Consider the following 57,671-nt stretch of genomic DNA (forward strand, 5'->3'; position numbering starts at 1 on the left):
ACCTAGACCAACGCCTGTCGTACCCGATACGGGTGTTACACAACTAATAGCAGCACATATAAACAATATAATGGCTATAATTAATTGGTACACAAGCATAAAATGCCAGTATTCACTGCGACTAGCACGACCCTCAAAATCCGCATATTTATGAACTACACAGTGTTTAAAGTTTTCTATAAAACCCAATTCATAGGCATCAAGTGGCAATGGAATATTTTTCATATGCCCACAATACGGACAATATCGCTCTGAACTAGGTATTCTTTGTCCACACTTTGGACAAGCACGCATGCCGAACCTCTTTCTACAATATGATTTACATAATACTTAGTATCTAATTCGAATTATTTAGTTTCATCTATTATTCATTTTACAATATTTTTCAATATAGTCAATAAAGCTATATTTAAAATTTCATAAATTTTTCATATAAAAAGGACCTCGTCTTACCAAATGGTAAAACGAGGTCCTTTTAGAGCATGCCTCTAGAATTAAAGGATACCCATGCGCTTTCAACAAACTGCTGGGTGAAAACCCAAATATATAACATAATAGTTATTGCGCCCATTAACATATCTTCTCTCACTGTAGGCGTATGCTCTAGGCCTAACTGTCGTTCCATAACAGGTGTAACACAGGTATACCCTGTTCTCTCTCCATACGCATTAATAGATGCATCACCTTTTTTCACAAGATTGGATAAGAGCACAAATACACCAACAATAGGAATAAATATTAACAAAAAGGTTAAGCCACTTTTTCCAACATCATGCAATCGACGACAGGTTATAGCAAGACTAGGCAGAAAATATATGAGCAGTAGTATGATGAGTAATACCATTGCATAATCACTGGCAGCCGATGTATTGCCGAGCACCATATCTACGATGATGCCGAATACAGCTAGCCCATCTACAATGATTTCACGGCACACCATAAATCGCCAAAACTCACTACGGCTAGTGCGACCAGAAAAGGTAACATATTGCTTAAATCCACGTTTAAGGGCATCCATATAACTTACATCATATATCATATTTTGATTCATAGGCCCTCCTTATCACTCTGCATATTTTTGATCATATGGCACAATCGACTCAATACGCCACGTACCATGCTCATATATCATCTTTATAAACATTCGATTAGGATAGGCTTTATCTGTGAAAGTCATATCAAAGGAAATACGATCTACATCGTCATCATCTCTCAACACCCCCTGTAGGAGGAGCGAAGACATTTGACGATTATGAGTCGGTTTAACAGATTTAACCCATTGATCATAAGTGCCATATTTTTCACGTTCTCGATGAGCCAATAAACGATATGCCTCTTGATATTGTTCCTTATTAAGATATGCATAATAATTTATTACAACCTGTTTAGCGGATTCAACAGCAGTACTACTACCTAATGTCTTTTGTGCCATAATCATAAACGCACCAGGTTGCATCTCTAAATACGCATCGATTTCCTTATCTACAGCCGAGGAAAAACTATATATCCCTATGCCCCAACTAACAGCAGTCAGGATAATGGTAGCAATAATACTTGTTCTACTATACGATGTACGCACCACATTACTAGAACTATCTAGATTTTGTATATTAGAGCCCATTTCATCGCTAAACAAATCGATTTCTTCAAAGGTCTCTACTGAGCTTTTACCAACAGGATGTTTCTTTGTACCTCGCAACAATAATACGATAACAATCAAAATGCCTATATACGGAATAAAACCCAACAGCAAAAGCCATTCGCTATTATTTGTATCGTGCAGACGGCGTGCCATAGCGCCCAAATTAGGCAATGTAAGGGCCATAATCGAAATGAACCACAGCGCAAAAACTATGCCTATCGTATATATAAATAGGGCACTATGAAGGGACAGTAGACCTAGCACGGCTAAGCAAATACCAACAATCAAATGCTCAACGAGCATAAATCGCCAAAATGCGCCCCGAGAAATGGTGCCAGAAAAATCACAATACCGATCTATAATATTATCTTTTATTGTATCAATTACTAATTGTCGTATCATTAAACATCCTTTTCTCAAACGACAGAGCAACTGTATTATGCACCAGCCTTTAGAACAGCTTGTTTCATAGATTGTACATAATCGAACAACGCTTGGTCTGCATTTTCGCCATGTTCTGCCACGATTTTTACAATAGCAGAACCTACGATAGCACCATCGGATACACGCGCCATAGCTTCCGCTTGTTCAGGCTTGGAAATACCGAAGCCAACGGCTACAGGAATATCTGTATATTTACGAATAGTTTCAACGATAGATTTGATATCTGTCTTGATTTCGCTACGCATACCGGTAACGCCAAGAGAGGATACGCAGTACACAAAACCTTCAGCATCTTTTGCGATCATTTCGATACGATTTTCAGATGTTGGAGCAATTAGGGACACCACTTCAACACCGTGTTTGTTAGCGATACTAGCAAGTTCCCCTTTTTCTTCAAACGGCATATCTGGCACGATAACGCCAGAAATGCCAACCTCTTCGCAGAGGGTAAAGAATTTTTCACGACCGAACACATAGATTGGGTTCAAGTAGGTCATAAATACGAGTGGGATTGTTACCGCATCATCACCAGTGCGCAAACGACGTACCATATCAAAGATGTCGTGAATTTTTACACCTGTAGACAATGCACGTGTGCTGGCCTCTTGGATAACTGGACCTTCCGCTGTTGGGTCCGAGAACGGAATACCGATTTCCACCATATCAGCGCCAGCTTTCACCATGATGCGAATATACCGTTCCGTATTTTCAATGCCATGGTCACCAGCACTAATAAATGGGATGAATGCCTTGCCCTTTGTAAAAGCGTCTTTAATTTTACTCATGAAGATCCACCCCTCTGTATTTCGCCATAGCCGCAACGTCCTTGTCGCCACGACCAGATAAACAAATAATAATGATATCGTCCTTACTCATTGTAGGAGCAATTTTACGTGCATATGCCACCGCATGCGCACTTTCAATAGCAGGAATAATCCCTTCTAAGCGAGATAGGTATTCAAACGCATCAACGGCTTCATCATCTGTAACAGGTACGTATTCAGCACGGCCACTGTCGCGCAAGTACGCATGTTCAGGTCCGATGCCAGGATAATCAAGGCCTGCAGAAATGGAATATACTGGTGCAATTTGACCATCTTCGTCTTGGCAGAAATAGGATTTCATGCCATGGAAGATACCTACTGTGCCATTTGCCATCGTAGCAGCGTTCATATCTGTATCTACGCCATGGCCAGCTGCTTCACAACCGATGAGACGTACATCTTCATCAGGGATGAAGTTATAGAACATGCCCATCGCATTGGAGCCGCCACCAACACAGGCCATAACAGCTGTTGGCAATTTACCTTCCGCTTCGAGAATTTGTTCACGTGCTTCACGGCTGATGATGGATTGGAAATCGCGGACAATCATAGGGAATGGATGCGCGCCCATAACAGAGCCCAACACATAGTGTGTATCGGACATACGATTTGTCCATTCGCGCATAGCTTCTGATACAGCATCTTTCAATGTACTAGTACCTGTTGTTACAGGGTGTACCTTTGCGCCCAACAACTCCATGCGGTATACGTTAAGCGCTTGGCGTTCACAGTCCTCAGCACCCATGAACACTTCACATTCCATGCCCATCAACGCAGCTACCGTAGCTGTTGCTACACCATGTTGACCAGCCCCAGTTTCAGCAATAACGCGTGTTTTACCCATCCGTTTTGCCAATAACATTTGGCCAATTACATTGTTCAATTTGTGAGAACCAGTATGGTTCAAATCTTCACGTTTCAAATAAATTTTGGCACCGCCGAGGTCCTTTGTCATGCGATCTGCATAATACAAAAGGGATGGACGACCTGTATATTTTTTATGTAAATCCTCAAGTTCGCGCACGAACTCTGGATCATCTTTGTACTTGTTGTACGCCTCTTCCAATTCGATGACTGCATTCATCAATGTTTCTGGCATAAATTGACCACCAAAGGCGCCAAAATAACCATGTCTTTCTTCATTCATATAACTTACCTTCCTATACTCTTCACAATCTTGGTAAAAGCTGTAATCTTCTCATCGTCCTTCACACCATTTGTTTCAATGCCACTACTAATATCGATACCATATGGACGAACCGTACGAATAGCACGAGCCACATTAGTACAGTCGATACCTCCAGCTAGCATGAATGGACGTTCAAACGCATCTAAGCAAGACCAGTCGAATACTTCGCCGGTACCGCCCCTCTCGTCTTTATGATATGCATCAAAGAGAAGCATATCTGCACTACTATCGATCCACGCCTCTGCATCTGCCGCACTTCGGATTTGGACCGCCTTCCAAACATCTACATTAGTACGTTCTTTTAAGGATTGGATGAAAGCTTCATCTTCATCGCCATGCAATTGCACAGCATCTAGATTGGCTTCATTAGCAATGGTAACGAGGTTGTCTACTGTTTCATTTACAAAAACACCGACAGTTTTTATTGTATCATCCTTATCTTGTTCTGTATTTGAGCTATATTTTTTGGCATATTCCTTGTGTAGTTCTTCAACTAATGTTTTAGCTTGGGCGACAGTAACTTGTCGCTTACTTGGTGCAAATACCAATCCCATATAGTCTGGTTTTGCTTCCACTACAGCAGGAATTGTTTCAATCTGGGAGATACCACACATTTTTACCTTTGGCGTATAGTAAGTCGGACCATAAAGATATGCTAATTTCTCAACCTTGTTAGAAGAACGCATAAAAGTTTCCCCCATCAAGGCTACGCCGATATTGTTATCGCGCAATACTTGGATATCCTCAGGAGTTTCAAGACCGCTTTCAGATACGAAAATCACATCGTCCTGAACAAGGTTGCGCAAGCGCACACTGTTTTGTACGTCTACGGTAAAGTCTTTCAAATTGCGGTTGTTAACGCCAATAATGCGAGCCCCACAATCGATGGCCATTTGTACCTCATGTTCATCATGAGCCTCTACCAAGGAGGACAAGCCAAGTGAATCAGCTAGCTCACGGAATTTAGTCAATGTAGGCACATCGAGGCATGCACAGATTAATAGGATTGCACTAGCGCCCCACACCTTCGCTTGGTAGATTTGGTATTCATCGATGATGAAGTCCTTACGAAGGACAGGGATTTTTACGGTGCTAGCAATTTCTTGTAAATATTTTTTGTCGCCTTTAAAGAAGTCTGGCTCAGTCAAAACCGAAATAGCTGCTGCCCCTGCTACTTCATATTCCTTGGCGATGTCTAAATACGGGAAATGCTCAGCGATAATCCCCTTTGACGGAGATGCCTTCTTTACTTCGCAAATAAAGTTAAAATCTTGCTGACGAAGGGCCGCTTCAAAAAGAAATCCTGTATCGGATGGTAACGCTAAGGCCGCCGCTTTCACAGCCTCATGCGTTTCCACCTTTTTTTCTTTGGCTACTCGATCTTTGGTAGCCTCTACAATCGTGTCTAAAATCAATGGTTATACCTCTTGTGTTACTTTCACAAACTGTTCCAGTGTAGCGTGAGCCTTACCAGAGTCGATCATGTTCTTCGCCTCTTCAATGCCCTCTGCCAATGTAATACCATCTTTTGCAAGGTAAATCGCCATGCCAGCATTAAGAAGAACGGCTGTGCGTTTACCACCTTGCTCACCGCCGAGAACGCGGCGTGTAATCTCAGCATTGACTGTAGCGTCGCCACCTTCAAGCTCTGTTTTATCAGCATATTCGAAGCCATATTCTTTAGGATCAAATTCGTAGCTTGTGAACGTACCATTATTAATTTCGCATACGTACGTTTTGTTAGTAGCTGTAATTTCATCAAGACCGTCGAAGCCGTGAACAACAGCACCGCGTTTAACACCAAGGTTAGCCAATACGCGAGCCAATGGTTCTACCAAAGATTTGTCGTAAACGCCCATCAACTCTACTGTAGCACCTGCTGGATTTGCCAAAGGGCCTAGGATGTTGAACACGGTGCGAACGCCCAATGCCTTACGTACTGGACCTGCATATTTCATAGCTTGGTGGTATACAGGAGCAAACATGAAGCACATATTAGCTTTGTTAAGAACTGCTTCGTTTTGTTCACCATTAAGCTCTAATTTAGCGCCCAATGCTTCGATCAAGTCAGCAGCGCCACATTTACTGGATACACTGCGGTTACCATGTTTCGCTACAGGAATACCTGCTGCGGAAATAATAAAACCAGATGTAGTAGAAATGTTGAACGTATTAGCTTCATCGCCGCCAGTACCTACGATTTCAACCACTGTTTGTTCATGAGGCACAGAACCAGCCTTTTCACGCATTACCTCAGCGAATGCCGTAACCTCATCTACAGTAGGACCTTTCGCTGCTAGAGCGCATAAGAAACCAGCCATAGGAACTTCGGCTACGTCTCCGCTCATAATTTTATTCATTGTATCTTTAGCAAGATCATAAGATAAATCTTGACCATGGGTTACTTTATATAATGCTTCTTGGATCATTTATAACTCCTTACTTGTTGTTCATTTCTATTTTACATTTATCTTGTGATTATGGGGTTAGTTATCTTATTAATTCTTGAGAACTGATAGGGACCTACCTCCTCCACCGGCCAGGTCTGACTACGGCCTGCGGCCTTCGCAGGGCCAAAGTCGGAGTTAGAACCCTATCAGTTCTCAAAAACAAATTAGTTAAATTCTATTAATAACCCCATAATCACAAGTACTCAATATAAAATCTAGAAATGGACAACAATTAAATATTTAAAAATGTTTCTGCGTCGCTGGGAAGGAAAACGGCGATGCCGTTTTCTTCCTTTTACGTTTAGGGAAACAAATGATTCGTATATTTCTAAAGGTCTACGATGATAGGACGATAGGGGCGCCCAAACGACTTCGGGCTCCGCGAAGCGCAGTAGCGTGTCGGCTTGGGTGCCCCTATCGTCCGCTACATTAACGACTTAAGAAATTGCGAATCATTTGTTCCCCATTTGGTGTCATGATTGATTCCGGATGGAATTGTACGCCATAAATAGGATAGTCTTTGTGTTCTACGCTCATTACTTCGCCATCGTCTGTAACGGATGTAACAATGAGTTCGCTTGGCATGGTTTCGTCGATAATTGCCAAGGAGTGATATCGTGCAACTTCGAACTCTTCTGGTATGCCTTTAAGGATTTTGGATGGGTGTACTTGTTTAGCTACGCTTTGTTTGCCGTGCATAACTTTTTTTGCGTAGGAAACGGTACCGCCGAACACTTCGCCGATGGCTTGGTGACCAAGGCATACGCCGAGGATTGGGAATTCACCTTTGCATTCGCGCAATAGGTCTTCGTATACGCCCGCATCAGCTGGTCTGCCAGGTCCTGGTGAAAGTATCACATAATCTGGTTTTAAAGCGCGGATCTCTTCAACTGTTAATTCATCACTGCGGATGACTTTAATATCTGGATTGATAGAGCCTACTAATTGGTATAAATTGAAGGAGAAGCTATCGTAATTATCTATAAGGAGTACCATTATTCTACCTCCTGTGCATCTGTAATTGCGGAAATCATGGATTGGCCTTTGATCAAGGTTTCATTATATTCACTAGCAGGTACGCTATCACGAACGATACCAGCACCAGCGCGAACATACACCTTACCACCTTTATTCATAGCCATGCGGATACCGATACATATGTCCATGTTACCGGAGAAATCGATGTAACCTACAGCACCGCCGTATACGCCGCGTGGGCTTTTTTCAAGTTCGTGTAAAATCTCGATAGCACGAATTTTAGGAGCGCCAGATAAAGTACCTGCTGGCAATGTAGCACCGATGGCATCCAGTGCATCTTTGCCGTCTTGAATGTCACCGCTTACTGTAGATGTAATGTGAATTACATGGGAGAACCGTTGCAACATATGTAAGGCTTCAACTTTTACGGAACCGAATTTAGCAATTTTACCTAAATCATTACGACCAAGGTCAACGAGCATGTTATGTTCAGCCAACTCTTTTTCATCATTGATAAGTTTTTCCTCAATCGCAAGGTCCTCTGCTTCCGTTTTACCACGACGCATAGTACCTGCTATTGGGAAGGTATACATTTTGCCATCTGTCAATTTCACCAATGTTTCTGGAGAAGCACCGGTAAGCTCAACATTGCCACCAGATAGGTAGAACATGTATGGAGATGGGTTCAACGTACGCAATACGCGGTACGCATTTAACAAGCTGCCATCGAACTCAGCTTCTCGGCGGTTAGATACAACACATTGGAAAATATCCCCTTCTTTGATGTAGTGCTGTGTCTTTTTAACAACTGCTTCGAATTCGTCCTTTGTAAACTCAGAGGTAAACTCTGTTTTAAGAACGCCTTTAGGCACATCTGCCTCTTTGCCGTTTACTACGAGATCAGCTAATGCTTTTAACTCAAGCTCAGCCTTGTTGTAATTACGTTCCAAATCATTTGTGCTGATGTTAGCGATTAAGTAAATTTTATTTTTGTAATGGTCGAATGCGATAACCTTATCGAATAGCATAAGGTCCACATCGTTTACCATCGCGGAATCGTCATCTTGCGTTGGAAAATCTAGTGTTGGCTCAATATAGCGAATGTATTCGCAAGCGAAGTACCCTACAAAGCCACCTGTAAAGGTTGGTAACTCTTCTAAGCGAGGACTTTTATATTGGTTCAAAATATTGCGAATCTCTGATGCAGGATCAGAGCACTCAAAGGTACGTGTTGTACCGTCTTTGATGGTCATTTTGTGGTTTTTGCAAAATAGCTCAATCTTAGGATCATAGCCTAAGAAGGAGTAACGGCCCCAATGATTACTATTATCCGCACTTTCAAGCAAGTATGTATGACTACTCACTTGTTTTAACGCTTTCAACACGCTAATCGGTGTGCGTACATCGGATAAAATTTCCATATACACAGGCACGATATCGTAGCCCGGTGCGATAGCTTTCACACGGTCAAGACTAGGGAAAATCATAAGAACCTCCATTTGGCATTTACCAATAAAAAAACTCGCCCATGACAATATAACGTCAAGGACGAGTTTATAGTTCTATTATTACAATTCGATTGTATGTACTATAAATCGCGGTACCACCTTGTTTGAATGCAGTGCATTCCCCTTTCGCAGGATACTAACATATCCCTCACGACTAACGCTCGTGTGACGTCGCACCATACTAGGAATGAAAGTTCATTCTGTTCCATGCGCCCTCGGTGGTCCATTTAATAAGCTGCGTACTACGGGTTCTCAGCTAATCCCGCTCTCTGTGAGTGCATTTCCTATTTTTATCTCCACCTCATCGGTTTCTTTCAGGCGAGTATAAAATTATAATCTGATTATAATGTTTCTATAGAATGAAAGTCAAGAAAACTTTTTAATTATCATCATATTTTCTACTATTTATAATGCATAATAAGTTATATCACGTTATACTATAAATTACATACTAGTATTCATTTATCGATTTAGGAGATTTTATGGAAACGTGGAAACGCACAGTATATATCAGTTTAGTCTGTGTATTCTGTATAGCCTTTGGCGTAAGCCAACTGGCTCCAATTCTGCCTTTATATTTTCATAATTTAGGCGTACAAACACCAGAAGCTATGTCCTTATGGTCTGGGTTAGCCACTGGCGCAACCTATATAATCGTTTGCTTAGCCGCTCCATTTTGGGGCCGTGTGGCGGACAAAAAAGGTCGTAAAATTACATTAATACGATCTAGCTTTGGTATGGCCTTATGTAATGTTTTGATTGCCTTTCAAACAACCCCAGAAGGAGTCGTTCTAATTCGCTTGATTCAAGGACTTGTAAGCGGTTTCTACTCTGCATCAATCACCTTAATCGCTTCAGAAGCCCCTATTGAGCGAACAGGATGGGCCTTAGGTCTATTAGCTTCTGCCAACCTTGCAGGTTCACTCATTGGACCTTTATTAGGTGGCTATATTGCGGACACTGTAGGTATTCGCAATGATTTTATCATCGTCGGTATTATCATGGGGTTGGCCGGGGTACTAGCAACTATATTTATCCATGAAAATTATGTACCAAAACCTAATCCCGAAAAACTTTCTATCCGTAAATTGAAAGAGCAAATACCAGAATTCAATAGTATCGTCGCCTTATGTGTGGCATCCTTTATCTATGCAATATGCATCATGTCCTTACAACCTGTTATTTCTGTATATATTAAAGGAATCGTCCCTAGTGATACAGAAAATCTCGCATTTATTGCGGGCGCCGTATTCTCCGCGATGGGGATTGCTCAACTTATGAGTAGTTCTCCACTAGGTAAGCTAGTTGATAAAATTGGACCTCGTAAAGTGTTAGTAATATCACTTGTATACGTAGGGATTTTAAATATTCCTCAAGCTTATGTTACAGATGTTTACCAATTAGCACTCATCAGATTCCTACAGGGCTTTGGTTTAGGCGGTATGCTTCCAGCATTAAACACTTACCTATCCTCAAAAACGCCTCGAGAATTTACAGGCCAAGTATTCTCCTATAATCAGTCGTGTTTATTCTTTGGCTATTTCCTAGGATCTGTTGGTGGTGCAAGCCTTATGGCATGGCTAGGTTTTACTACACTATTCTGGGTAAGTGGTGGTTTATTCATCCTTAGTGCTCTATGGATTGCGTTAAAACTAAAATAAAATATGTACAACAAACAAGAACCCCATTACAACCAATTAGGTCTAATGGGGTTCTATACTTTCCAATTATAACAACAATAGCATAATAACAACTGTAGCAATGATACATGGTACAGCATTACGTTTTGCCATTTCCATAGGGTTAATACCCGCAAGACCAGCAATAATGATACCTGCACCTGCTACTGGACTCATACTACGACCGATGCCAGCACCCAATTGGGCCATAGAACCGAGTTGCATAATGCCATAGCCAAAGTCTGCCGCATGAGGTGTAACTGCACCATTAAATGCAAGTGCTGCAGCATTACCAGAACCAGAGATAACTGCCAATAAGAACGGACCAAAGGCAGCACCGATTTGAGCAATTTGTTGAGAGTTCTTCATGCCATCAATGAGTGCACTTGTAAGGCCGATATGTTGCATACCAGCTGTAAAACACGCAGCAGCAGCCATAAGACCAACTACATCGCACATACCATCGCCAGTACCACGGAAGAATTTCTTAACTGCATCGGTTACATTAGGGCGTACCGCAATAATGCCGATAGCCGTACCAATTAACATGGATACCGGAACAGAAATTTCTGGGATTACTGCTACTTGTTTACTACCGAGTACGAGTAATACAAGTGGAATAATTGGAATAATAGCATATAAATAATTTATCTTAAATTCTTTACCTTCTTCGCCATTAACCTCTTTCAATACATATCCAGTATGCTCTTTCTTAACGATAGCTACGATATTAAGCAAGATTGCGGCTACAACAATACCGATTACAGCTTGCATAGAAAAGCTTGCGATAACGGTCATAACATCTTCACCTGCAAGTTGCGCTACTTGAGGGTTAAACATAAGGCCTGGGCTCAATGCACTACCCCAAGTTCCTAAGAAAATAGCAGAGCCTGCCATTGCAGGATGAACACCAGAACGAATCAGTGCTGGAATTAATAGCGCACCTACTGCAGCTGCACAACCAGCCGCTGTAGGCAACGCAATATTGATTAAGAACGTAATAATAACAGCACCAGGAATGATGATTTTAGTCATCTTTTTAAGGCCTGCAGAGATGAAATATACCATGTGCTCTGTACATTTTGTATATTCCATAACATAACTAAAACCAAGTACTGTACAAATGGTTGGTACAAGCCCTGGATTTGTAAGTTCTTTTACAAAGGCTGTTGTACCAGCACCAAGCTGCCCTCCGATAAAGCACATTAATAAGCCTGATAACAATAAAACGAGCCGTGTCTCAAACTGTTTAATAATAGCAATAAACGTCGCCACTACAATAACAATACCAGCAATAACCATAATCTCTCCAATCTGTGTAATGTCAGCTCAAAATCACCCCAAATACACTGTTCAATCTTAAATCTGAATTACACTTTTACACAAACTGATATCAATAGATACCTCTACTTACACAAGTTTTGTTGTTTCTAAACTAAGTTTTCTAAGCACTGTGTCCAACACCTTAGCGCCCGTAACGATGTCATCCATGTCCGCAAATTCAGCCGGATTATGGCTGATACCTTCACGACATGGGATAAAAATCATTCCTGTTGGAACATCATCGGCCCAATGCATAGCATCATGGCCAGCACCGCTTGGCATGGTCATATAATCTACGCCTACAGACTTAACAGCCCCTTCAATTTCTCGAATCATACCTGGATGCATCACTACAGGATGATCGTGTGCAATAGGCTCAATCGTATAGGATAGCCCTCGTTTTTCTGCAGTAACATCAATAAATTCCTTAATAAGAGTGACTACAGAATCACGAGCTACCTTAGAAATACTGCGAATATCTACACCCAGTTTAACCGCCCCAGGGATAACATTCATCGCGCCCGGTGTTACCTCAACAACACCGACTGTGCCCACCACTGGAGGCTCCTCTTGCATGAATGCGATTTCCTCAATACCAAGGATGATTTTTGAAGCCCCACATAACGCATCATGACGCAAGTTCATTGGGGTTGCACCACTATGGTCCGCATTACCACGAATGGTTACATAAAACCGCTCTGGTGCGGCAATCCCCGTTACAATTCCGATAGGTTTCGCTTTGTGCTCTAGCACCTTACCTTGTTCGATATGTATTTCTGTGAAAGACTTTACAGATCGTTTATATGCCATATGTTCAATAGCATCGGGATTTAAATTACGACCTTTCAACGCATCATGCAAGGACACACCTTGTTTATCTACTAAGCGTTGTAAATCTTGTAATGTCAATTCACCGCGCATAGCCTTACTACCTAATGTAGCAGCACCAAAACGGCTAGATTCTTCACACATAAAGTCTAATACTGCGATGGTGTGGTCATGGTCAAAATTATCATCTGTCATGCTACGCACGGCTTCGATAGCCGACAATACGCCCACAACACCATCATAGTTGCCCCCATTCGGCACGCTGTCCGTATGAGAACCAACCATTACGATAGGCAACTCTGGATTCTTACCAACCTTATAACCTATGACATTGCCGAAATCATCCATTTCCACAGTTAACCCCGTATCAATCATCCTGTCTATAATATATTGGCGTCCCTTCCAATCTGCATCGGTGAAAGCTAAACGATTAATACCTTCGCCATCATCGGTTAGTTTAGACATAGCCTCAAAATCATTCATTAATCGTTCTTTTTGAATCATACATCCCCCTCAAAGGAAAACCAAATTTACTTCAAGTAATGCTCTGCAATAGCAGATAATGCGACAATACCATTTAACATATCTTCTTCATCGATATCAAACAGTGGATTATGATGAGGTGCCTTAATAGCAGAGCCCAATACCATATATGTTGCTCGACCGCCACGTTCAATAACGCGATTCAAGAAATATGCGCAGTCTTCACTACCACCACCGCTATAATCAAATGGAACTTCTTTAAAGATACCCAATGGTTCAATGATAGATTGTACTTCACGAGCTAGGTCATCACTAATACGACCTGCAGGGGTTTCACCTTGCTTTGTAATTTCAAAGGTACAATCGTGCATTTCTGCAGCCCCTTTAATAATCGTTTTAGTACGTTCAATCATGTAGTCATTAATCTCTGTAGTAGCACCGCGAGTTTCTAATTTAAGAACAGCTACATCAGGTGTAACATTACGACCTGTACCACTTTCAAAAACGCCAACATTCATACGGGAAGCACCTTGGCTGTGACGAGCAATAGCTTGTAAATTTAGAACTGCTGTACAGCCTGCAAGCATAGCATTTTGAGCTTTTTCTGGAGAGCCACCTGCATGCGCAGAGTAACCATGGAATACGGCATCAAGTTTTGTAGTCGCCAAGAAGCCATGATCACTACAAGCAAAACAGTTAGACAACTGTTCATTAAATCCGATATGCATACCAAACATCAAATCTACATCGTCTACAACGCCAGCCTCAGCCATCGCTTTAGCACCACGCACACCTTCTTCTGCAGGTTGGAATATAAGCTTAATAGTTCCCTTAAAATCATCCTTGTGAGTTGCTACATATTCTGCAAGGCCAAGTCCCATTGTCATATGTGTATCATGGCCACAAGCATGCATTGCTTTATCATGGTGAGAACGGAATCCACCCTTTGTTGGAACATGACTATCATCTTCAGATTCGATTACATCATTGGAATCCATATCTGCACGAAATGCCACTACAGGACCATCTTCACTAAATTTCATAGTAGCTACAATAGCTGTTTTACCATACCCCATTTTTTCAACAAGTGCTGGATCAGCACCTTCTTTGATAGCACGCTCCATAGCAGCTTTCATAACTTCATCACTAGGTAACCCCATACGAGACTCTAAATCGAGCACGTCCGCACCCAATGCCACATCATACCCCAAAGAAATAAGTTTATCCGCCACCTTTGCTGCAGAGCGATACTCAAGCCAACCTGGCTCTGGATACATATGAAAATCACGGCGCATAGCAATAAAATTATCACGACGTTGTTGTACAAAATCCTTTATAGACATAAATACCTCCTTAACAAACGACTACCTTTATCATTAATATATTAATAGATACTACGATAGTCAACTAAATAGGCTATGTATACAGTATAAAACGATTTTCAAGCTGTATAAAATAACAAAAACCTATATTACTATGACAATAAATAACAATCAATGCAATACAGGCTTTATATTGAAATAACAGAATATTCTAGAGTCAAAATTATTTACCCCTACATTATTTCTTCCTTATTCAATTTTTCCAACACTTCTCTCTTAATTTGTCGTTGTCTATCCCAAGCAATGATGAATACGGTAGCGATGATACAAATCATCCCAAAGATGCCAACTAAGGTGAATTCATTGCCTAAAAGGGCCCATCCAAATAATGCTGCCGAGATTGGTTCTAGGGATGAAAGAATCGACCCTTGCACGGCACCAATGCGACGCACACCTTCGATATAGGCATTAAAGGATACAACTGTACCGAGTATGATAATCGTAAATAATCCAACCCAAGTCATGCCGTCCCAAATGGCTTCTGATGCCACTTGACGGAATACGATACACGCCAAAACACCAGATATAAACATACCAAAGCCAACGATAGATGATGTGCTATATTTTTTTAAGAGCTCAACAGGCTCCAATGTGTAAACACAAATACTAGCGGCTGAAATAAGCCCCCAAAATAAGGCATCCCCATTGAACGCCGATATGTCTAACCCCTTTTGCATGATAATACACACCGTACCAATCATAGCGAGGGCCACACAGCATAATTCTGGTAAGGACGGCTTTTTAAAATATCGTATAAACAGATAAATAATCAACATCGTAGGAGCCACATATTGAAGAACTGTAGCAACACCTACGCCTGAAATAGCGATAGCTCTAAAGTAAGTGTATTGGGCTAATGCAATACCGAGTATGCCGAAAACGAGCAATTTACCGAAGTCTTTTGGATTTTTAAATATATCAAAAATGCGTTTTCCATCCTGTATATAGGCGAGTAGAATTGTTAATAAACCTGCTACTAGCAATCGCACCTCTAATAGCCACTCTACATTTAAATGCTTTGCATTTTCAAGAAATTGTACCGATGTTCCTGAAAGCCCCCAAAATAGGGCACCCATAATAGCGAGGCCCATGCCTATCCACTGTTTTTCGTTCATACGTCCTCCGCATAAGGATTGATAACTATTACAAAAAGTGTGACTTTAAGATGATTGGCCTCGTTTTTCTAAGGCAATAATAATAACAGTTGCAATAATCATGGCCATTCCTAAAATACCAATCCAGTTAAATTGATTGCCTAATAAGGCCCATCCAAAGAAGGCCGCCGAAATCGGTTCGATGGATGACAAAATTGATCCTGGGACGGCACCAATACGTTTGACCCCTTCAAGGTATGCATTAAATGACACGATAGTACCGAGAAAGACCACATTAAAACAACCCACTACAGTCCATATATCCCATGTGGCGTACGAATGCGGCTGATGGAAAAGGACCGCTGCCACAAGACCACTGAGAAGCATACCAAAACCTACGATGGGAATCGTCCCATAAGTTGCTAATAATCGCACTGGGGAAACACTATATACAGCAACACCTATAGCGGATAATAACCCCCAGAATAATACGTCGCTGCGGAAGCTTTCAAAAGAAAAGCCATTATTACCCATCAAGCATATGGTGCCTGCTAAGGCGAGGATGACTGAGATGATTTCTCCTGTAGAAGGCCGTTTGCCATAGCGCACTAATAAGTAAATGATGATCATGGACGGCGCCAAATACTGTAGTACCGTTACAATGCCCGCACCGGCGATGACGATGGAGCGGAAATATGTATATTGGCACAGCGCCATACCAAATACGCCAAATACGATGAGGCTAAGCGTATCTCGCCAATTACGAAATACATTAAAAATCATATTGCCTTGACGAATCCACCCATATAGAACGGCTAGAAAGCCAGCCGTAATAAGTCGCATCGTCAAGAGCCATTCTAGGTTCATATTGCGGAAATTGCCTACGAATTGGACGGATGTGCCCGATACGCCCCATAAGGTGGCGCCCAATAATGTTAATATAATGCCGATAACTTCATATCGTTTCATGATGTTACGCACCCAATAAAGACACGTGCACCTTTACAACAACCTTACGAATTTTAATAGGCTTATCATCAACCGCTAATAGAGGACGATGAATATCCGATGGAAAGAATACCGTATAATATCCTTCTGGGCAGTGGATGTGCCCTTCATCGACAGATTCATTAGGATAGAAATAGCAATCTCGTTCAGGATAGGATTCAATAGGTTTTACACGACCACGATCTACAAAAAAGCCCATGTTCTCTTGGCCTTTCACCATGAATTGAATATCCACATAATTCTTGTGAGATTCAGGTTTCGTAGTTTCAAATAATTTTGTTTCCACATCATCTACATTGGCGTACATCATATCCCCTTCGATAGCATGACGACCACCAGGCAATGCTTGCAAATCGGTATTCTTTAAGAAATCAAGAGCTCGAACGATGGCTGCGGGATAGCCCATTTTTGTGTAATCTGCATGTATACTGGAGAAAAACATAACTATATCCTTTCTATAGGAACCATACTGCATAGACATACTATACTCAAATACAATAGTAATACGATCTTTATACCTCTATCGTAGCACATAAAAAGCTTAGCTTCCACACATGATTATATAAACACAAACCCTCCATACGTTACATATATGGAGGGTCCGTAAAATACTATTCAGTTTTATGACTTACGTCAAGACTGTTATACATATGAAATTGTATATTTAGTTGCTACTTACATGTTAACTCTCATTCGAATTAACTACGTGGACAATGTTATATTACTCATTTTCCTTGAAAGCAGCGATAATTTCATCGGCTTGCTTATGAGGAACCTCTTCATAACTATAGAACTGACGATTAAATACGCCTTGTCCTTGTGTCATAGAGCGCAAAACAGTAACATAATCTGACATTTCTGCCAACGGTACTTGTGCTTTAACAACGGATATGCCAGTTCTTTCACTTTGTTCCATGCCTAATACACGACCACGACGACTATTTAAATCGCCCATGATGTCACCCATGAAAGCATCTGGTGCAAACACGTTAACTTCATAGATTGGTTCTAATAGGACTGGTTTCGCCTTTGGAATTACATCCTTGATAGCCTGTGACGTAGCTACTTTAAATGCTAACTCTGAGGAGTCTACACTGTGGTAAGATCCATCCAAGAGTGTCACTTGCACGCCAATCATAGGATATCCCGCAATTAAGCCTTTTTCTAGGGTTTCTCTGGCACCCTTTTCCACTGCTGGTATATATTGTCTTGGTACAGCACCACCAAAAATCTTGTCTACAAAGGCAAATTCTTGACCATCATATAATGGATCAACTTGAATTTTAACATGTCCATACTGACCATGACCGCCACTTTGTTTTTTATATTTCGATTCTGTTTCTGCAGATCCTTTAATTGTTTCACGGTATGGAATATATGGTTTCACAAGTTTTGCTTGTACGCCGTATTTACGGTCCATCTTGTTAAGGATATGTTCTAAGTGCACTTCGCCCATGCAGTCAATTTGCAATTGGCGAGCTTCCGGATTTTTCACAACTACACAAGTTGGATCTTCTTCAGCTACTTTTAACACAGCACTAGCTAATTTTTCCTCTTCACCTTTTTTCACAGCTTCCATAGCTACAGTATATAAAGGTTGAGGGAAACGAATCGCATCGTACTTCACCTTAAAATCAGGAGCTGTTAAGGTATCGCCTGTTTTTGCATTGGCCAATTTCGGTATCACTACGATATCGCCAGCTTTTGCGGCAGTTACTGGAATTTGTTGCTTCCCGATGAGGGTAACCATCTTATTCCATTTTTCCTCAGTTCCTTGATTAACGTTGAACAGCTTATCACCTTCTTTGAGTTCACCAGAGAAGATGCGTACAAAGCTTTGTTTGCCTGCGAATGGGTCAAGCAATGTTTTAAACACGAATGCGGTTAGGGGTTTATCCACATGCACTACAACTGGTTCACCAGTGTCTGCTGATTCAGCAGTCATCACTTTTTTTGCTGCATCTGGCATATACCGAATCATTCTGTCTAATACTTGATCTAAGCCAATACGGGATGTGGCACTGCCACACATGATTGGACACACTCGGCCTGTAATCATCCCTTCGCGTAGGCCTTGGCGAATTTCTTCTAGTGAAAGCTCTTCGCCTTCTAAATATTTTTCCAACAATTCATCGCTACCTTCAGCCGCGGCCTCTACGGTCATTTCCCGTATTTCTTGGGCCTTTTCGATAAGATGAGCCGGTACAGCAATCTCTGTTGGTTGGCCGTCTTTGTAAGTAAACGCAGTCATTTTGGCTACGTCTATAACGCCTTCAAAATTGGCACCTTCGCCAATCGGAATTTGGAGTGGCATAATTGCCTTGCCAAATAGTTCACGCATACGTTCAATAGTACCGAAGAAATCGGCACCATCAACGTCCATTTTATTGATAAATGCCATACGCGGCATTTGTAATTCAACAGCATAATCCCATGCGCGCACCGTATCTGTTTCAACGCCCGTCGTTGCAGATAATACCATGAGCATGCCATCACAAGCACGCAATGCGGCACGAACTTCGCCATGGAATTCATTGTAGCCCGGTGTATCAATAAAGTTAACCTTATGGTCATGCCATTCACAAGGGGCCATACCCAATTGAATCGTTACATTCCGTTTAATCTCTTCTGGCTCAAAGTCCATAATATGTTTGTTATCTTGACCACGGCCAACAAAATCAACAGCACCAGAGGTTAATAACAAGGATTCTACTAACGCAGTTTTCCCTGCCCCATCATGGGACACCACAGCTACATTACGAATCTGATCACTACTATATTCTTTCATCGGAATCGCCTCCTTATGTGAAACTTTGAGTTCTTGATATATGATTTCGACGTAATAATATAAAAATCCTCTTTTTCCGAAAAAATATTTATCGAAAAAAGAGGATTTTTTATAATAATGAAATTATCGGCCTACCAAGGATGCACAGCCACCAAAAAGAGCTAAGAGAATAAGAGTAATAACGGCAAAGATAACAAATGTTACGATACCGGCCATGAATACTTGCAACTTAGTCAACGTAGTTTGTCTTGCCATTAATTCAAGGCCTACCCATATGGATAAAACAAAAATTACTAGAGAGCCTAAGTTGGAAATAAGCTTAGCTAATGTGGAGCTACCAAATAGGACACCGAAGATAGCCATTAAAATGAAAACAATTGTATACACACAGGTACATAATAATACTTCATAACCTTGTAGATACCATTGAACTTTCATAACAGATTGTACATCGTCAGTACCACCCATTTTTACTGCCACCCAGTTAAATACATAGGATCCAACAGCCACCATGACAAAGGACCAAATGATACTAGCAATATAGGCCAAAATAAAGAAGAAACCTACACCAGCACCAAGGAGCATGCCCATAGCAGAAAATTCGCTTCTAGGAAGCAATGGAATCAACAAAGCCCCAAATAAGCCTATCAAGATGTAAGGAATAGCCCATAAGAGTGCTGTACCTAAGAAGCCCTTTTTCAATGTACCATACTGTACGACTTGATCGATACCGCCCTTAAATGGTTGGGTCAATAGATTCCAAAAGTCAGAATACCATTTTGTTTCCATAAAATCACCTCATATAATAAAACAAAATAAACTATGTTCTTATTATATATGGATTTTATTTATCTTTCTACATAAATATAACAATTATAAACAATTTAAACGATAATCCATGTCAGTATGTTTAAAACGACCCTGTCCTTTTACCGTAATGCTTTGAATCCCCATTTTGCTTCCACCCAACAGTATCACCGATGGACATAACGCGACGGGTCAAGCAGTCTTTACATTTATCTGCATTATCATCCACGCATGGTTTATTATCATATAGCAAATATTTGGCACGATGTTCTGGGATTGTAATGATAGGCATTAAAATATTAGCCCCTGCAGCGAGACCCTTTTCACGACCTAATGGATCTAATGCTTGTAACGCTGTAGTAGCTGCAATATTTACGTCTTTCAAGAATAGACGCGTTAAGGCAATCATCTTAAGCCCTAGTTGAATGCGGCGCAATTTACCAGCCTCATCATCAATGCCCATTGCTAATGCCGCTTGGCCTAGTGGCGTATCATGATGCACCACATAGGGACCCATGCCAATCATGTCGATATCCATATCACGGTAGAACAAGATATCGTTCACAAGGTCTTCCTCGGTTTGCCCAGGCAAACCAATCATGACGCCTGTACCCACTTGGAATCCTACGCGACGCAAACGGCGTAGACATTCAACGCGTGTTTCAAAGGAATGTAGTTCATCGCGAGGATGAATTTTGTGATATAGCTCTTTATTCGTCGTTTCAATGCGCAATAGGTATCGACTAGCACCGGCCTCACGCATGCGGCGGTACGCCTCTTCACTTTGCTCCCCTACGCACATCGTAATGCCTAGAGAGCCATCGCCAATGGCTTTGATGTCGCGAATTAAATCCACTACATAATCAACAAATACATCATCACAACGCTCTCCAGATTGGAGCGTAATAGAACCATATTCATGGTCATAGGCCCACTGCGCCATCTTGATGATATCTTCGCGGTTCATATCAAAGCGTTCCGCCTTATCATTTTCTCGACGGATACCACAGTAATTACAGTTTTTAATGCATCGATTTGAGAACTCAATGAGGCCACGATAATACGCTACAGGCTGTACATATTTTGCCTTCACTTCGTACGCCTTTTTATAGATTAACTGCAACTGTTCTTCATCAGTTACAGACATGAGAAATCTTAGCTCATCCTCTGTTAGCCATTCATCGCCGACGAGGTCTTTTGCGAGAATATCTTGCACTTGCAAATCATCACTTCCTTTCATAACGAATCGTCATCGATTCGCTTGGTATCGTAATGTATTCAATATCTGTAACGCAGACAAATCCATTAATTTCGCGTGGTAAATCTCGTACATGCTTCACTTGGGTCGTCAAACATGCATGCGCCATCTTACCACGACTCATTTTGGAGGACGTACTCATCTGTTTATATGTGTCGCCTCGTAATTCCCAAAATTCAACGGTTACCACCTTTGGATGGTTCACCATTTTTGCATATTCTTTAGACGCTAAATTTAGGATCCAATCCTCCTTGTGAAAGTATGCATCCACCGCTTCACGCCAGGTTTCATATAAATTAATTCCTACCTTATCGACCATATCTAATCGATAGTCTCTAACGCCCATCGTAGGCTCTACAATGCCGTATAATGCAGACATAATAGCGAGATGAGTTTCACCAAAAGCCTTAGCCTCATCAGATAGTCCTGCCCAATCTAAATATTTAAAGGCAATACCATCGTAGCTTTCACAAGCCAAACCTACAGGATGGGCCTCAAACTCTTGATAAAAATCAAAGAGAGCTTGCGCCTTATCTTCCTTTAGTTTTAGGGCCTTGCCAAGTGCTGCTACATCGAGAGATTGTACATGTTTTACAATCTTTTGCATAATAAGGGGCTGAAATTGACCGTCACGGACCGCAACTGTTGCATCAGAAATTGTTTTTGTCTTACTAGGAGAGAGGACGATTTTCATGGGATAATTCCGCCTTGATACTTTCCTCTGTCAAATTGTCGATAAGATCAGGGTTCCACAACATGAGAGGCACGGCCACAACGTGACTAGCTTTCATTTCTTTACACAATTTAATGCATTCCGCCAAATAAGGAGATTCATTATCGTGAATATCGCAGATAATAACTACATGGCGCCCCTTAAGATTAACCCCTTCGTAATCGATGCTTTCACCAGACACCGTAAGCAAACCGGTTTCCAAACGGCCTTCACTCATATCATTGACGCGAGACATTAAAATATGCTCAAGCATTGTGGATACAGGTGTTACAACAGGGCCTGTACCAACGAGGGCCTCTGGTTGGGCATGAACGATAACGGTTTTCTTGCGTTTATCCGTTCTAAACTCCATAAGTGCATGTTCTAATGCGGAGAAGAACACAAATAATTGCCAAGGATCTAAAGATCCTGTTTGGAACATATCGATAATAGCGCCATCCTCTTCGATGTTAAGACGCGCTAATAATTCTTCTGCAATGTCGTGAACGACCTCTTTATAATCTGATTGTAAAGGTGCATTTAATTCATTCATATCTTTTTCTGTTGCCATGAAATCCTCCCAAAACATATATAAACTGCTATAGTAGCAAATTAAATTCTATTCTTTATTGTACCATATTTCACAGGCTTATACGTTATTACAACTACATTTCATAAATCTATTTGATTCTAGTTCTAGACAAAATAAAATACCGCCTATTTCTGTGAAAGCTTTCACAAAAACAAGCGGTATATATTAGCCTATAACTAATAAGTAAATATTCATCAATGTTACGATAATACCAATGCCCCAAAGAATAATCCCCGTAAATCGGCGGTTCGTATAAGCGCCCATCACACGACGGCTACTCGTCATATATAATTGCAAGAATATGGTAATCGGCAACTGTAAACTCAAGAACATTTGCGAAACGAGCAATGCTTGAAAGGAGTCCGTAATAAACAAGATCAATAATAGTGCAGGAATATATGTTAACCCCAATCCCAAGCGACTATGAAAATCCTTCATATCATAAGACTCGCCAAACATGCCCGCAAATATGCTCGCCCCAGCCATACCAGCTGTCGCCGATGATGCAAGACCTGCAAACAGCAAGGCCAATGCAAAGATGGTACCTGCAGCAGATCCAATTAAAGGTCTCAATAATTCCTCTGCCTGTTCTAATTCGGTAACAGCAATGCCATGACTAAAAAATACGGCCGCTGCTAGTAAAATCATGGCGGAGTTAATCATCCAACCAATGCCCATAGATAATAATGTATCTACGAATTCATAGCGCAATTGTCGATGCATAATCTCTTTATCTTGTCGATTAAACTGACGACTTTGGATGACCTCGGAGTGCAAAAATAAATTATGAGGCATAACGACGGCCCCTAAAATGCTCAGGATAACGAGCATCGATTCGTTAGGTATGCTCGGATTGACCCAGCCAATACCCGCTGCAGCCCAATTGACATCAACCATATTGACCTCCACCAGGTAGGCCAATGCGATAAGGGATACAAATCCCGCTATGATACGTTCTAATTTGCTATAAGAGTTTGTAATAAGCATAATCGTGCATACGATAGCCGTTAACACGCTACCGATGACAAGAGGGATGCCGAACAGCATCTTCAATGCAATGGCAGCGCCAATGAATTCTGCCAGCGCCGTAGCTACAGCCGCAATGCCTGCGGTACTCAATACGGTACGGGACAACCATTTTGGTAAGAATTCATAAGCACATTCTGCTAAACATTGCCCCCGTACAATGCCTAGATGGGCCACATTATGCTGCAATAAGATAAGCATAAGTGTAGATAATGTTACAACCCATAGCAATTCATAACCATAGCTAGCACCAGCTGCTAAGTTGGCCGCCCAGTTACCGGGGTCGATAAATCCGACGGTTACAATAATACCCGGTCCGATATATTTAAATACTTCACTAACATGTTGTTTGCCATTCTGATGGACGGTAAACAACTTATTTTTAAGAAAATTAATCATGTTATTCCCTTATAGGGATTATAGAGTGAACGTCATTTCTGTTTGCACACGTGCATCTGCTTTAGATTTACCATCCTTGGAACCTGTATAGCGAATACGAACATCACCGTTAGTCTTTACACGAGAATCATCAATCTTGAATTTCTTCATTTTTTCCTTGATTTGTTCATCTGTTAACGCCCGTTCTTTAGGCTTAGCCACTTCATCAGTGGCCGCATCGAGAGATTCCTGTTGTTTTTCGGATACCTTTACATCTTTATCAGATTTCTTAACTCGTTTTTCATCTAATTTTTGACGGCGTTCTTCGGTGATTTTCTTATCCCGTTCAATGCGATAATCCATGACATCACGCATGTTTTCTTGGTAGATACGCAACGCAAATTGACGATCATTGTCGTTCATTTGTTCCCGTTTTTCTACGACTTCGTCAAGCAAGGGCATCAACTCATCCTTTGTATAGCTAGTGCTATCATCGAATGTAAATCCATGTGTGTCCGTAATAGCCCCATGTTTTACAAGTGTCTTTAACGCTTTGTATGTCCAATCATTTGGTGTAATAAGGTTAGCGCTACCAGGATGTGCAGCAGATACTACTTTAACATCATCGGTACTCATACCATCTACCACGGGACGGGCACTAGGAATTACAAAGTCTTCCGCATGTGCCACCCCAAAGGATGCCACTAAACAAAGAGCACCCACACCAAGAGCGCGACGAATCATTGTTAATCGACGTGTATATTGTGTATTCATAAATGTCTCCTTAAATTAAATTTTATACAATTTATTATAAGCAATTAGATATGAATACGTCAACTCTATCCCCATTCCTTACACTGTATGGTTAATAAAAAAGACCTCACATCGGACGATGTGAGGTCTCAGCATGGCGGAGGATTAGGGATTCGAACCCTAGCGACGGTAACCCGCCCTAACGATTTAGCAAACCGTCCTCTTCAGCCTCTTGAGTAATCCTCCATGCTTTACTGAGTAATCATATCATACCCAGTAAGGCGTTGTCAATTGAATTATTTCAACATAGATTCAATGAACCAAATTTGTTTTACATAATATTCAATATGGTCTTCCATCATGTTGGAAAGCAAGAAATTATCTTCTTCGCCAGCTGCTTCACGAATAGCAGATGCTTGATCTTTCATATATTTGAAGTCATGAAGTAAAATTTCGATAACTTTATGTTGAGGAATATCTTCTTGACCTAATTCACCGATTTTTGCCAATTTAGCATATTCAACAGAATTTACCAATGGGAATTCACCTTGCATTTTTACATGTTCAGCTACTGCATCAAAATATTCAAACGCTTCATCATAAATGGATTCCAAGTATTCATGGATAGATTTGAATTGTGGACCAGTTACATTGAAATGAAGGTTGTGTAATTTTACATTCCATACGGAAAGATCTGCTAAATATTGATTTACTTGTTGTACGTTTTTCATAGTAATAACTCCTTTTCATTTAATTCTCAATTACAATTTATCCTAATATAGGACAAATCTAGTCGGCTTCTAAACCTATTATTTATTTATGTAATTTGTAATCAATATTGATTACATGATTATATTAACAATAATGATTTTCCTTGTCAATAATTTTATCGATATTTTTCGATGAAATTTTTATGAAATAAAAAACCTCTTACCATCAGATATACATCTAACAGCAAGAGGTCTAAGCCAGTCTATTTATATATAGTATTCTATGTAGTTTTCAGGATATGGACTATCATTAGATGCGCTATTTTTATTCTTTCGTCTAGGCTTCCGAACATACATATTTTCTGGATCGGTTTCAAAGATAACCATATCTTTCGGAATATCGTGTTTTATAACTAGATTACAACCGATTTTAGTACGAGCTCCAATCGTAATATCCCCTAAAATTTTTGTACCTGTACCAATGAGGACATCATCTTCAATGGTGGGATGGCGTTTTGTTTTCTTAGAGGACATACCGCCCAATGTTACTTGGTGGAACAATGTCACATTATCTCCGACGATGGCGGTTTCACCAATGACAACGCCCATACCATGGTCAATAAATAAGCCTCGACCAATGGTAGCTCCCGGATGAATTTCAATGCCTGTTACATGACGAGAATGAAGTGCTATACGGCGTGCCAATGTAGGCCACCCCGCCTTATAGAGGCGATGCGCAAAGAAATGCCAGAACAAAGCCGTAATATGAGGATACGTCCATATAACCATCCACACATTAGTGGCAGCCGGGTCAGAATCCATGACGCGTTTAATATTATATTGAATTTTGCCCCATAATTCGCGCAAACCTTGCATCATAAGTACTCCATATCTACGTTCATTACACGAACAGTGTGTCTATCAAAAATATAACGCCCTTGGATACTCCCAAGGGCGTAAGTCACGGTTTTAACAATTACCAAACTATACACTGGGTATAATCATTTGTGCACTCTATAAATATATTCCTACTCTAACACCTAGGAATATATCTGTCAAGAATTTTGAGGGTCTTTAAAGTCCGCAGTTTATAGGAAATAACTGAGTTTATCGTATGTTTCCAAGCGTGCTAATCACCGAATCCCACGTAATAGGTACCGTCATAATGGCAACGGCAATTCCTATCCATAAAAGACTACCCACGATAACTACAAGTCTAGACAGTACGAACTGAAATGCCCTGCTATTGCCATATAAGATAATATTCTTTTGCCCATGCAATACAATATGGCCCCATAAGAAACCAGCCAAGGTATATGTTAAAATATGTGGATCTACTATCAAATAAGAAACCACATCTGGCATATGCTCTTTTCTAGATATAATTGGTGAAAGCAAGCCATTCACTTCAACGGCCCATAGTTTATACCAGAATAACACCAATATGGCAGGCCACATAGAACGCCATGTCATCCATAAGACATAACAATAATTTACCAAAGCCCCTGCTACTTGATTATGATGCTTGTGTATATATCGTTCCATCCGCGACTCTGAACCATAACCTTGCTCAATTTGCCAATAGTGAAACTGTACATTTCGTTCCCCATGTGTAAAATCTACGAATCCCAAGGTTTGTAGTAGGACGAGAGCAAATATAACAATGGTGACGAGCTGAAACCATTCACTAAACAGCCAGCTAGACGGCACCATACTGTCTGTTACAGTAATGTCGATGCGCAATACTAATAGTATCAACGCTATATAAGCACTCCACCGTGTCCATCGGCTGTATGTATGTAATGAACTATGACTACCAACGACGAGCGCTGCTGGATGCAAAGACAATAATAGGCCAAATACAAAGCAAAATATGATTGCCGAGATGACAGCTATAAATTCGTAATTCATCTTAACGGTACGCTACGCGTTCAGGCTGCATATCATGGAAATGAAGGCGCTCTTTCGCCGTCTTTTCCCACTCTGTACCAGGCTTGCCGTAATTTGCATATGGATCAATAGACAAACCACCGCGCGGTGTAAACTTGCCCCATACTTCGATGTACTTAGGATCCATCAACTTAATGAGGTCCTTCATGATGATGTTGATACAATCTTCGTGAAAATCCCCATGGTTGCGGAAACTAAATAGATATAATTTTAAAGACTTGGACTCTACCATTTTCTTATCTGGTACATACGAAATATAGATGGTCGCAAAGTCTGGTTGACCTGTCATAGGACACAAGCTTGTAAACTCAGGACAGTTAAACTTAACGAAATAATCATTATCAGGATGTTTGTTATCAAATGCCTCTAACACCTGTGGTGCATAATCAGTAGGATAATCGGTCTTGTGACCTAACATCGTTACGCCTTGTAACTCTTTTTCAGATCTGCCGGATGCCATAAGGAACCTCTTTCTATAAAATAATATAATATATGGAGTAATTCATACGATACTTAATTATATCATAGGAGGTTCAACCTCATTATATTTACGCTTCTATATACGTAACTAATTGTTTAAGATGTTCTAAAATAATGATTATATTGATCTCCAAAGATTAATACCACCAATAGTAAACGCGATTAGTTTTATCAATATACCACTTTCAACTTGTATGCCCCAACCAATAAAACAAATACCTATAATTATACTTGATATACGGGCAAAATAACTTGTTTTACTATATTTCAATAAACGTATAGCCTTTTTTATACCTTCCACAAACCGGCCTTCCTTTATATATCTATGAATGACTTTTATTTCCCCAATATTTAGATATATAAATATCGCATTAATAGCTCCAAAACAGGCTATAGCATCTATCTTACGATACGGTCCATCTCCTAACTGAAGTAGTGAGTATACAAGAGCTACATCCAATAAAAAAAGAACAACAAACATATATATAGCTTTAAAAAAATTTTTATTGTTAGCAGACATTCCTACTTCTCCCTTGATTCTAATTTTGGGCCTTTATTTTCTTTATCATTTTGATTATTATCTTTTAGATAATCCGTTTCTTTTATCCTTTTCTTTTAGCAATTTTACCTTTTAATATTCCAGAAATAAAGATTCCAGCTCATTAGATTCTATAGGATTTGCATTATAATAGAGTGATTACACACTATTAATATGGAGTTAATAATCTTATTGAAAAATACTTTAGAATATCTCTTCTGTGAACACTTGATAAAAACTTGAATTCATCTAGATACAAGACCCTCTCATTAGCATGGAAAATAATTATTATTTTCTTCTTTTATAGTTATATCAGCTAATACCATAGCAAAAAAACAATCTCACATAGAGATCTGAAAACCATTATATTTAAGCCATAGATTAGGAGATATGAAACCTTATTTGTCTGCACATAGAGACATATGAGCGTTCATAACCACGCTTCTTTGCCCCAACATATGCTTGAGATAGTCCTATATGTTTAAACTTAGAATGTATATGCGTGATAAGTGCTAGTTCTTCCTCTACGAAATCTTAATTTCTCAGTTATAATAGAATGCATGAGAAGGAACTCCTTTTGTTATAATCTTTGGATTAAGCAACTTCATTATAACAGAGTTCCTTCTTATTTTTTATTTACTTATCACAAATGTATTATACTCTTACAAAGTACTATGATTTTTACCTTTATTGAAGATACATTTTATTTTCATTTTCGTCTAATTGAAAAAGCTAAATACTCAAGATTAAGTACCAAACCATGTCCCTGTAACAAGCCGATATAATAAATACAAAACTATTATTACAAACACCATCCCACTAATAAGCCTAAAAATAAATATCATAACCGGACTTTCATTATAATTGTTGTCAGGAGAGTATAAGCCCAATAACAAAGGATTATATATGCCAATTCCAGTTACAACTAGACCAAATATACAGGTATAAAACTGTGGATCAATATTCTTAAAAAAAATGAATAAATCTTTCATAAAATATTATCCTCCATATTTTTTCAGTAAATCAGAAACTTCATTATAGGCCTTACCCTCTTCAGATTTATCTCCTATAATTGAATTCTTGAATTAATATATTTCTCAGTACCTGCTTTAATATTGGCTCGCACACTCACAGAGCCAAGTTGAGTCTGAGTACCTAACTCCGGTCCAGCTTCAACGGTAGCATAAATATATTTAGTATTATTATAATTCTATTGTGCCTCCGACAAAATATATTACACTACCATTTAGGTATCTAATAATAAGTCAAAACATATAAATATATGTATAAGGCTACTAGAAATAACCAAGCATATACGCCTGCTTTAAAATTAGACTGTAATCTTTCTACTTTATCACTTTCAAACTCATCATTTTTAAGCATAAAGTACATTCCAACCAAAGAAATCCCCATACAAAATATCCACCAAAACAACATAGTAAATGGAGATATTAAATTACGTAAGAAAAATATTCCCAATCCAAGTACTAAACTAAAAGTATAGATAATTCTAGCTAAACTAAGCTCACCTTTATGCGTAATAAGTTTGTATATAAAGAATATAATACCAAACATTATGATTAAATCTTGATACATTACTTATCTATATCCTTTTTCAAATTAAATTTAATTTCATCTTTAACGTGACAGCCAAATGTTGCACCAGTAACACCTAATGAAGTATGACACATTACACGACCTAACCACACACCAACAATTTTATATACATCAGGATAACATGGTTGATTTTTTTAGCAAAGTATATATTATCAATGAGTTTATAATTCATACAAAATAAACCATTAACTTATTCTAGCTTAATTTAAATTGCATGAAATTAAAGTTTATAATAAAATATTCATATACATCTGATAACATTAGTTTATTCAGAACGATATAACACCTTATGGAGGTCCCTTATGAAACTAAAACAGCTTATTTTATCTAGCATCGCTCTAGGTGCGTTAGCTTTCACAGTAGGCATGGCGCAACCAGCACATGCAGCAATCGGCATGGAAACACCTGCGCCAGCACAAAATTTAGAGAAACCTGCATCTGTAACGACACAACATCACATCAATGTAGATGGCAAGGTATTAGAACCGGTAAAAGACCATCAAAATGTAGCCTATGTAGACGGTCAACCGCTCGTAGCACTGCGCCAAGTATCGGAAGCGTTAGGCTATAAGGTGGCGTGGGACGCACCAACAAAAACAGCATTGGTAGATATGAGTATTGCTACACTAGCCATCCAACCAGATCAAGCGCAAATCGTAAGAAAGGGCAAGTTGCAAATCATCAACCTTGATACATCCGAATCTATGCTGCCTACACCGCGCATGATAGATGGTCAATTGTTCGTGAGCCCTAGTGCATTCAAATTACTATTAAATGACGTAAAAATCACGAAGAACGAAATTTTCATCGCTCCACAACGGGCTCAGCTAGCATCCACAACCAATACGAATGTACCTCACAAAAACGAAATCAGTACATTCTTGCCGCCATCAGACAATACGTCTGCCAAGGTAGAGACTAGTTCCAAAGTGGAGTCCAACACAAAAACCACTACAAAGAACGAACCTCTAATCAAGGTTAAACATACGCAAGCAACTGATAAAGACACAAAATAATAACACGAACAGTAAAGCCCTTCTGTCGCGACCGAAGGGCTTTGGTATATGCAACAACGGCGGTTCTAACAAGGACCGCCGTTTTGTTATCCCCTATTATTTAAATAGAGTGTTAAACAAGTTTTGCAACAAGGAAAGCAAAGAGCTAAGAATATCTTGTGCTGTTTTATCTGTATTATTTGTAGTATTAGCTGTTGTTACAGAACCAGCCGTTTTAGTAGGCTCTACTGTTGTTGTAGTGTTGGCAGCAGGAGCTGGTGTAACTGTAGTGGCTACAGGTTCCACAGGTGCTCTACCCGTAGATGGTGTAGGTGTCAAAACTGGTGGACGAATGGAATCAGTATATTTATAGCCATAAGATGCGTTAGCTGGTTGTGCTGTAAATGCTACAACGCCTAAAGCCATAACAGATGCCATAAGTGTTATAGATAATTTTTTAGCTTTTCTCATAAGAAACCTCCTAATAAAACACATGTATAATCCACTATGTTATCAAATGTTTTGATAACAGTTCGCATTTTATACTTAGGAGATAAGCTGAACATGAAAATTTTCAAACTTCATCGAATCTTAATCGATTTCAAACTATCGGATAAGTCTTTGATTGATTCTTTGGCATCATCTAAAATGCCTTTTGCATCACTTGGTGGTTTTATATCTACTTGATTCATCGATTGACTATTACCTTGAGCTCGTTTCATGTTTTGATTTGCCTGTGCCATATCATTTTTTATACCATCCATCGTGTTGCCAAGCTCACCAAAGGTACTTTCATCATAGATTGCAAAATTACTGCCCCCATTGGATGTAATATTCAACGGCCCCAATGTTAATTCGCCATTATCGATATGCAATGCATCCGTGGAGATAGTCGTTACCGATGTATGCACTTTCACATCAAAGAACGATAGATGGCGGCCTTGATTGTGAAAGCGCCCTGTAATCGATTGTATAGGAATGAGTATGTAACGACCTGCACCAGACGTGAAATCGCCCCACACCACCATATCCTTAGGCTGACCCTTACTTGAGAAGTTAAGGTTCGCCGATACAGGAACAGAAAAATCTGGCGTTTTTAAGGCCATGCTACTATCTAGATCCGTAGCAACCCCCGTCAATTCATAGGCCCGTGTATCTAGATTATATACACCCTTAGCCTTTAACTTACCGCCAAATACATTGGCATATACCTCTTTAAAATCAAGTATGCCATCTTGATAGGTCACATCGCCTACCACATTTTCAAAGGTTAGTGCAGGGATTCTAAGAATTGGCATGGTAACACGTCCCGATGCAAAAGGCCGATTAATATCCCCTGTCACTGCTGTGAGCAAGGTCATCTTATCGTGAATACTATCACCAAATCCTAAGGATGCCGGATCTACTCCATAAATATTTAGATTCATATTCAGCGTAGGCATACGATGCTTAAGCACATCTTTTAGATCGATGCGACCATCTAATGTAAGACCATCCCCAATGGCGGTGCCTCCGAATTTACCAGTTGTCATATTCATGCGAATGGCACGATTCGTATCAATATCAAATCGAGCATTAACATTCTTCATCACATAATGTCGATTCTTTTGGAATATTTCCAATTGACAGTCTGAAAGCTTCACAATCGCATCGATATGTTGACCATTCCAGTTAAAGTTACGCACCTTTTTCCCTAGCTCTTCTTGACGTTCTAGCGTCGTTTTTTTCGGTGCTTTAGGTCGCTGTTCTACTTCAGATAATGGTTTATTAATATCAGGAGAAGCAGGCACAAAATCGACTCGATTATCGTCATCTAAATCTACTACAATGACCGCATCATTTAATTCTATACCTCGGATGGCAGATGCCTTGAAATTACGGGTAATCACATCCCACATATTAACGCGTATCTTGCCAGAAGGTACGGTCATCAACTGATGTCCATCGTCATCAGCCCATTGCAAATCCTCAAAGGATATGGTCCCCCATGGGGTAGCACTTAAACTAGAAACAGTAATTGTCCCTCGCATCATGGTCTGACGCGCTATTACCTCATTAAAAATAACACCCATGCCTCGACTTGCAATAGTAGCTAAGATAGAGATAATGACTACCGTAATTCCAATAAATGTAATGATGCCTAGTATGCCTCGCCTATATAATTGTATATATTTGCTCCAATACGAGCGAATTCGTCTAGTCATACAATTATTATAGCATTAAATTTTACAAAACCAATCATACTATAGATTTACAAACAGAAAATGCACCCACTAATGTGAGTGCGCTTTCATACAATATATCACAATTTATATATTATGCTTTTGCTTCTTTACCGTATTTTACAAGGCTTTCTGCTTCAATTTCTTCTTGAGTGCGATAGTCTTGAGGAATGTCAGCCAAGCGAATCCAGCTACGAACTGCTTCTACTAATACGATAAGGATCATGAGGAACATAGCCGCACTGAATGCTACTAGGATCCATTTACCAGCAGGAATGTAGCTGTTAAATACGTTTTCAAAGTCCGCAGCGATAGCAACGATAGCCATAAGAATACAAGGAATACCTGTTACCCATGCATAACGTTTACGACCAAGTCGCATGATAACTGTAGTACCTACAGCCAATGTCATAGTACCTAATAATTGATTAGATACGCCGAATAGAGGCCAGATAATACCGATGTTACCTTGTAGAACTAGATAGCCCCACAAAATACAAATTAAAGCTGCACAACCATAAACGCCAGGAGCCCAATGTTGGTCGTTGAATTTAGGATGGAAATGACCTAATAATTCTTGAAGTAAATAACGACCTACGCGAGTACCAGCATCGATCAAAGTCATGATGAACAATGCTTCAAACATGATACAGAAGTGATACCAGTAACCCATCAAGTGATCCATGTTAGGCAATCTAGAGAAGATATGAGCCATACCTACTGCAAGGGATACGGCGCCACCAGGACGGTGCATCAAGTCTTCACCAACCATTGCGGACAATGCTGGCAATTCATGAACTTGAAGGCCTAACGCTTTGAAGGATTCAACAGTGGAGTTAATTGCGAAGTAATCATCTGGATGCAATGCAGTTGCTGCAATTAACGCCATCATAGCGATGAAGCCTTCTGTTAACATTGCACCATAGCCGATAGGCAAGATTTCTTTTTCATTAGTAAGCATTTTAGGTGTTGTACCTGTCGCGATAACAGTATGGAAACCAGATAACGCACCACATGCGATAGTAATGAAGATATAAGGGAATACAGAACCTTTCAATACAGGACCGCCACCCCAGATATAAGGAGTAACAGCTGGCATTTGAATTTCAGGCATTACGATGATAATACCAAGAGCCAATGCGCCGATTGTACCGATTTTAAGGTATGTGGACAAGTAGTCACGAGGAGCAAGCAATAACCATACTGGTAATGCTGCTGCAAAGAAACCATAGACTGCAAGCATGATTTCAATGGTTTGCAAGTCATATGTAAACCAAGAAGCATATTCGCTAGCTGCTACATTTGGACCGTAGATAATAGCTGCGAAGATCAATGCTACACCGATAATAGTGGCTTCTTGAATTTTACCAGGACGCAACCATTTCAAATAAATACCAATGAAAATAGCGATTGGAATGGTAGCAAATACGGAGAAGAACCCCCAAGGAGAATTATGCAATGCGTTAGCTACTACTACGGCCATACCAGCAAGAGTAATGATCAATAGGAATAATGTAGCAAGCATAGCACCGAATCCAGCCAATTTACTGATTTCTTCGCGAGCAATATCCGCGATAGACTTACCATCATAGCGAACGGATGCAAATAAGATAACCATATCATGTACAGCACCGGCGAGTACGGAACCGATAAGAATCCATAATGCACCAGGCAAATACCCGAACTGTGCTGCGATAACAGGACCTACGAGAGGACCCGCACCAGCAATCGCTGCAAAGTGATGACCAAATGTTACCCATTTGTTTGTTGGCACGTAATCGTGACCATCATTGTGAACCATAGCTGGCGTTGGACGATACTGATCGAGTGTCAGCACCTTGGCCGCTATGAAAGCCCCATAAAAGCGGTACGCTAAAATTAGAATACACGCGGAGGCTATAACTAAGTAAATACCATTCATAACCATAAAAACACCTCCAATGTACATGACATCGGAGGTGCCAAATAAAAATTTCTAATAAAATTAGGTCTCCAATGCCACTGTAGCTTATAAATTGATGAGTACTTACATACTCATTGTATATCTAAACAAGAATATGTCAATTTACACTTAATCATTTTAGATACTCATTATTCGTTAAAAGCATATATCGAAGACTGTTTTATTTTTTTAATATGATATTTCCAAACGTGCGTAACAGATTAAGCCCTACAGCTCCGCTTTTTTCAGGATGAAACTGCATGCCATACACATTCCCCTTCTCAACAATGCCCGGTACCTTAACTCCATAATCAGCAGTAGTCATTATATATTGAGAATCTGTATCCACATAATAAGAGTGCACAAAATATGTATATTTATTAGCTATATCAGAAAATACGCTATCTTTACGGCATAGTGTATTTTGATTCCACCCCATATGAGGCACACGAAGGCCGAGGTTATTAGGAATAGCTTTCACAGTGCCCGGTATAATGCCCAGCCCTGGTGTGGGACCATATTCTTCAGATTCATCAAATAAAAGCTGCATTCCTAAACAAATACCGAGCAATGGTATATTGCGCTCCACCACCTCGTGAATGACCTCGATAAGGCCACGCTCACGGAGGACGGAAACGGCCGATGCATAGGCGCCGACACCTGGTAAAATCACGCCATCAGCAGCCAAAATCGTATCTCGATTAGCGGTCAACACCGCATCAAGCCCGATATGTTGTAATGCTTTTTGTACATTAAATGTATTGCCCGCATCATAATCAATTATGGCAATCATAGTGACATCCTTTCTTTCACGCCTATGTAAATAGCAAGATTCATCGCATATACGCGACCTGTATTATTGGCGAGCCATATAGTCTTTCAAAATAGAACGCATAATAGCGCCATCACTAGCGGTCGGCAATGTTACGCGCAACCAGTTTTCTCGTTGCCCACGGCGCACTTGGTAGCCCTTAGCGAGCCATTCATCAGCGAGGCCATCCGCATTAGGTACGGACATAAAGATAAAATTAGCACCGCTCTTATAATACGTGCCACCTACTTCATCCAACGTTTGTTCCCACAAAGCGCGTTCTGCCGCATTCTTTTCTACAGTGCTACGCAAAAATTCACGATCACCAAAGGCCGCCTCAGCAGCCACTTGGGACAATGTATTCAAATTATAAGGCAAGCGAATCGTTTGTATATAATTCGCTAATTCAGCACTACTCATCATATAACCAACGCGGTAGTTTGCGAGGCCATAAGCCTTCGAGAAGGTTCTCATAATAAACACATTAGGGAATTCATCAAGCAAAGCTCGTGCGGTTGGCACCTCTACGGAGGTTACGAAATCGATATAGGCTTCATCGATGATGACTAACACATCTTTCGGCAATGTGCTGATAAAGGTGCGAATATCTTCAACGTTTTCATAGGTCCCTGTTGGATTGTTAGGGTTACAAATCCATACAAGGCGTGTTGTAGTATCTACGGCTTGACGCATGGCATTAAAATCGTATTGCCCTGTTGCTTCAATACAAGGCACTTCGCGAATCACAGCACCTTCTACAAGACCATTAAGGCCGTATTCAGAGAATGCGGGCACGCTGATAACGATGGAATCACCGGCATTGATAAATGTTTTATTTACCATGGAAATCACTTCATCAAGGCCGACGCCAATAACAAGTTGATTTTCCGCTACCTTCCAATAATCCGCTAATACGCTTCGCAAGGATGATGCATTGCCATCAGGATATAGATTGGCATCATTGTTTGTCACATAATCTAATACTGCTTCGCGCACCTTTGGCGATGTACCATAAGGGTTTTCGTTGGCTGACAATCGCACAAGACGCTCCACACCGAGGCGAGCTTTGACGGATTCAGCCGGTTCCTCTGGCACATAGGGCTTTAATTGGCCAATAATCTTCTTCATACTCTACTCCTTACAAATCTGTAATCGCTTTGCGTTCCTGTGTTTTACTGATGACGCCTTCACGGCTTGCCAACTCTTCTAAGATGGCTTCGTAAGGAACGCCTTTTTCTACTAATAGCACGAGCAAATGATAGAGTACGTCTGCTGTTTCATATACTAGTTCTTGTGGATCTCCGTTTTTAGCAGCGATAACAACTTCTGTTGCTTCTTCGCCGACCTTTTTCAAGATTTTATCGAGTCCCTTATCGAATAAGTAATTTGTATAGGATCCTTCCTTTGGTGTTTCCTTGCGCCCTTTGATAATGGCATATAATTCTTCTAATGTTTGTTGATTGGCCATTGTTCTTCTCCTTTGTGAAAGCTAACGCCTATGCGTCGTCTCACCTCATATTTCGTATTTCTCTACGCTTCTACATCGTTAAAAAAGCAGCTCACCGCTCCTGTATGACATGCAGGCCCTTCTGCATTAACGAGAACCAGTAATGTATCGCCATCGCAATCGAGCTTCATATCCACCACGTGTTGCACATTGCCACTGGTACCGCCTTTATGCCAAAGTTCTTGGCGAGAACGAGACCAGAACCATGTTTCCTTGGTTTCCAGTGTTTTGTGAAAGCTTTCTTCGTTCATCCACGCCACCATGAGCACTGCTTTTGTTGTATTATCTTGAACGACTGTTGGTAACAGGCCGCCACCTTTATTAAAGTCTGGTTTCATGTATGCTACAATCTCCTACCTATCTAACAGCAATGCCCGCTGCCTTCAATTGGGCTTTCAAATCGGGAATACTGATTTCACCAAAGTGGAATATAGACGCTGCTAGCGCACCAGTAACGCCGGTCTCGGTAAAAACATCGATAAAATGCTGTACCGTACCAGCTCCACCAGAGGCTATAATCGGTACATCTACGACCTCTTCCAAGGCCTTATATAATTTAATATCAAAGCCGGATTTAGTGCCATCCTTATCCATGCTTGTTACCAATAACTCACCAGCGCCACGGCTCACCGCTTCTTTAGCCCACGCTAGGGCTTCCCAATCACTACGCTTACGACCACCATGGGTATACACATACCATTTGCCAGTCTCTGGATCCGTTTTTACATCAATAGCTACTACCATACATTGGTTGCCAAACTTTTGAGCGCCTTCACTGATGAGTTCTGGATGCGCTAAAGCAGCTGAATTAAGCGATACCTTATCGGCGCCAGCTTTCAATAGCGCGCTCATATCGTCCACTGTTTTAATGCCACCACCTACGGTGAGGGGCATGAACACATGTTTTGAAATATCTGTCACCACATCGCGCATCGTCGTACGTCTGTCCACCGTAGCCGTAATATCGAGGAATACGAGTTCATCGGCGCCCTGTTCCTCATAGGTAGCCGCAATATCGACAGGGCTGCCTACATCAACGAGATTTACAAAGTTAACGCCTTTTTTTACGCGTCCATTATCTACGTCTAAACAAGGAATAATCCGTTTCGCTAACATGATGCTTTCTCCTTATTAAACGCAGCAATTTCCTCTAATGTAATGGTGCGTTCATATAAAGCCTTACCTACGATGCTATCCACAACACCGCGTTTTTCAAGATTCTTAATATCCTCTAAATTGCGGACACCACCGGATGCAACAATACGGGCCGTCGGGAATTGATCTTGTAAGGAACCCAATAGGTCTTCATTAGCACCTTGCATTGTGCCATCTCGGTCCACATCGGTAACGATAAAATACTTTGCACCGGCAGCCACCATAGCACCGATAAGGTCGGTCATAGGCACATCAGATTGGTCGAGCCAACCTTCTGCAGCAACCTTACCATTCTTGCCGTCTACGCCGATAACGATGCGTTCTGGACCGTATTCGGCGATAACCTGTTTCGTCAATTCAGGATTTTTAAGGGCTACGGAACCGAGAATAACGCGATTAACGCCCATTTCTAAATATAAGTCTACCGCATCTTTGTCACGAATACCGCCACCGATTTCTAACACACCTGTAAATGCAGCGCGCACCCGTTTAACGATATCCACAATAACTGGTTTCCCCGCCTTTGCCCCATCTAAATCGACGAGGTGCAAAGCGCCAACGCCAGCAGCCTCGTACTGAGATGCTTGGTCAACCGGATCTGGATTGATAATGGTCTCCTTTGCAAAATCGCCCTTATACAAGCGTACACTGCGACCATCTTGTAAATCTATAGCTGGAAAAATCATAGTATCTCCTCTACTCACGAGCCTTATGTGGCCCGGTTTTCACCATTCATAAGGGCTATATTAAATCATGCCCTTTGTAGAATTCACACCTTGAATGTCCGGGTTAATCGTAACGGCCTTACGCAATGCGCGACCAGTAGCCTTGAACATGCTTTCAATAATATGATGCGTATTGCGACCATATTCATTGCGCACATGTAAATTCATGGCACCACTAACGGCCAAGGCTTGGAAGAAATCCTCTACCAATTCTGTTTCAAAATTGCCTCCCAATACAGGTGTCGTAAATTCACCATTAAACACGAGGTATGGACGACCACTGAGATCGATGACAACCTGTGTCAACGCTTCATCCATAGGCACCCACGCGTCGCCATAACGCTCGATACCCGCCTTGTCACCTAGAGCCTGTGTCAAGGCTTGTCCTAAAGTCAATGCAATATCCTCTACCGTATGATGCGCATCTACGTACGTATCGCCTACGGCTTTTACAGCCAGGCCAAAACGGCCATGTTTCGCCAATAAACGGAGCATATGATCAAGGAAACCGATGCCTGTATCGACGTGAATATCCTGATTTCCATCTAGGGTAAGTGTAATTGTAATATCTGTTTCGCCCGTTTTACGAGTTACCGTAGCTGACCGATTTGTTCTCATCATAGTATCCTCTTATTATTAAGGAAGCCCTTTAAGGCGTTCCCATCCAACAATTATTTTTCAAAGCGCACTTCAATAGCACGAGCATGTGCTTCAAGTCCTTCTGTACGAGCCAAGGTAGTAATATCCTTCGCAACCTCTTGTAAGCGTTCACGGCTAAATTGAGTAAAGGAAATGCGTTTTACGAAATCGTACACACCAAGGGGGGACGAGAATTTTGCAGTACCGCTCGTAGGTAATACGTGATTTGTACCGCCTACATAGTCGCCCAACGGTTCAGATGCATATCTGCCAAGGAACACGGAACCTGCATTTTCTACCATGCTCATATATTCCATAGGATCTGGTAATTGAATTTCCAAATGTTCTGGTGCCACTTCGTTCATAACAGTAAACATATCTTCTACGCTATCCATAACGGCAATGTAGCTATTGTTTTCGATAGCTGGACGTGCAATGCTTTCACGAGGTAATTGTGAAAGTTGACGTTCTACCTCATCGGATACGAGGTTAGCTAGTTTTTCACTATTTGTAACCATGATGGCACGAGCTCGTGGGTCATGTTCCGCTTGGGATAATAAGTCCGCAGCAAGATGTACTGGATTAGCACTTTCATCCGCGATAACGCCAATTTCACTAGGGCCGGCAATCATGTCGATATCAACTTGGCCAAATACTTGGCGTTTTGCAGTAGCCACATAAATGTTACCAGGGCCTACGATTTTATCTACCTTCGGAATTTGTTCAGAACCATACGCAAGAGCTGCTACGCCTTGAGCACCACCTACTTGGTATACCGCATCAACGCCAGCAAGTTTTGCAGCGCCTAGTACAGCAGGATTAATGCCATCCTTTTGTGGAGGGGTTACCATGATAATTTCCTTAACACCAGCGATTTTTGCAGGCAATGCAGTCATCATAATGGTAGATGGATATGCGGCTGTACCACCAGGAACATAGAGGCCAACACGAGCCAATGGAGTTACCTTTTGACCACGCGTGATACCTGGTGTATCCATGTCTACAAAGCCTTGTTCAATTTCACGACTGTGGAATTCGGTAATGTTTTTCTTCGCTACCAATAAAGCGTGTTTCAAATCTTCTGGTAAATTGTCCCATGCTGCATCGATGATGGATTGATCTACCTTAAAATCATCAAGTTTTACGCCATCGAATTTTTCAGAATATTCACGGAGTGCTGCATCGCCATTAGCACGTACATTTTCGATAATATCATGCACGCGGCGTTCAATTTCCATATCTGTTGTTTGTTGTGTATATTGACGGACAATGCTAAGCATTGCTTCAAGAGATTCTTTGTAAATTTTCATTGTATGTCCTCATTTCAAACTATGTATATTATATATCTCTCACTACATTACTGTAGCGATATAATTATTTGTTATCAATGGCTGATTGTAATTGGTCAATCAACGCAAAGATAGTATTTCTTTTTTGTTTTAACGCTAGTGGGTTCGCCACAAGACGGGTCGAAATTGGTTGGAGCCAATCATAGATTTTAAGATTGTTTTCTCGTAGCGTTGTACCTGTTTCTGTAATATCTACGATGGCATCGGCTAAGCCTACGAGCGGAGCCAATTCAACGGAACCTTCAATTTTGATGATTTCTACGTCTTGGGATCCGAAATATTGTTTTGTAATGGTTGGATATTTCGTACCAATCCGCTGACGACGGCCTTCCTTCGGATTATACCCTTCTAAGGAGGCCAAGATAAATTGACATTGTCCCGTTTTTAAATCTAGCATTTCATAGGATGTATTATCTTGTTCATCCAGTACATCGCTACCAACGATGCCCAAATCAACAACGCCATTATTCAAATATGTCGTTACATCAGGGCCCTTCACTAGGATGACCTCTACCGAATCACCTAATGGGATGATTAACTTGCGCGCTTTGTTACGTAATGGTTCGCAGTCAATACCACAGGACTCTAAGAGTGGAATAAAATCCTTTTCAACGCGGCCCTTTGTCAAGGCGATACGCAATTTACCATTATCTTGAATGTTGCTTTCACCTTGCATAAGCACATCCGTAAGGACATCGATGTTGAAAGCCATACCAACGGATGGCATCGGTGTACCATCAAATCCGGACAAGAGACCATCATAGCGACCACCGCTGACGATGTATTGAGATACGCCATCTACATAACCTCTAAAGGTAAAGCCTGTGTAATAGGATTGAAGCGGTTCTGTAGACACATCAATGCGAACTTGTTGGCCAGTTGCCTCGATTTGTCCGGCTAAATCCATAAGGCTATCTAAAATACGTTGTGCACCAGCAGGCAAAATCACTTGAGTGAGCTCATTTTTAATATCATTTACAGTGCCAAATAAGCGAGGCCAAATCATAAGGAATGGGTAAAGTGCATTATTTTTAAATTCGCTAATCAATTCGTTATAACGTGGCAAATATTTTGTAAATAACGCATCGAGCAAATCCGTTCGTTCCCCATCGGTCAAGCCCAATGCATCGGTGATAGCACGGGAGAAACGAGCATCGCCTATTTCTAATAATAAGGTATTATTGAGCTGTGATTCGTTCACCTCTTTAATGATGGCAAAGCATTCTAATTCGGCATCAATACCTTCATAGCCGACCATTTCGATGCCACCTTGTGTGACTTGGTTGATATCGCCACGATGCTGTTTGTTTTTCATCAACACATCGCCAAGATAGTAGAACTTGCGAGGCAATTCAATATTCGTAGTCGCTAAGAAACGACCGATTGGCATGGTTAAATCGGGGCGGATAACCACAGATGCATCAGAACTACCAAAGAATTCGTACATATGTTGACCACGGCCTAATGTATAACCATTAAACACATCTTTGTATTCTACGAGGGGTGTAGAAATTTTTGTATACTGACGATTGCGGCAAAGGCTGAGCAAATATTGACTCACATCATCCTTGCGCTCCGCTACAGCACCTATATCATCACGAAAACCTGTAGGCAACTGTTTCTGTACCATGAGGATCATCCTTTCTATAAACCATGCTAATATTTCTATTTAAATATATAGATTCTTTTAGATTTTATCGCTTTAGCGTGTTAAAGTATAAAATTATAATAATACTCCTCTATAGAATTGTCAATAGAGGAGTATTAATTCTAGTCCCAAACCTTTGCCACATCAGCTACGCTATGCGCATCAGATCCTAGCACAAAGGGCACGCCGATAATGGCAGCTATTCCTTGAATAAAGCGGCTCGGATACATTTCACCGCAATCAGGTTTAAAGAATCCGCTCATATTATAATCTAGTTCTCTACCTTGAACTCGCATAATATGTAATATATCGCTTACGAGTTGTGCATTCCGTTTATCTAGATGATGTTCAAAACCGAAATAGTGTTGGTATTTCTTGATTAAATCAAAGTGACCTATTCGCTTTGGCGTATACGTACCCAAATCGGCGCGCACTGCTTGGCGAATAATACTAAAGTATTTATAATACAATTCACTTTGATTTGAAATCCAAGGGCCAAAGCCCTTTTCAAATTCCTCTGTATTATAGTCAACACAGTAGTATTTGCCACCTACACCATCCATAAAGTGAACAGAAAGAATATTATCATCCGTCAATGGACCATAGCGATCAAGGAAGTCTTGGATATCGCTTTCAAAACCAGGGATATAATCCACCTCAAAACCAAGGGAAATATCGATATGCGTACCATAGGCACGTTGTAATTCGCGGCCTAATTCGAGATAGGAATCCACCTGATTGAGTTTAAGAGACGCCGTATCGTATGCGACCTTATCGCCGCCGTACTCTGCTTCAAAGGCCTTTGGTAACGGAGCATGCTCTGTTAAACACACCTTTTCAATACGCAATTCAATGGCCTTTTCAATCATAAGCGCCGTTCTATCACCACTACCATGTGGACATAATTCAGTATGAAAATGACCATCCACCAATCGGCTACGATACGTACTATTGCCTATGAACTGCCGTTCTGCTTTCATATTTATCATAACTTACCCCTATCTATGTATAGCATACATCCGCAACCCCACGGATATATGAAGTATTTAATATCTATTATTATACCAATAATGCGTAAGTTTCGGTATCCTGATATTTTCCATGTTTAAAACCAACTTCAGGGGTAAGACCACAATAGGTAAAACCAAATCGATTGTGCAATTTCGTGCTCCCCTCATTCCCTGCAGTAATAACGGACACCACATTATGTAATGTATCATCGGATTTCGCCATAGCTATAATACGTTCCATCAACTGTGTTGCCACACCTTGACCACGGTAATCTTGATGAATATATATAGACAATTCTACAGTACTTTTGAAAGCATCCTTTAATCGATATGGTGAAAGCGATGCATAGCCTACCACTACATCATCAATGGTTCCTACAATGATAGGATGATGCTCATCGCTGTGCGCGTTATACCACTCATGCCACTCTTCCAATGTGCGAGGTTCAAGATCTAAGGTAGCTACGCCATATTCGACCTCGTAGTTGTAAATAGATAAACAAGCAAACACATCATCTTTTGCAATTAATCGAATTATTAATTCACTCATATATTCCTCTAAAATAGTTTATGGAAGCAACCTTAGTTGTAACTACCTATAACTATTGGCTCAACAATAAGACAAAAAAATAAGCAAGAAAAAGGACGAGCTGCAACTCGTCCTTTTTTGTTATATTGTAGGTAATTTTATACGCTTCACTACCTATTTGTAGTATATCATAAATATATAACACTAACTAATAATAAATAGGAAATAGTCAATTATATCTCTATAGTACACCAAATAGAATAAGTGTGACTACAATTAATGCAACAATAACTATATAGTCTATTAGTTTAAGACCTACGGACGCGGCAAAGCTATGTGTCTTGCCACCAAAGCCTCTTAGTTCCAAGGACAAAGCCATTGTTTCAGAACGGCCTAAGGATTTTAAGAGTAATGGTTGGATAACAGAGCCATAGGATTTCATGCGTTTAAAGATATTGCCTTCCAAGGAAAGGCCACGACAAGATTGTGCCTCTTGTACAGCCTTACTTTCACCAATGAAATCAGGTACAAAGCGAAGGGCTGCGGTAAACATAAATGCATATTCATAAGGAATTTTGCATTGTGTCACGAGGGCCGCTGTTAAATCTTGTAATTTAGTTGTTGCTAAAAGTGCAATAAACACGAGCGTCATGGCTAGCATACGAAGGCCTGATACAACGGCAGAAACGACGTCTCCGCTGCCCAAGTATTGAATGATCCCTAAGAATACAGCGAATACAACTAACGCAAACACGGCCTTATATTGTTTCCATAGTAAACCGGTCAACAACAGTGCTACTAATTCTACGACAACTAATGCCATCAATGACATCCAGTCCCGCAAGAAGATGGCCCATACGGATACGGCGAGGGTCATCAATATTTTTGTTAATGGTACTAAACGTTCCATGGTTCCCTCCTATTCTGCCAATTGCGCGATAAGGCGCGTCCGTAATTCATCCATCGATTTGCAGTAACCTAAGCCTGGTACTGCTTGTGAAAGCTCCACACTTGGCGGTTTTGTGAGGCCCAAATCATGTAATTCATCGGTAGATTTTGAAAATAGTTCTTCTGGTGTGCCGTCAAAGGATACGGTGCGATGTCCCATGATGATGGCACGGGAACATTCAGCCGCCATGATTTCCATATCATGAGTAATCAATAAGATCGTAAGACCTTCACGATTCAACTGACGGAGCAAGGCTAACAATTCTTTTGTTTCCTTACCATCTTGACCACTTGTAGGTTCATCGAGGATGAGGATTTGGGACTGCATAGCCAATGCAGAGGCAATAGCAACGCGTTGCTTTTCACCACGGCGCAATGTAGGTGGATACTCGTCACGTAAATGACTGATACCACAACGCTCTAATACTTCGTCTACAATGTGTGTAACCTCATCTTTAGAACGGCCTAAAGATTCAGGCCCAAACGCCACCTCTGTAGCCACAGTCGGTCTAAACATTTGGCGATCCGGTTGTTGGAATACATATCCAATAAATTGACCTCGTTTAGATGGTGGCATGGATGTAATATCCTTACCATTATAACGGATGTGGCCTTCAGCAGCCTTTTCAAGGCCTACTAAAAGACGTGTAATTGTGGTTTTACCACAACCATTCTTACCACCTACAGCAATAAATTCGCCTTCATGAATGGTAAAGTTTACATTTCTAAAAATATCTACGGTAGGCACATAGCCAAATCGTAAATTTTCTACCTTAAGCATGTGCGCCACCTCCTGTACTTTCACCTACATCATTACCTTGTTGAACTTGACTTTCACCATTTACATTTGTATGTTCATAGCGAGAACGGTCGATAGCCTTAGCCATTTCAATATGATGAAGACCCTTGATAGCCGATTCAATACTGAGCCAAGGTTCGTCGCTATGGTAACCGGCCTTTTCCAATTCCATATACGTTGTAAATACGGATGGCAATGCTTCTACATAAATATCATGATTGTACATGTATTCCAATGTGGTAGATACATCGCTATCGCATACGATTTCACCATTTACCATAAGTGCCATGCGATTAGCATATGGCAATACAGCATGCAAATCATGATCGATAACCACAACAGTGATACCATGATTGCGGTTTAAATCACCTACGAGACGATATAGTTCTGCCGTCCCATCTGGGTCAAGAGAGCTCGTTGGTTCATCAAGAACGAGGACAGATGGATTGGTTGCCAGCACGGAAGCAATCGCCAAACGTTGACGTTGACCGCCGGACAAGCTCGTAATTTTACGATCTTCAAGGCCTTCAATACCGACTTGTTTAAACACCTCTGCACAACGAGCATCGATGGTTGCCCGATCATAGCCACGGTTTTCCATAGCAAAGGCTACTTCTTCGCGAACCGTCATCGTTACGAGTTGTGTATCGTAATCGGCAAGAACAACACCAATATGGTTTGCTAATTCAGGAATCGATAATTGCGTTGTAGCCTTACCGTCTACGAATACCATGCCTTCTAAGCGACCACCGTAGAATTTAGGCACCGCCCCCACCATGGCCATGCAAAGCGTACTTTTACCACAACCGGCAGGCCCTGTTACAACGAGGAAATCACCATCATGTACATCAAGGTTGATGTTCTTTAACGTAGGCGCAGTCGCCTTAGGATGGTAATAATTCATGTGCTCAATGGAAATCTTTGCATCCCGTTCTGGCGTAATAACGAGACCGCTATGGTCGCTAGAAGCTTCGCCACCAGTAGGCAACATGCCTCGTTTAGCGAACATCTTTTGAGCTGGAATGTACAATACTGGTGTAATTGCTGCATTTACAGCCGCTACCACTAACACGAGAGGCCACATAGCGTAGAGATATACATTATTAGGCAAGTTTGCAATTTGCCATAACAACGTAACAAAAATACCGCCAGATACAACAGTCGTAAAGAATGAACCTACAATCGGCGTAATTTCAAAGGAACCAATTTTACCGATTTTCATAGATGTCATGGTGCGAGAAATGAATGTTATCACCAATGCACCAGCTGGTTCGGACAACAAGTTACCATAAGGGAACCCAGATTTGGAGGTTAACACCTCAATCAAGGCCGCCACTAAACCAATGCCCAATGCTTGAGATACACTAGGTTTTGTCAGCAAAATCGCTACGCAATACGCGGAAATCATCCAGTTTGGCGTAACCCCTGCAAAACTTGGGCTCACCAAGTGCAAAATTGTACCCAATGCGAGCATTAATGTGCTCACCGTCACCCATCTAAACTGTCCACCCTGGTCATGGGTGTACACGAGATCCTTTATCCGTTCCATAATACCCTCTTTTCTTCAATAGAATATATACTGTTTATTTTAACATTTATATGGGTATTGTGAAAGTTTATAATCCTTTTCTATCCAACAATATAACTCATACAAAAAATAAAGCGACACCGAATAAACGATGTCGCCGCTTGAAACTATATATAGTTTTTCTATGTACGATATATATTATACATTGAGAAAGCATATGTCAATATATGTATATAAAGATAGAGTAGATTCATTCAATCTAAAATCTTATTCAGCCTTCTCTTCGCTTGACTCTTCAGCTATTCATTTAGTTTCTGTTTTTTCAGCAACCTTCGCTCTAATGTCTTTCGCTGCTCCTGCAGATTTTTCTTTAACGGTATCCGTAATATCTTTAGCCGCATCAGCCGTTATATCTTTTACTTCTCTAGCCTTTTGTTTTAGCTCTTCAGCCTTTACCTTAAGGGTAGCTTCTAGATCTTTTGCAACGTCTGCAGACTTTGCTTTTACTAATTCATTTACATCGTGTGCTGCATCAGCAGATTTAGCTTTTACATCTGCCGCCTTTTCTTTAACTAATACCTTTACTTCTTGCGCTGCATCAGCGGATTTAGCCTTCACATCTGCGGCCTTTTCTTTAGCCAACACCTTCACTTCTTGTGCTGCATCAGCAGTTAAGTCTTTTACAACACTAGCCTTGGATTTAGCTAATTCTTTTACATCCTTAACCGCATCTCCCAATTGATCTAGAAATTTCATGTTAGTTCCCTCCAAATAATTTTGTAATGAATGCCTTCTCTCTTTCAATTACAGATTAAGATTAAATCTCACTTTTATATCATTAAATCACAATACATTCAAATTATAAAGAGTGTCCACGCATCTTCATGTTACTATTAAAATCATTTTATAAATCTACTATATTCTAGAAATGAATATACAGGATTATATATGATTCATTTTTACATTCTTCGAGATTTTATATCAACCCCATAATAAAAAGCACCATCTAGTAACGATAGTGCTTTTAAGAACTAATGTACTTCATCCAATAGTATTTTAAGATAATCACGTCTACTATTTAATATTCTATCAATATAGATAGTACGATCTAAATAACGGTAAAAACTTAAATAATTATGACAAAGCAAATATCTATATTCAATTTTACTCCCTATATTTATCAATAATCGCGGTCCCATTTCTGGAAAAGCGCTTAAGGAATCATTCGTAGTCACTATATCCGAAATAGTTTTCTTAGCTAACTCAATATCACCGGTTTCTTCTTCTATAAAGGATTTTATTTTAAGCAAATCTTCTCGTGCTTTTGGTGCATAGCTAATTTGATTATCCATAATTAAATCCCCAATTCACTTTTTAGTTGCTCTGATGAAATCCAACCTTGTTCTTCACCAGATTGCCGACCTGCCTCTAAAGCACCCATAAGTTTTATTGTAGCCATTACACGTTCATAATCTTGAATATCCATAATTGCATATCGGCCTCTACCATTTTTAGTTAAGAATACGGGACTGTCTATAGCAACATCACGCAATACTTCAGAATAATTACGTAAATCTGAAATAGGTTTTATATTCGGCATACCATCACCTCCAAAATACTTTAGTGATATAACACTCACTTTTTAAATATCTTATCATTATTGTAGTTAAATTATCATGTAAATTCAACGTCAAATTTTACAGCTTTATAATCAGAATCTTACTATACATTGCTTTCTCACTTCCTCGTCACATAGTTATGATATAATGCATATAGTAATTACGCCCACACAGGAGGTCTACATGTACAAATATATCACAATTTTAGGCGCTGCAGGCCAAATCGCACAACGATTGACAGCAACACTTCTAACATATACTGATATGCACATCACATTATATGGACGTCAATTGAGCACACGTATTCATCCGGAAATTTTAGAACACGAACGGGTAACCGTTATCGAAGGATCCTTCCAAAGCCCTAAAAAATTAGAGGAAGCCGTTAAAAATACAGAAATCGTATTCCTCGGTGCTATGGAAACTGGCAGTGACATGGCAGTTATTGTGAAAGCACTATCTCGCCAAAATATTCGTCGCATCATCGGCTTATCCATGGCAGGCCTATCTGGTGAGTTTCCAAAGGCTTTAGAAAAATTCACCTTTGACAATCTACCAATTAGCTATATACAAGGTGAACGTCAGGCGCGCAACGTTTTACGCGAATCTAATTTGAACTACACAATTTTGCGTCTACCTTGGCTCTATAACAATATGGAGAACACGAATTATGAATTAATCGCTGAAGGCGCTCCTTTCAACGATGCACAAGTTACACGCGAAGCTGTAGTAAAAGCCGTTTACGATATACTACACATTGAAGACGAAACACCATTCAGCCGCGCTAGCATTGGTGTAGGTGAACCAGGTACACACTACGATAAACCATCATTTTTATAAACTACCATATATTAGGAGATATCTATGGAACTTTCAAATGATACAATCACCCTAGAAAATAAAACATATAATATGTTAAAAGCCCAGTTAGAAATATTAACCTCTCTAGTGGAAGGACAAAATGATATCATTCAAGGACGTACAACAACCATAGAGGAAACTTTCAATAGTATTGATAAAATGATACACCAATTGGACTAATCTAATATTAATATCCTTAACGGTTTATAAAACTACAAAATATCTTCGGTATACATTTCTTACTCAAGAAAATGTATACCGATTTTTTATTCCCATAATTTATGGTTATTTATGTAGATAAACAACGTTATTTACGCTATACTAATAACAGAATTAAGATACACTAATAAACAGGTAAGGAGATATCATGAATCGCATTGTTGTTATAGGTAGTTGCAACATGGATATTGTGGTCCTCGCGGATAAGCGTCCCGCAGCAGGCGAAACAATTATGGGCAACGAACTGCACATCGCCCACGGCGGTAAAGGTGCTAACCAAGCGGTAGCCGCAGCTCGACTAGGCGCAGAGGTTACCATGGTAGGCTGCATCGGTCGAGATGCATATGGCCAAATGATTTTGGATAACCTCAAAGAAAATCATATCAACACGGACTATATCGTCACCGTCCCAGATACGACAACAGGTACTGCTCATATCACATTAGCTGAAGGTGACAATAGCATCATCGTCATTGCTGGTGCTAATGCTAAGGTAGACCAATCTGTAGTCGATAATGCTTGGTCCGCTATCGAGCAAGCCGATCTCGTAATGGTTCAAAATGAGATTCCTATTCAAACCATCGAATACATCGTTCGTCGTTGCCACGAGGCTAATGTGAAAGTCCTCTTAAACCCGGCTCCAGCGGCTGACCTCAATCCTGAATGGTTGGAACTAGCCACCTATATTACACCAAATGAGCACGAATTATCGGCCCTCTACCCTAATAAAACTACAGAGGAAACATTATTAGCCAATGAAAATAAAATCATCGTTACCCTCGGTAGCCAAGGTGTGGGCTATGCAGACGATGGAGAAATTCACATTGTTCCTGGATTCAAGGTAGAACCAGTAGACACAACAGGCGCAGGCGACACATTTAATGGTGCCTTTGCAACAGCTATCGTCAATGGTAAAAGCCTAGCCAATGCCCTCCACTACGGCAACGCAGCAGCGGCCCTCTCCATCCAAAAACTAGGTGCCCAAGGTGGTATGCCTACAAAGGATGAGGTCGACGCATTCGTATCCAAGTAACACTAGAGAACTGAATAGGACTTTAAAAGCTCCACCGGCCGGGTCTGACTACGGCCTACGGCCTTCGCAGGGCCAAAGTCGCTTTGAAAGTCCTATTCAGCTCCAACAAATATCATCTAATAACGAATGCATTCGACCTCTATATAATAAAGGGAACAATGAACGAGGCTTTAACAGCCTCATTCATTGAAATGAAAGGAGTATTTATGCAACGAAACGGCATTTTAAATAGTCATATTGCCAAGGTTCTTGCGGATCTTGGTCATACAGATACGATTTGTATTTCTGATTGTGGTCTACCCGTACCTGAAGGGGTTCAAAAGATTGACCTTGCGTTGGAGTTCGGTGTGCCTAGTTTTGAGCAGGTTGTATCACTTATTACAAAGCATATGAAGATTGAAGCAATCCAGATTGCTAAGGAAATGAAAGATTTTAATCCAAAGGGTCATGCATTCTTGGAATCCACATTCCCTTGCGACGAATTTGAGTGGATTACAACTAGTCACGATGCTTTTAAAGAAGCCACAAAACAATGCAAGTGCATCATTCGAACTGGTGAAGCATCTCCATATGCGAATATTATCTTGCGTGCCGATTGTATCTTTAGCGATCGTCCTTAAAATTAAAGTCTATTACATACAATAAGAGATACTTTCACCAATCATATAGGAGTAGTTATGGAAATTGTTATGTCAGGCATTGCGAAGGCATTTGGCACGAACCAAGTGCTGCGCGATGTAAGTATTACCCTCAAGGAGGGCGAGGTTCACGCCTTGATGGGCGAAAACGGCGCCGGTAAATCCACCCTCATGAATATCCTCACCGGTATTCACAAGGCGGACGCTGGTACAATCACCATCGACGGCGTAGAGCGCACCTTCCCGAACCCAAGAGAGGCTGAGCTAAACGGGGTGGCTTTCATCCACCAAGAGCTCAATATTTGGCCAAATCTAACATTGTTAGAAAATCTGTATTTAATGAGACCAAAGCGCAATAAATTTGGTATGCTCGACAAAAAGGCGATGCTCGCCGAGGCAGAAAATACATGCCGTGAACTAGGCATCGAATTGCCTCTCACAACGGAGGCAGGCCTTTGCTCCGTTGGACATCAACAAATGACGGAAATCCTTCGTATCTTGATGTTGGATGCAAAGGTTGTCATCATGGATGAACCGACAGCCGCCCTTACAGAGCGTGAAACGGCGACATTGTTCAACATGATGCGCAAGATGAAAGCCCGCGGCGTTGCTATCGTGTATATCTCTCACCGTATGGAAGAGGTATTTAGCGAATGTGATACCATAACGGTTATGCGCGATGGTCACACCATCATTACGAAACCGACAGCTGAGATTTCTGTAGACGAAGTGGTACGCCACATGGTAGGCCGTTCTATCGACGAGTTCTATCCTGCTCGTACAACCACACCAGGCGATGTAGTCATGAGTATCGACCATCTCAAACCAGAAGGCTTTGACAACGACATATCCTTCACCCTACGCAAAGGGGAAATTCTCGGTGTAGCAGGTCTTATGGGTGCAGGCCGCACGGAAATCATGCGTGCCATCTTTGGCGTAGATAAACACAATGGCGGTACCGTAACAGTAAACGGCTCCGTTCTAAACTGTAAAAAACCAGAAGATGCCATCAAAGCTGGCATTGCTTTCATCACAGAAAATAGAAAGAGCGAAGGCTTGATCCTCGATTTCTCCATCGGTTCCAATATTACATTGCCGAACCTTGATGACATTTGCCCATCTCATGTACTAGATAGCGGCAAGCTCAATTCCTTTGCTGACGAATTGTCTAAAAAACTAGGCGTTAAAACACAATCTATTCACGAACCGGCATCGTCCCTATCCGGTGGTAACCAACAAAAGGTAGTTATCGCAAAATGGGTTGGCAAAAAGCCATCCATTATCATCATGGACGAGCCGACGCGCGGTATCGATATCGGCGCGAAACGTGATATTTATGATTTAATGAACGAATTAACGAACGATGGTGTGTCCATTATCATGGTGTCCTCTGAGTTACCTGAAGTGCTCGGCATGAGCGACCGCGTTATGGTCATTCATGAAGGTCGCGTAGCAGGTATCTTGGACCGCAGCGATGCAACACCAGAATCGATTATGACATTAGCCACAGGAGGACAATAATGGACAGCAAAGCTCTACAATATGTAAAAAAATTAGGCCCCCTCATCGGCCTCATCCTATTATTTGTAATTATCTCTGTCATGAACGACAGTTTTCTTGAATTCTCTAACTTGCGTAACTTGTTACGCCAAGTATCCATCAATGCGATCATCGCCTTTGGTATGACCTTCGTCATCTTAACAGGTGGTATCGACTTATCCGTTGGCTCCATCCTCGCTCTCTCCAGTGCAGTGATGGCCAACCTCATCGTAACTGGTACAGACCCTGTATTGGCTATCGTGTTAGCCGCAGGTGCTGGTCTTGTATTGGGCGGTATTAACGGTCTCGTTATTACTTATGGCCGCGTAGCTCCATTCATCGCTACCTTGGCGACCATGACCATCTACCGTGGTGCGACACTAGTATTCACAGATGGTAACCCAATCTCAGGCCTTACACAAGATCCTCTATTCCACGGCTTTGGCCAAGGGGATATTGCAGGCCTTCCAGTACCAGCTATCACAATGTTCCTAGCTTTCATCATCCTCTGGTTCGTATTGAGCCGCACATCCTTAGGCCGTAAAACATACGCCGTAGGTGGTAGTGAAAAGGTTAGTTACATTGCTGGTATCAAGATTGACCGCGTTAAAATCTTCGTGTATGCCTTAACTGGTATGCTCTGTGGTATCGCCGGTGCAATCATCACATCTCGTCTTAACTCTGCACAACCTACAGCAGGTGCAGGCTACGAACTTGACGCTATTGCAGCGGTAGTTCTTGGCGGCACAAGCCTTGCTGGTGGTCGTGGTCATATCGTTGGCACATTAATTGGTGCCCTAATTATCGGTACCCTCAACAACGGGTTAAATATTCTCGACGTTTCCAGTTTCTATCAACAAGTTGTAAAAGGTATTGTCATTTTATTGGCGGTTCTTGCAGATCGCAAGAAAGCCTAGGAGGTTCCTATGAAAAAACTATTGTTACTGTTGGCGATGGCTATCATGGTTATCGGTCTTGTAGCAGGCTGTGGTAAAAGCGCTGATAACGGCGGCGACAAAAAATCCGGCACAATCGGCTTCTCTGTTTCCACATTAAACAACCCATTCTTCGTAACTATGAAAGAAGGCGTTGAGGCTCAAGCTAAAGCGCTTGGTCTTAAAGTTAAAATCGTTGATGCTCAAAACGACCCTGCTAAACAAGCAAACGATATTTCCGACTTGATTGAAAGCGGCGTTTCCGTATTGATCATCAACCCTGTAGACTCTGCAGCTATCTCTACTTCTGTAGAAGCAGCAAATGCTAAAAATATTCCTGTCATCACTGTTGACCGCTCTGCTGACAAAGGCAAAGTAGTAGCTCACATCGCTTCCGATAACGTAAAAGGTGGCGAAATGGCTGCACAACTTATCGCTGATAAAGTAGGCAAAGCTGCAAAAGTTGCTGAAATCGAAGGTATCCCTGGTGCTTCCGCAACTCGTGAACGTGGCCAAGGTTTCCACAACGTAGCTGACAAAGACTTAACAGTAGTAGCAAAACAAAGTGCTGACTTCGACCGTACAAAAGGTTTGAACGTAGCAACAAATATCTTGCAAGCTAACCCTGACGTACAAGCTATCTTCGCTCATAATGACGAAATGGCATTGGGCGCTATCCAAGCAGCTAAATCTGCAGGCAAAACAATCTTCATCGTAGGCTTTGACGGTACTGCTGATGCAGAAAAAGCTGTTAAAGACGGCACATTGGCTGCAACAATTGCTCAACAACCAGACCAAATGGGTAAAATCGCTATCGATACAGCTCAAAAAATTATTAAAGGCGAAGCTGTAGATGCTAAAATTCCTGTAGATCTTAAAGTTGTTACAAAATAATTGTATATAGAAACTGGGTACAGAAAAAGAGTCGCACCATTTGGAGCGACTCTCTTTTTATTGCTAAATTGTAGGGTTATAGGATACAGGATTTCGAATACATCCCCTTCTAAAAAATAGAACAGGCCTGTTCTATTTTTTTAGTACCCCTTATACCCTTTCTAAGAATTACTACAGGCATGTACTAATTTATAAAACATATATGTCCGCACCAATAATTATTTTATACCTAAACAATATAAACTATCTTTCTTTAGGTTCTCGCCCAAGAAAAACTTTGAAAAACTCAATAAACTTTGGTAAATACTATGTATCCTCCACCAATCGCCAGTATCAACAATAGCTGAGCAACAATGATCCCCTTGTTTGATATAATAACTATATTAATTATATAGACTTTTTCGTATGCTATAATGAGCATATATAAAATACACAAGGGAAGGAGGATTCGCATGGAATACGTATTACTCAACAAAAACGCCCCTATATTGCAGTTTCGCATCGAGAGGCACGAAGAAGTTGTCAATCTAACCTCGTTAGTCCGTATGGATATTTGCGATTTAACAATCATAGATAATGCGACATTACCAATAAATATGCAACCTACCATAAAAGGACTAAAAAATTGGTTATTACAACGTAAGATTCCAAATAATCGTGCATTTGTTGAGAATTTATTAGATGCCATTTCAGATACAGAGAATCCATATCGATATTTAGATGTAACCTATGGTTTATCCTTAAATGATACATTCTGGGTCAAGCCGGCCCATTCCACAGTTTCATGGTCAGATGTTAATTTATACGATAATCCATTTAGTGAAATTGTAGCAGGCATTGCTTTCACCGGCGAAGATAGTCATATACAAGGCATTGTGACGACCCCAGAATACACGACAAACGGCATGCTCCGTAAGTGTTGGCATCGTGAAAATGATGTCATTTATTTATATAAAGGTTCAACACCTCGCTATGCCAATGGAGGGCTTGAGGCACTCAGTGAAGTATATGCTAGCCAGATTGCGGCCGCTATGGGGTTAGCACATGTGGAATATAAACTCACTACATTCCACGACCAACTAGTTAGTGCGTGTCCTCTATTCACATCAGAACAGATTGGATATATGCCTATATCTGGTCTCTTAGATGAAGCGATGTCTCGGGATGAACTCATGTTGTATGATAAGCAGCACGATATCGCTAGCCTATACGGTATTATGCCATTTTCCGATATGATAGTGTTTGATGCGCTCATTCATAATACTGATAGACACCTCAACAATTTTGGTGTTCTCATCGATAATGAAAGCAATCGTATCCTGGGTCCAGCCCCTCTCTTCGATCATGGCAATTCATTATTTTACAATATAACTGACGATGAATACGCAGATTTAAATGGTGTGAAAGATATCAGTTTTTGGGGTCTCTCCTTTGATACATTGGCAAAATTATATCTTCACGATTCGCACCGTGCCATGTTAACACCATTATTAGGATTTAAATTTAATCGTATCCCATCAGATATACTAACAGATACAAAATTAGATATATTAGAGTCCTACATACAACAACGAGCTGCTTATTTTATCCGTTTACTCGACGAAAAACACATCAATTTCATGCATCCTAATATACCGCAACAATAGCAAAAGAGGCTGTCAATAATGACAGCCTCTTATTACATT

The 57,671-nt window shown here is 40.7% G+C and carries 60 protein-coding genes and 1 tRNA gene (1 of these 61 running past the window's edge); 10 read left to right on the forward strand and 51 right to left on the reverse strand.

All coding sequences use genetic code 11. The annotated features are described in order from the left end of the window. The 9 genes from O3617_RS02515 to O3617_RS02555 all read right to left on the reverse strand — a co-directional run. Positions 1–294: DUF805 domain-containing protein (locus O3617_RS02515; RefSeq protein WP_371448524.1), on the reverse strand; the 294-nt coding region annotated here is incomplete at its 3' end. A 181-nt stretch (positions 295–475) separates the two neighbouring features. Then, a complete protein-coding gene (locus tag O3617_RS02520) occupies positions 476–1,051 on the reverse strand; it encodes a DUF805 domain-containing protein (RefSeq protein ID WP_118353462.1) in 576 nt (191 codons plus the stop codon). Positions 1,052–1,063: 12 nt separating this feature from the next. Then, entirely contained in the window at positions 1,064–2,044 is a 981-nt protein-coding gene (locus tag O3617_RS02525; RefSeq protein ID WP_371441872.1) for a DUF805 domain-containing protein, read from the reverse strand. Between the two features lie 35 nt (positions 2,045–2,079). Continuing rightward, on the reverse strand, positions 2,080–2,871 hold the full coding sequence (gene trpA / locus O3617_RS02530) for a tryptophan synthase subunit alpha (RefSeq protein WP_371448526.1): 792 nt from the start codon (positions 2,869–2,871) through the stop codon (positions 2,080–2,082). Beyond that, positions 2,864–4,057: a tryptophan synthase subunit beta gene (gene trpB / locus O3617_RS02535; RefSeq protein WP_371441874.1), complete on the reverse strand. Its 1,194-nt coding sequence runs from the start codon at positions 4,055–4,057 to the stop codon at positions 2,864–2,866. The genes trpA and trpB overlap by 8 nt, the downstream gene beginning before the upstream one ends. A gap of 5 nt (positions 4,058–4,062) precedes the next feature. Next, the gene (trpCF, locus tag O3617_RS02540) at positions 4,063–5,514 is read right to left on the reverse strand and encodes a bifunctional indole-3-glycerol-phosphate synthase TrpC/phosphoribosylanthranilate isomerase TrpF (RefSeq protein WP_371441875.1); all 1,452 of its coding nucleotides are present in this window, start codon (positions 5,512–5,514) and stop codon (positions 4,063–4,065) included. 3 nt (positions 5,515–5,517) lie between these two features. After that, positions 5,518–6,528 carry an anthranilate phosphoribosyltransferase gene (gene trpD, locus O3617_RS02545; RefSeq protein WP_371441876.1) on the reverse strand — a complete coding sequence of 337 codons (1,011 nt, stop codon included), beginning with the start codon at positions 6,526–6,528 and terminating at the stop codon, positions 5,518–5,520. Positions 6,529–6,978: 450 nt separating this feature from the next. Next, positions 6,979–7,545 carry an aminodeoxychorismate/anthranilate synthase component II gene (locus O3617_RS02550; RefSeq protein ID WP_371448528.1) on the reverse strand — a complete coding sequence of 189 codons (567 nt, stop codon included), beginning with the start codon at positions 7,543–7,545 and terminating at the stop codon, positions 6,979–6,981. Beyond that, complete coding sequence (locus O3617_RS02555; RefSeq protein ID WP_371441878.1) at positions 7,545–9,014, reverse strand: anthranilate synthase component I family protein; 1,470 nt, start codon at positions 9,012–9,014, stop codon at positions 7,545–7,547. Before O3617_RS02555 ends, O3617_RS02550 begins: the two co-directional genes overlap by 1 nt. Before the next feature lie 503 nt (positions 9,015–9,517). On the opposite strand from O3617_RS02555, the gene O3617_RS02560 reads away from it, so the two are divergent. Continuing rightward, positions 9,518–10,696, forward strand: a complete 1,179-nt coding sequence (locus O3617_RS02560; protein WP_371448530.1) for an MFS transporter — start codon at positions 9,518–9,520, stop codon at positions 10,694–10,696. Between the two features lie 66 nt (positions 10,697–10,762). Here O3617_RS02560 and dcuC read toward each other — a convergent pair whose 3' ends face one another. The 21 genes from dcuC to O3617_RS02665 all read right to left on the reverse strand — a co-directional run bounded on the left by dcuC (position 10,763) and on the right by O3617_RS02665 (position 30,420). After that, positions 10,763–12,016, reverse strand: a complete 1,254-nt coding sequence (gene dcuC, locus O3617_RS02565) for a C4-dicarboxylate transporter DcuC (protein ID WP_371448531.1) — start codon at positions 12,014–12,016, stop codon at positions 10,763–10,765. A 108-nt stretch (positions 12,017–12,124) separates the two neighbouring features. After that, positions 12,125–13,369: a M20 family metallo-hydrolase gene (locus O3617_RS02570; RefSeq protein ID WP_371448533.1), complete on the reverse strand. Its 1,245-nt coding sequence runs from the start codon at positions 13,367–13,369 to the stop codon at positions 12,125–12,127. Positions 13,370–13,395: 26 nt separating this feature from the next. Further along, complete coding sequence (locus O3617_RS02575; protein WP_371448535.1) at positions 13,396–14,691, reverse strand: amidohydrolase; 1,296 nt, start codon at positions 14,689–14,691, stop codon at positions 13,396–13,398. Positions 14,692–14,903: 212 nt separating this feature from the next. Next, a complete protein-coding gene (locus O3617_RS02580; RefSeq protein WP_371448536.1) occupies positions 14,904–15,845 on the reverse strand; it encodes a DMT family transporter in 942 nt (313 codons plus the stop codon). Between the two features lie 45 nt (positions 15,846–15,890). After that, complete coding sequence (locus tag O3617_RS02585; protein ID WP_371448538.1) at positions 15,891–16,793, reverse strand: DMT family transporter; 903 nt, start codon at positions 16,791–16,793, stop codon at positions 15,891–15,893. 4 nt (positions 16,794–16,797) lie between these two features. Continuing rightward, the gene (locus O3617_RS02590) at positions 16,798–17,274 is read right to left on the reverse strand and encodes a YhcH/YjgK/YiaL family protein (RefSeq protein ID WP_371448540.1); all 477 of its coding nucleotides are present in this window, start codon (positions 17,272–17,274) and stop codon (positions 16,798–16,800) included. Positions 17,275–17,553: 279 nt separating this feature from the next. Beyond that, positions 17,554–19,620 carry an elongation factor G gene (gene fusA, locus O3617_RS02595; RefSeq protein ID WP_371448542.1) on the reverse strand — a complete coding sequence of 689 codons (2,067 nt, stop codon included), beginning with the start codon at positions 19,618–19,620 and terminating at the stop codon, positions 17,554–17,556. 123 nt (positions 19,621–19,743) lie between these two features. Next, positions 19,744–20,409, reverse strand: a complete 666-nt coding sequence (locus tag O3617_RS02600) for a hypothetical protein (RefSeq protein ID WP_371448543.1) — start codon at positions 20,407–20,409, stop codon at positions 19,744–19,746. Positions 20,410–20,530: 121 nt separating this feature from the next. Beyond that, on the reverse strand, positions 20,531–21,667 hold the full coding sequence (hydE, locus tag O3617_RS02605; RefSeq protein WP_371448544.1) for a [FeFe] hydrogenase H-cluster radical SAM maturase HydE: 1,137 nt from the start codon (positions 21,665–21,667) through the stop codon (positions 20,531–20,533). Next, positions 21,654–22,379, reverse strand: a complete 726-nt coding sequence (locus tag O3617_RS02610; RefSeq protein ID WP_371448546.1) for a YaaA family protein — start codon at positions 22,377–22,379, stop codon at positions 21,654–21,656. The genes hydE and O3617_RS02610 overlap by 14 nt, the downstream gene beginning before the upstream one ends. Continuing rightward, positions 22,357–22,968: a hypothetical protein gene (locus O3617_RS02615; RefSeq protein WP_005380027.1), complete on the reverse strand. Its 612-nt coding sequence runs from the start codon at positions 22,966–22,968 to the stop codon at positions 22,357–22,359. The genes O3617_RS02610 and O3617_RS02615 overlap by 23 nt, the downstream gene beginning before the upstream one ends. Positions 22,969–23,154: 186 nt before the next feature. Continuing rightward, on the reverse strand, positions 23,155–24,414 hold the full coding sequence (locus tag O3617_RS02620) for an Nramp family divalent metal transporter (protein WP_371448548.1): 1,260 nt from the start codon (positions 24,412–24,414) through the stop codon (positions 23,155–23,157). Between the two features lie 18 nt (positions 24,415–24,432). Continuing rightward, on the reverse strand, positions 24,433–25,167 hold the full coding sequence (locus O3617_RS02625; RefSeq protein ID WP_371441886.1) for a hypothetical protein: 735 nt from the start codon (positions 25,165–25,167) through the stop codon (positions 24,433–24,435). Between the two features lie 134 nt (positions 25,168–25,301). Beyond that, positions 25,302–25,392: transfer RNA gene (locus O3617_RS02630), tRNA-Ser, on the reverse strand. 50 nt (positions 25,393–25,442) lie between these two features. After that, positions 25,443–25,877, reverse strand: coding sequence for a DNA starvation/stationary phase protection protein (locus O3617_RS02635; RefSeq protein WP_009661701.1), 435 nt, complete (start codon positions 25,875–25,877; stop codon positions 25,443–25,445). Between the two features lie 246 nt (positions 25,878–26,123). Continuing rightward, positions 26,124–26,735, reverse strand: coding sequence for a serine O-acetyltransferase EpsC (epsC, locus tag O3617_RS02640; protein ID WP_118353448.1), 612 nt, complete (start codon positions 26,733–26,735; stop codon positions 26,124–26,126). 228 nt (positions 26,736–26,963) lie between these two features. Then, on the reverse strand, positions 26,964–27,767 hold the full coding sequence (locus O3617_RS02645) for a hypothetical protein (RefSeq protein ID WP_371441887.1): 804 nt from the start codon (positions 27,765–27,767) through the stop codon (positions 26,964–26,966). Position 27,768: 1 nt separating this feature from the next. Further along, positions 27,769–28,266: a preQ(1) synthase gene (gene queF / locus O3617_RS02650; RefSeq protein WP_005387511.1), complete on the reverse strand. Its 498-nt coding sequence runs from the start codon at positions 28,264–28,266 to the stop codon at positions 27,769–27,771. A gap of 138 nt (positions 28,267–28,404) precedes the next feature. Further along, complete coding sequence (locus tag O3617_RS02655) at positions 28,405–28,806, reverse strand: hypothetical protein (RefSeq protein ID WP_038148081.1); 402 nt, start codon at positions 28,804–28,806, stop codon at positions 28,405–28,407. 764 nt (positions 28,807–29,570) lie between these two features. Continuing rightward, complete coding sequence (locus O3617_RS02660) at positions 29,571–29,816, reverse strand: hypothetical protein (protein WP_039927117.1); 246 nt, start codon at positions 29,814–29,816, stop codon at positions 29,571–29,573. 262 nt (positions 29,817–30,078) lie between these two features. Next, positions 30,079–30,420 (reverse strand): hypothetical protein, encoded by a 342-nt coding sequence (locus O3617_RS02665; protein WP_039927120.1) that lies wholly within the window; start codon positions 30,418–30,420, stop codon positions 30,079–30,081. Positions 30,421–30,743: 323 nt separating this feature from the next. On the opposite strand from O3617_RS02665, the gene O3617_RS02670 reads away from it, so the two are divergent. Then, positions 30,744–31,457, forward strand: a complete 714-nt coding sequence (locus O3617_RS02670; protein WP_371441888.1) for a stalk domain-containing protein — start codon at positions 30,744–30,746, stop codon at positions 31,455–31,457. 96 nt (positions 31,458–31,553) lie between these two features. On the opposite strand, the gene O3617_RS02675 is transcribed toward O3617_RS02670, so the two are convergent. From O3617_RS02675 to O3617_RS02770, 20 genes are all read right to left on the reverse strand, one after another. Beyond that, the gene (locus tag O3617_RS02675; RefSeq protein ID WP_371441889.1) at positions 31,554–31,907 is read right to left on the reverse strand and encodes a hypothetical protein; all 354 of its coding nucleotides are present in this window, start codon (positions 31,905–31,907) and stop codon (positions 31,554–31,556) included. A gap of 110 nt (positions 31,908–32,017) precedes the next feature. Then, on the reverse strand, positions 32,018–33,640 hold the full coding sequence (locus tag O3617_RS02680) for a membrane biogenesis protein AsmA (protein ID WP_371448549.1): 1,623 nt from the start codon (positions 33,638–33,640) through the stop codon (positions 32,018–32,020). Between the two features lie 112 nt (positions 33,641–33,752). After that, the gene (locus O3617_RS02685) at positions 33,753–35,585 is read right to left on the reverse strand and encodes a carbon starvation protein A (protein ID WP_371448550.1); all 1,833 of its coding nucleotides are present in this window, start codon (positions 35,583–35,585) and stop codon (positions 33,753–33,755) included. Positions 35,586–35,781: 196 nt separating this feature from the next. Then, on the reverse strand, positions 35,782–36,393 hold the full coding sequence (gene hisH, locus O3617_RS02690; RefSeq protein ID WP_371448551.1) for an imidazole glycerol phosphate synthase subunit HisH: 612 nt from the start codon (positions 36,391–36,393) through the stop codon (positions 35,782–35,784). A 63-nt stretch (positions 36,394–36,456) separates the two neighbouring features. Then, positions 36,457–37,539: a histidinol-phosphate transaminase gene (hisC, locus tag O3617_RS02695; protein ID WP_371448553.1), complete on the reverse strand. Its 1,083-nt coding sequence runs from the start codon at positions 37,537–37,539 to the stop codon at positions 36,457–36,459. A gap of 10 nt (positions 37,540–37,549) precedes the next feature. Next, a complete protein-coding gene (gene hisE, locus O3617_RS02700; protein ID WP_287503295.1) occupies positions 37,550–37,879 on the reverse strand; it encodes a phosphoribosyl-ATP diphosphatase in 330 nt (109 codons plus the stop codon). Positions 37,880–37,941: 62 nt separating this feature from the next. Next, positions 37,942–38,256, reverse strand: a complete 315-nt coding sequence (gene hisI / locus O3617_RS02705; protein ID WP_005375309.1) for a phosphoribosyl-AMP cyclohydrolase — start codon at positions 38,254–38,256, stop codon at positions 37,942–37,944. Positions 38,257–38,275: 19 nt separating this feature from the next. Further along, a complete protein-coding gene (gene hisF, locus O3617_RS02710; RefSeq protein WP_371448555.1) occupies positions 38,276–39,034 on the reverse strand; it encodes an imidazole glycerol phosphate synthase subunit HisF in 759 nt (252 codons plus the stop codon). Beyond that, positions 39,028–39,759 (reverse strand): 1-(5-phosphoribosyl)-5-[(5-phosphoribosylamino)methylideneamino]imidazole-4-carboxamide isomerase, encoded by a 732-nt coding sequence (gene hisA / locus O3617_RS02715; protein WP_371448556.1) that lies wholly within the window; start codon positions 39,757–39,759, stop codon positions 39,028–39,030. The genes hisF and hisA overlap by 7 nt, the downstream gene beginning before the upstream one ends. 60 nt (positions 39,760–39,819) lie before the next feature. Then, positions 39,820–40,419 (reverse strand): imidazoleglycerol-phosphate dehydratase HisB, encoded by a 600-nt coding sequence (hisB, locus tag O3617_RS02720; RefSeq protein WP_287503301.1) that lies wholly within the window; start codon positions 40,417–40,419, stop codon positions 39,820–39,822. A 50-nt stretch (positions 40,420–40,469) separates the two neighbouring features. Further along, complete coding sequence (gene hisD / locus O3617_RS02725) at positions 40,470–41,747, reverse strand: histidinol dehydrogenase (protein ID WP_371448557.1); 1,278 nt, start codon at positions 41,745–41,747, stop codon at positions 40,470–40,472. Positions 41,748–41,811: 64 nt separating this feature from the next. Further along, positions 41,812–43,416: an ATP phosphoribosyltransferase gene (gene hisG / locus O3617_RS02730; RefSeq protein ID WP_371448558.1), complete on the reverse strand. Its 1,605-nt coding sequence runs from the start codon at positions 43,414–43,416 to the stop codon at positions 41,812–41,814. 140 nt (positions 43,417–43,556) lie between these two features. Further along, complete coding sequence (hisJ, locus tag O3617_RS02735; protein WP_371448559.1) at positions 43,557–44,423, reverse strand: histidinol-phosphatase HisJ; 867 nt, start codon at positions 44,421–44,423, stop codon at positions 43,557–43,559. A gap of 70 nt (positions 44,424–44,493) precedes the next feature. Continuing rightward, positions 44,494–44,994 carry an N-acetyltransferase family protein gene (locus O3617_RS02740; protein ID WP_371448561.1) on the reverse strand — a complete coding sequence of 167 codons (501 nt, stop codon included), beginning with the start codon at positions 44,992–44,994 and terminating at the stop codon, positions 44,494–44,496. Positions 44,995–45,214: 220 nt separating this feature from the next. Then, complete coding sequence (locus O3617_RS02745; RefSeq protein ID WP_005381391.1) at positions 45,215–45,883, reverse strand: energy-coupling factor transporter transmembrane protein EcfT; 669 nt, start codon at positions 45,881–45,883, stop codon at positions 45,215–45,217. 9 nt (positions 45,884–45,892) lie between these two features. Continuing rightward, positions 45,893–46,702: an energy-coupling factor ABC transporter ATP-binding protein gene (locus O3617_RS02750; RefSeq protein ID WP_060807702.1), complete on the reverse strand. Its 810-nt coding sequence runs from the start codon at positions 46,700–46,702 to the stop codon at positions 45,893–45,895. Then, positions 46,695–48,269: an energy-coupling factor ABC transporter ATP-binding protein gene (locus tag O3617_RS02755; protein WP_371448563.1), complete on the reverse strand. Its 1,575-nt coding sequence runs from the start codon at positions 48,267–48,269 to the stop codon at positions 46,695–46,697. Before O3617_RS02755 ends, O3617_RS02750 begins: the two co-directional genes overlap by 8 nt. Positions 48,270–48,551: 282 nt before the next feature. Continuing rightward, positions 48,552–49,004: a surface exclusion protein gene (locus tag O3617_RS02760; protein WP_371448565.1), complete on the reverse strand. Its 453-nt coding sequence runs from the start codon at positions 49,002–49,004 to the stop codon at positions 48,552–48,554. Between the two features lie 275 nt (positions 49,005–49,279). Then, the gene (locus tag O3617_RS02765; RefSeq protein WP_287503317.1) at positions 49,280–49,600 is read right to left on the reverse strand and encodes a type II toxin-antitoxin system RelE/ParE family toxin; all 321 of its coding nucleotides are present in this window, start codon (positions 49,598–49,600) and stop codon (positions 49,280–49,282) included. 2 nt (positions 49,601–49,602) lie between these two features. Then, complete coding sequence (locus O3617_RS02770; protein ID WP_005375341.1) at positions 49,603–49,848, reverse strand: type II toxin-antitoxin system prevent-host-death family antitoxin; 246 nt, start codon at positions 49,846–49,848, stop codon at positions 49,603–49,605. A 202-nt stretch (positions 49,849–50,050) separates the two neighbouring features. Here O3617_RS02770 and O3617_RS02775 point away from each other — a divergent pair, with 202 nt between their 5' ends. From O3617_RS02775 to O3617_RS02810, 8 genes are all read left to right on the forward strand, one after another. Further along, positions 50,051–50,707, forward strand: a complete 657-nt coding sequence (locus tag O3617_RS02775; protein WP_371448567.1) for an NAD(P)H-binding protein — start codon at positions 50,051–50,053, stop codon at positions 50,705–50,707. Positions 50,708–50,731: 24 nt separating this feature from the next. Beyond that, positions 50,732–50,908: an antitoxin PHD gene (locus tag O3617_RS02780; RefSeq protein ID WP_287503321.1), complete on the forward strand. Its 177-nt coding sequence runs from the start codon at positions 50,732–50,734 to the stop codon at positions 50,906–50,908. Positions 50,909–51,095: 187 nt separating this feature from the next. Beyond that, on the forward strand, positions 51,096–51,980 hold the full coding sequence (rbsK, locus tag O3617_RS02785; RefSeq protein WP_371448568.1) for a ribokinase: 885 nt from the start codon (positions 51,096–51,098) through the stop codon (positions 51,978–51,980). A gap of 206 nt (positions 51,981–52,186) precedes the next feature. Next, positions 52,187–52,600, forward strand: coding sequence for a D-ribose pyranase (rbsD, locus tag O3617_RS02790; protein ID WP_371448569.1), 414 nt, complete (start codon positions 52,187–52,189; stop codon positions 52,598–52,600). 57 nt (positions 52,601–52,657) lie between these two features. Beyond that, entirely contained in the window at positions 52,658–54,139 is a 1,482-nt protein-coding gene (locus O3617_RS02795) for a sugar ABC transporter ATP-binding protein (RefSeq protein WP_371448570.1), read from the forward strand. Next, a complete protein-coding gene (locus O3617_RS02800; RefSeq protein ID WP_004694241.1) occupies positions 54,139–55,074 on the forward strand; it encodes an ABC transporter permease in 936 nt (311 codons plus the stop codon). The genes O3617_RS02795 and O3617_RS02800 overlap by 1 nt, the downstream gene beginning before the upstream one ends. A 9-nt stretch (positions 55,075–55,083) precedes the next feature. Further along, positions 55,084–55,986, forward strand: a complete 903-nt coding sequence (gene rbsB, locus O3617_RS02805) for a ribose ABC transporter substrate-binding protein RbsB (RefSeq protein ID WP_371448571.1) — start codon at positions 55,084–55,086, stop codon at positions 55,984–55,986. 452 nt (positions 55,987–56,438) lie between these two features. Further along, positions 56,439–57,632, forward strand: a complete 1,194-nt coding sequence (locus O3617_RS02810; RefSeq protein ID WP_371448572.1) for a protein kinase — start codon at positions 56,439–56,441, stop codon at positions 57,630–57,632. Positions 57,633–57,664: 32 nt separating this feature from the next. On the opposite strand, the gene O3617_RS02815 is transcribed toward O3617_RS02810, so the two are convergent. Beyond that, positions 57,665–57,671, reverse strand: the end of a protein-coding gene (locus tag O3617_RS02815; protein WP_371448671.1) for a hypothetical protein. 77 nt of this gene lie beyond the right edge of the window; the window shows 7 of its 84 coding nt (coding positions 78–84); its start codon lies beyond the right edge, outside the window; its stop codon occupies positions 57,665–57,667.

This window comes from Veillonella sp. 27098_8_77 (assembly GCF_041431535.1).
Classification (GTDB): Bacteria; Bacillota; Negativicutes; order Veillonellales; family Veillonellaceae; genus Veillonella.

Excerpts from the sequence above, each read along its gene's own strand:
- O3617_RS02520 (WP_118353462.1), bottom strand. The coding sequence starts at position 1,051 with ATGAATCAAAATATGATATATGATGTAAGTTATATGGATGCCCTTAAA.
- O3617_RS02525 (WP_371441872.1), bottom strand. The coding sequence starts at position 2,044 with ATGATACGACAATTAGTAATTGATACAATAAAAGATAATATTATAGAT.
- trpA (WP_371448526.1), bottom strand. The coding sequence starts at position 2,871 with ATGAGTAAAATTAAAGACGCTTTTACAAAGGGCAAGGCATTCATCCCA.
- trpB (WP_371441874.1), bottom strand. The coding sequence starts at position 4,057 with ATGAATGAAGAAAGACATGGTTATTTTGGCGCCTTTGGTGGTCAATTT.
- trpD (WP_371441876.1), bottom strand. The coding sequence starts at position 6,528 with ATGATCCAAGAAGCATTATATAAAGTAACCCATGGTCAAGATTTATCT.
- O3617_RS02550 (WP_371448528.1), bottom strand. The coding sequence starts at position 7,545 with ATGGTACTCCTTATAGATAATTACGATAGCTTCTCCTTCAATTTATAC.
- O3617_RS02555 (WP_371441878.1), bottom strand. The coding sequence starts at position 9,014 with ATGATTTTCCCTAGTCTTGACCGTGTGAAAGCTATCGCACCGGGCTAC.
- O3617_RS02560 (WP_371448530.1), top strand. The coding sequence starts at position 9,518 with ATGGAAACGTGGAAACGCACAGTATATATCAGTTTAGTCTGTGTATTC.
- dcuC (WP_371448531.1), bottom strand. The coding sequence starts at position 12,016 with ATGGTTATTGCTGGTATTGTTATTGTAGTGGCGACGTTTATTGCTATT.
- O3617_RS02570 (WP_371448533.1), bottom strand. The coding sequence starts at position 13,369 with ATGATTCAAAAAGAACGATTAATGAATGATTTTGAGGCTATGTCTAAA.
- O3617_RS02575 (WP_371448535.1), bottom strand. The coding sequence starts at position 14,691 with ATGTCTATAAAGGATTTTGTACAACAACGTCGTGATAATTTTATTGCT.
- O3617_RS02580 (WP_371448536.1), bottom strand. The coding sequence starts at position 15,845 with ATGAACGAAAAACAGTGGATAGGCATGGGCCTCGCTATTATGGGTGCC.
- O3617_RS02585 (WP_371448538.1), bottom strand. The coding sequence starts at position 16,793 with ATGAAACGATATGAAGTTATCGGCATTATATTAACATTATTGGGCGCC.
- O3617_RS02590 (WP_371448540.1), bottom strand. The coding sequence starts at position 17,274 with ATGTTTTTCTCCAGTATACATGCAGATTACACAAAAATGGGCTATCCC.
- fusA (WP_371448542.1), bottom strand. The coding sequence starts at position 19,620 with ATGAAAGAATATAGTAGTGATCAGATTCGTAATGTAGCTGTGGTGTCC.
- O3617_RS02600 (WP_371448543.1), bottom strand. The coding sequence starts at position 20,409 with ATGGAAACAAAATGGTATTCTGACTTTTGGAATCTATTGACCCAACCA.
- hydE (WP_371448544.1), bottom strand. The coding sequence starts at position 21,667 with ATGAAAGGAAGTGATGATTTGCAAGTGCAAGATATTCTCGCAAAAGAC.
- O3617_RS02610 (WP_371448546.1), bottom strand. The coding sequence starts at position 22,379 with ATGAAAATCGTCCTCTCTCCTAGTAAGACAAAAACAATTTCTGATGCA.
- O3617_RS02615 (WP_005380027.1), bottom strand. The coding sequence starts at position 22,968 with ATGGCAACAGAAAAAGATATGAATGAATTAAATGCACCTTTACAATCA.
- O3617_RS02620 (WP_371448548.1), bottom strand. The coding sequence starts at position 24,414 with ATGATTAATTTTCTTAAAAATAAGTTGTTTACCGTCCATCAGAATGGC.
- O3617_RS02625 (WP_371441886.1), bottom strand. The coding sequence starts at position 25,167 with ATGAATACACAATATACACGTCGATTAACAATGATTCGTCGCGCTCTT.
- O3617_RS02635 (WP_009661701.1), bottom strand. The coding sequence starts at position 25,877 with ATGAAAAACGTACAACAAGTAAATCAATATTTAGCAGATCTTTCCGTA.
- epsC (WP_118353448.1), bottom strand. The coding sequence starts at position 26,735 with ATGATGCAAGGTTTGCGCGAATTATGGGGCAAAATTCAATATAATATT.
- O3617_RS02645 (WP_371441887.1), bottom strand. The coding sequence starts at position 27,767 with ATGAATTACGAATTTATAGCTGTCATCTCGGCAATCATATTTTGCTTT.
- queF (WP_005387511.1), bottom strand. The coding sequence starts at position 28,266 with ATGGCATCCGGCAGATCTGAAAAAGAGTTACAAGGCGTAACGATGTTA.
- O3617_RS02655 (WP_038148081.1), bottom strand. The coding sequence starts at position 28,806 with ATGTCTGCTAACAATAAAAATTTTTTTAAAGCTATATATATGTTTGTT.
- O3617_RS02660 (WP_039927117.1), bottom strand. The coding sequence starts at position 29,816 with ATGAAAGATTTATTCATTTTTTTTAAGAATATTGATCCACAGTTTTAT.
- O3617_RS02665 (WP_039927120.1), bottom strand. The coding sequence starts at position 30,420 with ATGTATCAAGATTTAATCATAATGTTTGGTATTATATTCTTTATATAC.
- O3617_RS02670 (WP_371441888.1), top strand. The coding sequence starts at position 30,744 with ATGAAACTAAAACAGCTTATTTTATCTAGCATCGCTCTAGGTGCGTTA.
- O3617_RS02675 (WP_371441889.1), bottom strand. The coding sequence starts at position 31,907 with ATGAGAAAAGCTAAAAAATTATCTATAACACTTATGGCATCTGTTATG.
- O3617_RS02680 (WP_371448549.1), bottom strand. The coding sequence starts at position 33,640 with ATGACTAGACGAATTCGCTCGTATTGGAGCAAATATATACAATTATAT.
- O3617_RS02685 (WP_371448550.1), bottom strand. The coding sequence starts at position 35,585 with ATGGTTATGAATGGTATTTACTTAGTTATAGCCTCCGCGTGTATTCTA.
- hisH (WP_371448551.1), bottom strand. The coding sequence starts at position 36,393 with ATGATTGCCATAATTGATTATGATGCGGGCAATACATTTAATGTACAA.
- hisC (WP_371448553.1), bottom strand. The coding sequence starts at position 37,539 with ATGAAGAAGATTATTGGCCAATTAAAGCCCTATGTGCCAGAGGAACCG.
- hisE (WP_287503295.1), bottom strand. The coding sequence starts at position 37,879 with ATGGCCAATCAACAAACATTAGAAGAATTATATGCCATTATCAAAGGG.
- hisI (WP_005375309.1), bottom strand. The coding sequence starts at position 38,256 with ATGAAACCAGACTTTAATAAAGGTGGCGGCCTGTTACCAACAGTCGTT.
- hisF (WP_371448555.1), bottom strand. The coding sequence starts at position 39,034 with ATGTTAGCGAAACGGATTATTCCTTGTTTAGACGTAGATAATGGACGC.
- hisA (WP_371448556.1), bottom strand. The coding sequence starts at position 39,759 with ATGATTTTTCCAGCTATAGATTTACAAGATGGTCGCAGTGTACGCTTG.
- hisB (WP_287503301.1), bottom strand. The coding sequence starts at position 40,419 with ATGATGAGAACAAATCGGTCAGCTACGGTAACTCGTAAAACGGGCGAA.
- hisD (WP_371448557.1), bottom strand. The coding sequence starts at position 41,747 with ATGAAAATTTACAAAGAATCTCTTGAAGCAATGCTTAGCATTGTCCGT.
- hisG (WP_371448558.1), bottom strand. The coding sequence starts at position 43,416 with ATGGTACAGAAACAGTTGCCTACAGGTTTTCGTGATGATATAGGTGCT.
- hisJ (WP_371448559.1), bottom strand. The coding sequence starts at position 44,423 with ATGATAAATATGAAAGCAGAACGGCAGTTCATAGGCAATAGTACGTAT.
- O3617_RS02740 (WP_371448561.1), bottom strand. The coding sequence starts at position 44,994 with ATGAGTGAATTAATAATTCGATTAATTGCAAAAGATGATGTGTTTGCT.
- O3617_RS02745 (WP_005381391.1), bottom strand. The coding sequence starts at position 45,883 with ATGGAACGTTTAGTACCATTAACAAAAATATTGATGACCCTCGCCGTA.
- O3617_RS02750 (WP_060807702.1), bottom strand. The coding sequence starts at position 46,702 with ATGCTTAAGGTAGAAAATTTACGATTTGGCTATGTGCCTACCGTAGAT.
- O3617_RS02755 (WP_371448563.1), bottom strand. The coding sequence starts at position 48,269 with ATGGAACGGATAAAGGATCTCGTGTACACCCATGACCAGGGTGGACAG.
- O3617_RS02760 (WP_371448565.1), bottom strand. The coding sequence starts at position 49,004 with ATGAAATTTCTAGATCAATTGGGAGATGCGGTTAAGGATGTAAAAGAA.
- O3617_RS02765 (WP_287503317.1), bottom strand. The coding sequence starts at position 49,600 with ATGGATAATCAAATTAGCTATGCACCAAAAGCACGAGAAGATTTGCTT.
- O3617_RS02770 (WP_005375341.1), bottom strand. The coding sequence starts at position 49,848 with ATGCCGAATATAAAACCTATTTCAGATTTACGTAATTATTCTGAAGTA.
- O3617_RS02775 (WP_371448567.1), top strand. The coding sequence starts at position 50,051 with ATGTACAAATATATCACAATTTTAGGCGCTGCAGGCCAAATCGCACAA.
- O3617_RS02780 (WP_287503321.1), top strand. The coding sequence starts at position 50,732 with ATGGAACTTTCAAATGATACAATCACCCTAGAAAATAAAACATATAAT.
- rbsK (WP_371448568.1), top strand. The coding sequence starts at position 51,096 with ATGAATCGCATTGTTGTTATAGGTAGTTGCAACATGGATATTGTGGTC.
- rbsD (WP_371448569.1), top strand. The coding sequence starts at position 52,187 with ATGCAACGAAACGGCATTTTAAATAGTCATATTGCCAAGGTTCTTGCG.
- O3617_RS02795 (WP_371448570.1), top strand. The coding sequence starts at position 52,658 with ATGGAAATTGTTATGTCAGGCATTGCGAAGGCATTTGGCACGAACCAA.
- O3617_RS02800 (WP_004694241.1), top strand. The coding sequence starts at position 54,139 with ATGGACAGCAAAGCTCTACAATATGTAAAAAAATTAGGCCCCCTCATC.
- rbsB (WP_371448571.1), top strand. The coding sequence starts at position 55,084 with ATGAAAAAACTATTGTTACTGTTGGCGATGGCTATCATGGTTATCGGT.
- O3617_RS02810 (WP_371448572.1), top strand. The coding sequence starts at position 56,439 with ATGGAATACGTATTACTCAACAAAAACGCCCCTATATTGCAGTTTCGC.